At 68.9% G+C, this 56,159-nt stretch carries 53 protein-coding genes (2 of these 53 running past the window's edge); 28 read left to right on the plus strand and 25 right to left on the minus strand.

Going from position 1 to position 56,159, the window contains the following annotated elements:
* The 3 genes in view from ACWEKS_RS02605 to ACWEKS_RS02615 are tightly spaced (at most 18 nt apart) and all read left to right on the plus strand, a layout consistent with a single transcriptional unit that may run on beyond the window.
* Positions 1-299: the final stretch of a MaoC/PaaZ C-terminal domain-containing protein gene (locus ACWEKS_RS02605; protein ID WP_452338459.1), read on the plus strand. It extends 571 nt beyond the left edge of the window; only the last 299 of its 870 coding nucleotides appear in the window; the start codon falls outside the window, past its left edge; it ends in the stop codon at positions 297-299.
* Between the two features lie 10 nt (positions 300-309).
* A complete protein-coding gene (locus tag ACWEKS_RS02610) occupies positions 310-1,188 on the plus strand; it encodes an SDR family oxidoreductase (RefSeq protein ID WP_452338460.1) in 879 nt (292 codons plus the stop codon).
* A gap of 18 nt (positions 1,189-1,206) precedes the next feature.
* Entirely contained in the window at positions 1,207-2,493 is a 1,287-nt protein-coding gene (locus tag ACWEKS_RS02615; protein ID WP_452338461.1) for an acyl-CoA dehydrogenase family protein, read from the plus strand.
* Between the two features lie 79 nt (positions 2,494-2,572).
* Here the strand turns inward: ACWEKS_RS02615 and ACWEKS_RS02620 are convergent, their stop codons facing one another.
* A complete protein-coding gene (locus tag ACWEKS_RS02620; protein WP_452338462.1) occupies positions 2,573-3,787 on the minus strand; it encodes a family 1 glycosylhydrolase in 1,215 nt (404 codons plus the stop codon).
* A 345-nt stretch (positions 3,788-4,132) separates the two neighbouring features.
* Here ACWEKS_RS02620 and ACWEKS_RS02625 point away from each other — a divergent pair, with 345 nt between their 5' ends.
* On the plus strand, positions 4,133-4,489 hold the full coding sequence (locus tag ACWEKS_RS02625; RefSeq protein ID WP_379435610.1) for an immunity 51 family protein: 357 nt from the start codon (positions 4,133-4,135) through the stop codon (positions 4,487-4,489).
* A 53-nt stretch (positions 4,490-4,542) separates the two neighbouring features.
* Here ACWEKS_RS02625 and ACWEKS_RS02630 read toward each other — a convergent pair whose 3' ends face one another.
* Both ACWEKS_RS02630 and ACWEKS_RS02635 read right to left on the minus strand, forming a co-directional pair.
* Positions 4,543-5,361, minus strand: a complete 819-nt coding sequence (locus ACWEKS_RS02630) for an SAM-dependent methyltransferase (RefSeq protein WP_379381881.1) — start codon at positions 5,359-5,361, stop codon at positions 4,543-4,545.
* Between the two features lie 255 nt (positions 5,362-5,616).
* A complete protein-coding gene (locus tag ACWEKS_RS02635) occupies positions 5,617-6,471 on the minus strand; it encodes an alpha/beta fold hydrolase (protein ID WP_452338463.1) in 855 nt (284 codons plus the stop codon).
* A gap of 69 nt (positions 6,472-6,540) precedes the next feature.
* On the opposite strand from ACWEKS_RS02635, the gene ACWEKS_RS02640 reads away from it, so the two are divergent.
* From ACWEKS_RS02640 to ACWEKS_RS02660, 5 genes are all read left to right on the plus strand, one after another.
* Entirely contained in the window at positions 6,541-7,347 is an 807-nt protein-coding gene (locus ACWEKS_RS02640) for an exodeoxyribonuclease III (RefSeq protein WP_452338464.1), read from the plus strand.
* Entirely contained in the window at positions 7,344-7,850 is a 507-nt protein-coding gene (locus ACWEKS_RS02645) for a ribonuclease domain-containing protein (protein ID WP_452338465.1), read from the plus strand. The genes ACWEKS_RS02640 and ACWEKS_RS02645 overlap by 4 nt, the downstream gene beginning before the upstream one ends.
* Complete coding sequence (locus tag ACWEKS_RS02650; protein WP_452338466.1) at positions 7,851-8,357, plus strand: barstar family protein; 507 nt, start codon at positions 7,851-7,853, stop codon at positions 8,355-8,357.
* Between the two features lie 116 nt (positions 8,358-8,473).
* Positions 8,474-10,099 (plus strand): phospholipase C, encoded by a 1,626-nt coding sequence (locus tag ACWEKS_RS02655; protein ID WP_452338467.1) that lies wholly within the window; start codon positions 8,474-8,476, stop codon positions 10,097-10,099.
* Positions 10,100-10,231: 132 nt separating this feature from the next.
* Positions 10,232-11,365, plus strand: a complete 1,134-nt coding sequence (locus ACWEKS_RS02660) for an outer membrane protein assembly factor BamB family protein (RefSeq protein WP_452338468.1) — start codon at positions 10,232-10,234, stop codon at positions 11,363-11,365.
* Between the two features lie 51 nt (positions 11,366-11,416).
* On the opposite strand, the gene ACWEKS_RS02665 is transcribed toward ACWEKS_RS02660, so the two are convergent.
* Positions 11,417-12,055 (minus strand): TetR/AcrR family transcriptional regulator, encoded by a 639-nt coding sequence (locus ACWEKS_RS02665; RefSeq protein ID WP_379381891.1) that lies wholly within the window; start codon positions 12,053-12,055, stop codon positions 11,417-11,419.
* A gap of 113 nt (positions 12,056-12,168) precedes the next feature.
* On the opposite strand from ACWEKS_RS02665, the gene ACWEKS_RS02670 reads away from it, so the two are divergent.
* The 3 genes from ACWEKS_RS02670 to yhjD all read left to right on the plus strand — a co-directional run bounded on the left by ACWEKS_RS02670 (position 12,169) and on the right by yhjD (position 15,361).
* Positions 12,169-13,113: an oxygenase MpaB family protein gene (locus ACWEKS_RS02670; RefSeq protein ID WP_452338469.1), complete on the plus strand. Its 945-nt coding sequence runs from the start codon at positions 12,169-12,171 to the stop codon at positions 13,111-13,113.
* 170 nt (positions 13,114-13,283) lie between these two features.
* On the plus strand, positions 13,284-14,309 hold the full coding sequence (gene trpS / locus ACWEKS_RS02675) for a tryptophan--tRNA ligase (protein ID WP_364605204.1): 1,026 nt from the start codon (positions 13,284-13,286) through the stop codon (positions 14,307-14,309).
* 38 nt (positions 14,310-14,347) lie between these two features.
* Entirely contained in the window at positions 14,348-15,361 is a 1,014-nt protein-coding gene (gene yhjD, locus ACWEKS_RS02680) for an inner membrane protein YhjD (RefSeq protein WP_452338470.1), read from the plus strand.
* 4 nt (positions 15,362-15,365) lie between these two features.
* Here the strand turns inward: yhjD and ACWEKS_RS02685 are convergent, their stop codons facing one another.
* Positions 15,366-16,706, minus strand: coding sequence for a D-alanyl-D-alanine carboxypeptidase family protein (locus ACWEKS_RS02685; RefSeq protein WP_452338471.1), 1,341 nt, complete (start codon positions 16,704-16,706; stop codon positions 15,366-15,368).
* Between the two features lie 84 nt (positions 16,707-16,790).
* Positions 16,791-17,462: a SnoaL-like polyketide cyclase gene (locus ACWEKS_RS02690; RefSeq protein WP_364605198.1), complete on the minus strand. Its 672-nt coding sequence runs from the start codon at positions 17,460-17,462 to the stop codon at positions 16,791-16,793.
* 240 nt (positions 17,463-17,702) lie between these two features.
* On the opposite strand from ACWEKS_RS02690, the gene ACWEKS_RS02695 reads away from it, so the two are divergent.
* Entirely contained in the window at positions 17,703-19,217 is a 1,515-nt protein-coding gene (locus tag ACWEKS_RS02695) for an MFS transporter (protein ID WP_452338472.1), read from the plus strand.
* Entirely contained in the window at positions 19,207-19,824 is a 618-nt protein-coding gene (locus ACWEKS_RS02700; RefSeq protein WP_452338473.1) for an acyl-CoA-like ligand-binding transcription factor, read from the plus strand. Before ACWEKS_RS02695 ends, ACWEKS_RS02700 begins: the two co-directional genes overlap by 11 nt.
* Here the strand turns inward: ACWEKS_RS02700 and ACWEKS_RS02705 are convergent.
* Positions 19,821-20,711, minus strand: a complete 891-nt coding sequence (locus ACWEKS_RS02705; protein ID WP_452338474.1) for a phenylalanine 4-monooxygenase — start codon at positions 20,709-20,711, stop codon at positions 19,821-19,823. The two genes, ACWEKS_RS02700 and ACWEKS_RS02705, sit on opposite strands and share 4 nt — an antisense overlap.
* Before the next feature lie 202 nt (positions 20,712-20,913).
* Positions 20,914-21,396 carry a hypothetical protein gene (locus tag ACWEKS_RS02710; RefSeq protein ID WP_452338475.1) on the minus strand — a complete coding sequence of 161 codons (483 nt, stop codon included), beginning with the start codon at positions 21,394-21,396 and terminating at the stop codon, positions 20,914-20,916.
* Between the two features lie 127 nt (positions 21,397-21,523).
* Here ACWEKS_RS02710 and ACWEKS_RS02715 point away from each other — a divergent pair, with 127 nt between their 5' ends.
* Positions 21,524-22,147 carry a PadR family transcriptional regulator gene (locus ACWEKS_RS02715; RefSeq protein ID WP_356997215.1) on the plus strand — a complete coding sequence of 208 codons (624 nt, stop codon included), beginning with the start codon at positions 21,524-21,526 and terminating at the stop codon, positions 22,145-22,147.
* Positions 22,148-22,254: 107 nt separating this feature from the next.
* Here the strand turns inward: ACWEKS_RS02715 and ACWEKS_RS02720 are convergent, their stop codons facing one another.
* The 5 genes from ACWEKS_RS02720 to sdhC all read right to left on the minus strand — a co-directional run bounded on the left by ACWEKS_RS02720 (position 22,255) and on the right by sdhC (position 26,331).
* Positions 22,255-22,740 (minus strand): hypothetical protein, encoded by a 486-nt coding sequence (locus ACWEKS_RS02720; RefSeq protein WP_452338476.1) that lies wholly within the window; start codon positions 22,738-22,740, stop codon positions 22,255-22,257.
* Positions 22,741-22,946: 206 nt separating this feature from the next.
* Positions 22,947-23,714, minus strand: a complete 768-nt coding sequence (locus ACWEKS_RS02725; RefSeq protein ID WP_356997219.1) for a succinate dehydrogenase iron-sulfur subunit — start codon at positions 23,712-23,714, stop codon at positions 22,947-22,949.
* Complete coding sequence (sdhA, locus tag ACWEKS_RS02730; protein WP_452338477.1) at positions 23,714-25,483, minus strand: succinate dehydrogenase flavoprotein subunit; 1,770 nt, start codon at positions 25,481-25,483, stop codon at positions 23,714-23,716. The genes ACWEKS_RS02725 and sdhA overlap by 1 nt, the downstream gene beginning before the upstream one ends.
* Before the next feature lie 15 nt (positions 25,484-25,498).
* Positions 25,499-25,930, minus strand: a complete 432-nt coding sequence (locus ACWEKS_RS02735; protein WP_452338478.1) for a succinate dehydrogenase hydrophobic membrane anchor subunit — start codon at positions 25,928-25,930, stop codon at positions 25,499-25,501.
* Between the two features lie 8 nt (positions 25,931-25,938).
* Positions 25,939-26,331 carry a succinate dehydrogenase, cytochrome b556 subunit gene (sdhC, locus tag ACWEKS_RS02740; RefSeq protein WP_452338479.1) on the minus strand — a complete coding sequence of 131 codons (393 nt, stop codon included), beginning with the start codon at positions 26,329-26,331 and terminating at the stop codon, positions 25,939-25,941.
* Between the two features lie 301 nt (positions 26,332-26,632).
* On the opposite strand from sdhC, the gene ACWEKS_RS02745 reads away from it, so the two are divergent.
* The 4 genes from ACWEKS_RS02745 (at position 26,633) to ACWEKS_RS02760 (ending at position 30,013) form a co-directional block, all read left to right on the plus strand.
* Positions 26,633-27,034 (plus strand): cytidine deaminase, encoded by a 402-nt coding sequence (locus tag ACWEKS_RS02745; protein WP_452338480.1) that lies wholly within the window; start codon positions 26,633-26,635, stop codon positions 27,032-27,034.
* A gap of 91 nt (positions 27,035-27,125) precedes the next feature.
* Positions 27,126-28,418, plus strand: coding sequence for a thymidine phosphorylase (locus ACWEKS_RS02750; protein WP_452338481.1), 1,293 nt, complete (start codon positions 27,126-27,128; stop codon positions 28,416-28,418).
* A gap of 19 nt (positions 28,419-28,437) precedes the next feature.
* Positions 28,438-28,791, plus strand: a complete 354-nt coding sequence (locus ACWEKS_RS02755; RefSeq protein WP_452338482.1) for an excalibur calcium-binding domain-containing protein — start codon at positions 28,438-28,440, stop codon at positions 28,789-28,791.
* Positions 28,792-28,921: 130 nt separating this feature from the next.
* Complete coding sequence (locus ACWEKS_RS02760; RefSeq protein ID WP_452338483.1) at positions 28,922-30,013, plus strand: adenosine deaminase; 1,092 nt, start codon at positions 28,922-28,924, stop codon at positions 30,011-30,013.
* 84 nt (positions 30,014-30,097) lie between these two features.
* Here the strand turns inward: ACWEKS_RS02760 and ACWEKS_RS02765 are convergent, their stop codons facing one another.
* The 5 genes from ACWEKS_RS02765 to ACWEKS_RS02785 form a co-directional block, all read right to left on the minus strand.
* A complete protein-coding gene (locus ACWEKS_RS02765) occupies positions 30,098-31,342 on the minus strand; it encodes a primosomal protein (RefSeq protein WP_452338484.1) in 1,245 nt (414 codons plus the stop codon).
* Positions 31,343-31,375: 33 nt separating this feature from the next.
* Positions 31,376-31,711, minus strand: coding sequence for a YbaB/EbfC family nucleoid-associated protein (locus ACWEKS_RS02770; protein WP_452338485.1), 336 nt, complete (start codon positions 31,709-31,711; stop codon positions 31,376-31,378).
* Complete coding sequence (locus ACWEKS_RS02775; protein ID WP_452338486.1) at positions 31,708-32,049, minus strand: hypothetical protein; 342 nt, start codon at positions 32,047-32,049, stop codon at positions 31,708-31,710. Before ACWEKS_RS02775 ends, ACWEKS_RS02770 begins: the two co-directional genes overlap by 4 nt.
* 61 nt (positions 32,050-32,110) lie before the next feature.
* Complete coding sequence (locus ACWEKS_RS02780) at positions 32,111-33,271, minus strand: NlpC/P60 family protein (RefSeq protein WP_452338487.1); 1,161 nt, start codon at positions 33,269-33,271, stop codon at positions 32,111-32,113.
* Between the two features lie 94 nt (positions 33,272-33,365).
* The gene (locus ACWEKS_RS02785; protein WP_452338488.1) at positions 33,366-33,689 is read right to left on the minus strand and encodes a type VII secretion target; all 324 of its coding nucleotides are present in this window, start codon (positions 33,687-33,689) and stop codon (positions 33,366-33,368) included.
* 139 nt (positions 33,690-33,828) lie between these two features.
* On the opposite strand from ACWEKS_RS02785, the gene upp reads away from it, so the two are divergent.
* Positions 33,829-34,452, plus strand: coding sequence for a uracil phosphoribosyltransferase (gene upp, locus ACWEKS_RS02790; RefSeq protein WP_452338489.1), 624 nt, complete (start codon positions 33,829-33,831; stop codon positions 34,450-34,452).
* A gap of 13 nt (positions 34,453-34,465) precedes the next feature.
* On the opposite strand, the gene ACWEKS_RS02795 is transcribed toward upp, so the two are convergent.
* Both ACWEKS_RS02795 and ACWEKS_RS02800 read right to left on the minus strand, forming a co-directional pair.
* Positions 34,466-36,022 carry a phospho-sugar mutase gene (locus ACWEKS_RS02795; RefSeq protein WP_452338490.1) on the minus strand — a complete coding sequence of 519 codons (1,557 nt, stop codon included), beginning with the start codon at positions 36,020-36,022 and terminating at the stop codon, positions 34,466-34,468.
* Between the two features lie 10 nt (positions 36,023-36,032).
* Positions 36,033-36,836, minus strand: coding sequence for a purine-nucleoside phosphorylase (locus tag ACWEKS_RS02800; RefSeq protein WP_379394875.1), 804 nt, complete (start codon positions 36,834-36,836; stop codon positions 36,033-36,035).
* A 258-nt stretch (positions 36,837-37,094) separates the two neighbouring features.
* On the opposite strand from ACWEKS_RS02800, the gene ACWEKS_RS02805 reads away from it, so the two are divergent.
* From ACWEKS_RS02805 to ACWEKS_RS02815, 3 genes are all read left to right on the plus strand, one after another.
* Entirely contained in the window at positions 37,095-37,799 is a 705-nt protein-coding gene (locus tag ACWEKS_RS02805) for an enoyl-CoA hydratase/isomerase family protein (protein WP_452338491.1), read from the plus strand.
* A gap of 265 nt (positions 37,800-38,064) precedes the next feature.
* Positions 38,065-39,252, plus strand: a complete 1,188-nt coding sequence (locus ACWEKS_RS02810; RefSeq protein WP_379394972.1) for a M20 family metallopeptidase — start codon at positions 38,065-38,067, stop codon at positions 39,250-39,252.
* 137 nt (positions 39,253-39,389) lie between these two features.
* Positions 39,390-40,508, plus strand: coding sequence for a M20 family metallopeptidase (locus tag ACWEKS_RS02815; RefSeq protein WP_452338530.1), 1,119 nt, complete (start codon positions 39,390-39,392; stop codon positions 40,506-40,508).
* Between the two features lie 81 nt (positions 40,509-40,589).
* Here the strand turns inward: ACWEKS_RS02815 and ACWEKS_RS02820 are convergent, their stop codons facing one another.
* Both ACWEKS_RS02820 and ACWEKS_RS02825 read right to left on the minus strand, forming a co-directional pair.
* Positions 40,590-41,003, minus strand: coding sequence for a PPOX class F420-dependent oxidoreductase (locus ACWEKS_RS02820; protein ID WP_379381939.1), 414 nt, complete (start codon positions 41,001-41,003; stop codon positions 40,590-40,592).
* A gap of 117 nt (positions 41,004-41,120) precedes the next feature.
* Complete coding sequence (locus tag ACWEKS_RS02825; protein ID WP_356997244.1) at positions 41,121-41,600, minus strand: gamma-glutamylcyclotransferase; 480 nt, start codon at positions 41,598-41,600, stop codon at positions 41,121-41,123.
* Between the two features lie 303 nt (positions 41,601-41,903).
* Here ACWEKS_RS02825 and ACWEKS_RS02830 point away from each other — a divergent pair, with 303 nt between their 5' ends.
* The 4 genes from ACWEKS_RS02830 (at position 41,904) to ACWEKS_RS02845 (ending at position 47,313) form a co-directional block, all read left to right on the plus strand.
* A complete protein-coding gene (locus tag ACWEKS_RS02830) occupies positions 41,904-43,307 on the plus strand; it encodes an NAD(P)H-quinone dehydrogenase (RefSeq protein ID WP_452338492.1) in 1,404 nt (467 codons plus the stop codon).
* A 197-nt stretch (positions 43,308-43,504) separates the two neighbouring features.
* A complete protein-coding gene (locus ACWEKS_RS02835; protein WP_452338493.1) occupies positions 43,505-44,689 on the plus strand; it encodes a hypothetical protein in 1,185 nt (394 codons plus the stop codon).
* A gap of 101 nt (positions 44,690-44,790) precedes the next feature.
* A complete protein-coding gene (locus ACWEKS_RS02840) occupies positions 44,791-45,978 on the plus strand; it encodes a hypothetical protein (protein WP_452338494.1) in 1,188 nt (395 codons plus the stop codon).
* A 153-nt stretch (positions 45,979-46,131) separates the two neighbouring features.
* Complete coding sequence (locus tag ACWEKS_RS02845; protein WP_452338495.1) at positions 46,132-47,313, plus strand: aminotransferase-like domain-containing protein; 1,182 nt, start codon at positions 46,132-46,134, stop codon at positions 47,311-47,313.
* Between the two features lie 16 nt (positions 47,314-47,329).
* Here ACWEKS_RS02845 and glpK read toward each other — a convergent pair whose 3' ends face one another.
* Positions 47,330-48,826: a glycerol kinase GlpK gene (glpK, locus tag ACWEKS_RS02850; RefSeq protein WP_452338496.1), complete on the minus strand. Its 1,497-nt coding sequence runs from the start codon at positions 48,824-48,826 to the stop codon at positions 47,330-47,332.
* An 82-nt stretch (positions 48,827-48,908) separates the two neighbouring features.
* Between glpK and glpD the strand changes: the two genes are divergently transcribed.
* Positions 48,909-50,645, plus strand: a complete 1,737-nt coding sequence (glpD, locus tag ACWEKS_RS02855; protein ID WP_452338497.1) for a glycerol-3-phosphate dehydrogenase — start codon at positions 48,909-48,911, stop codon at positions 50,643-50,645.
* 195 nt (positions 50,646-50,840) lie between these two features.
* Here glpD and ACWEKS_RS02860 read toward each other — a convergent pair whose 3' ends face one another.
* Positions 50,841-51,608: a DNA-formamidopyrimidine glycosylase family protein gene (locus ACWEKS_RS02860; protein WP_452338498.1), complete on the minus strand. Its 768-nt coding sequence runs from the start codon at positions 51,606-51,608 to the stop codon at positions 50,841-50,843.
* A 6-nt stretch (positions 51,609-51,614) separates the two neighbouring features.
* Positions 51,615-56,159: the 3' portion of an ATP-dependent helicase gene (locus tag ACWEKS_RS02865; RefSeq protein WP_452338499.1), read on the minus strand. Its footprint extends 321 nt past the window's final position; the window shows 4,545 of its 4,866 coding nt (coding positions 322-4,866); its start codon lies off the right edge, out of view — the gene reads right to left on this strand; its stop codon occupies positions 51,615-51,617.

Genomic DNA, 56,159 nt, shown 5'->3' on the forward strand with positions numbered 1-56,159 from the left:
TGCATCTGGACGATCAGGTCGCCCGGGACGCCGGCCTGCCCGGCATCATCGCGCACGGGCTCTGCACCATGGCCATGTCGTCGTGGGGAGTGCTGAACCAGGTCGCGGGCTCGGATGTGGCTCGGCTGCAACGGTATGCGGTGCGCTTCGCCAAGATGGTCTTCCCGGACGACGACCTGGAGACCCAGATCTGGAAGGTCGGCTCTGCCGACGGGGTCACCACCTACGCCTTCCGCACGGTCCGCGGCGACGACACCGTCCTCAGCGACGGCCTGGCCGAAATTTCCGACAACTCTTAGGGAGACAGTCATGGGTGCACTCGACGGACGGGTCGCCATCATCACCGGAGCCGGCCGCGGGATCGGCCGGGAACACGCGCTGCTGTTCGCGCGGGAGGGCGCGGCGGTCGTGGTGAACGACCTGGGCGGCAGCAATGCCGGTGAGGGCGCGGACACCGGCCCGGCGCACGAGGTCGTGGCCGAGATCCTCGCCGCAGGGGGGCGGGCGATCGCCAACACCGACAGCGTGGCCGACTGGCAGGGCGCAAAAAACCTGGTGGAGCAGGCGGTGTCGGAGTTCGGGCGGCTGGATGTCGTGGTGAACAACGCGGGCATCCTGCGCGACGCCTTCGTGGCGGGCATGGACGAGTCGCAGTGGGACGCGGTGCTGGCAGTGCACCTCAAGGGGCACGCGGCGGTACTGCGGCACGCGGCCGGGTACTGGAAGGAGCAGTTCAAGGCGGGCAATCAGCCGGTCGCGGCGGTGATCAACACCGCGTCCGCGTCGGGTACCACGGTCCCCAATGCGGGGCAGGCGAATTACGGTGCGGCCAAGGCCGGTATCGCCGCGCTCACCCTGGTGGCGGCCGATGAGCTGGCCCGCTACGGCGTGCGCGTGAACGCCATCGCGCCGATCGCGCGCACCCGGCTCACCCTGGCCACGCCGGGCATGGGCGAGATGATGGCCGCGCAGCAGGCCGGTCTGGAAGAGGGCGAGTTCGATGCCTTCAGTCCGGCCAATATCTCGCCGCTGGTGGCGTATCTTGCCACCGAGAAGTGTCCGATCACCGGCAAGGTGTTCGCGGTGCAGGGTGGCGCGATCTCCGAACTGGCGGGCTGGCACGACGTGAAGACCATCGAGACCGAGGGGCCCTGGTCCATCGACGATATCGCCGGTCGACTGCCGTAATCAGGAAGGCGGACAACGATGTTCGAATGGTCCGAGACCGATGAGCTGATCCGCGGCGCGGTGCGGAGCTTCATCGACAAGGAGGTGCGCCCGCACCTCGATGCCCTCGACAGCGGCGAGATGCTGCCGTATCCGATCATCCGGAAGCTGTTCGCCGAGTTCGGCATCGACGCGCTGGGCTCGGAGACGGTCGCCAAACTGCTTGCCAAGCAACGCAAGCGGGAGGAAGCGCTCGCAGCGGGGGAGCCGCTGCCGGAGAAGAAGGCGAAGGCCGGCGGCGACGGCGGGCCCTTCTCCGGGCAGGAATCGCTGATGGCGGTGCTCGTCAGCGAGCTGTCCGGGGTGTGCATGGGGTTGGTCACCGCCATGGGCGTGAGCATCGGGCTCGGTGCGACGACCATCCTCTCGCGCGGCACCCTCGCCCAGAAGGAACGCTGGCTCGCCGACATCGTGACCATGAAAAAGATTGCGGCCTGGGCGATCACGGAGCCCGACTCCGGGTCGGACGCCTTCGGCGGGATGAAGACCCACGTCCGCCGCGACGGTGACGACTACATTCTCAACGGGCAGAAGACCTTCATCACCAACGGTCCCTACGCCGACACCGTCATCGTCTACGCCAAGCTGGACGAGGGCGACGGCGCCCCCGAGTCCAAGACGATCGCGGCCAAGCGCGACCGCAAGGTGCTGACCTTCGTGCTCGACAAGGGCATGGAAGGTTTCACCCAGGGCAAGCCGTTCAAGAAGATGGGCCTGCACGCCTCACCCACCGGCGAATTGTTCTTCGACAATGTGCGATTGAGCCGGGACCGGCTGCTCGGCGAGACCGAGCAGCACGAGGGCGGCGACGGACGGGAAAGCGCCCGTTCGAGTTTCACCGCCGAGCGCATCGGCGTGGCCTTCATGGCGCTGGGCATCGTCAACGAATGCCACCGGCTCTGTGTGGATTACGCCAAGACGCGCAAGCTGTGGGGGCAGGAGATCGGCCGCTTCCAGTTGGTCCAGCTCAAGCTGGCCAGGATGGAGATCGCCCGGATCAATGTGCAGAACATGGTCTTCCACGCCCTGGAACGCTCCCGCGCCGGCAAGCCGCCGACGCTGGCCGAGGCCTCGGCCATGAAGCTGTACTGCTCGGAGATCGCCACCGAGGTCGCCATGGACGCCGTCCAGCTCTTCGGTGGCAACGGCTACATGTCCGAGTACCACGTCGAACAGCTGGCCCGCGACGCCAAGTCGCTGATGATCTACGCGGGCAGCAACGAGATCCAGGTGACCCACGTCGCCAAGGGACTGCTCGCCTACTAGGCGCGCATGAAGTCCGGGACCGCCACCAGTCGCCGGTGGCGGCCCCGGACGCCGTGTACCGCATGTTCGAAGTAGCGACCTACGGGACGGAGACGGGGCGCAGGCAGCTCTCCAGGGGCAGGATGATGGAGCAGAGGGCGGGCTTGCGGGTGGGGCGGTAGTCGGCGGGGACGCCGCCCTGGGCGGTGATGGTTTTGAACGCGGCCACTGCGTCGGTGGGGCGGCGGGTGAGGGTCGGGTCGGTTTTCGCGTCGACGGTGTAGAGGCCGAATCGCGGTGAGTAGCTGCCCCATTCGTAGTTGTCGGTGAGGCTCCAGTAGTTGTAGCCGATCACGTCGATGCCGTCGGCCTTGGCGCGCTGCAGCCAGTAGACGGTGTCGCGCAGGTGGTCGGCGCGGTCGTAGCCGTCGCTGCGCGGGGCGGCGTTGTCGGTGGGAAGTCCGTTCTCCACCACGTAGATCGGCAAGCCCGGGAACTTCTCGGTGTAGGTGCGCAGGTCGTAGTAGATGCCCTCGGGCTCGATGGCGTTCTTCCACAGCTCGTCGCCCAGCAGCGCGGTGCTCGGCAGGTGTGTCAGGGAGGCGCCGTAATAGAAGTCGACGCCGATGAAGTCGAGCTTGCCGCGGATGCGGTCGGCGAACAGCAGGTCGGTCAGGTTCTGCACGATCGGGTACTGCGCGATATTGCTGGTCACCCGCGCGCCGGGCTGGCGGGAGTGGATGTAGTCGTAGATCGCGGTGTGCGCCTGCACCAGCCGGTCGAACATCGGCAGCGCGTCGAGCACGCCGATGTCGCCGATCTTGATCGATTGCGCGACATAGCCCATGGGCTCGTTGATGGTCACCCACATCGGGTCGTCGGGCGCGTATCGGTCGACCACCTTGCGCATATTGGTGAGCCAGTCCGACACCATGCCCTGGTTCTTCCAGCCCCCGCGATCGGCCTCCCACCCGGGGATCACCCAGTGGTCGAGGGTCAGCATCGGCCGCATCCCCGCCGCGCGGATCTTCTGGATGACCTGGTCGTAGAAGCGGAAGCCGTTCTCGTCCCAGACATTCGGCTGCGGCTGCACCCGCGCCCATTCGATGCTGAGCCGGTACACCTTCAGGCCCATCCCGGCCGCCAGATCGATGTCCTCGGCGTAGCGGTCGTAGAAGTCGACCGAATTGCCGTACGGGTCGTGCGCCTTGCCGGAATTGGCGTACCGGCTCCAGTTGCTGTCCGGCGCATGGCCTTCGGACTGGAATCCGGCCATGGCCACGCCCCACATGAAGTCGGGGCCGAGCGACGGCACGCTGGTCGGCGCACCGCCGGCGCTCCCGGTCCCGGACCCGCTGGCACTGCCCGACCCCGAGCCGCTGGAACTCCCGGACCCCGAGCCGGCGCTTCCGGACCCCGAGCCGCTATCGGCCGGCGCCGCCCCGGCCACGGCAGACCCGCTGGACACGATGGCCAGTGCCGACAGGACCGAACACAGAACCCGCGCAGTTCTCATCTCAGCGAAATCTCCCACAGTGCTTCGGACGCGGCCCCTTGCCGCGCGGCCGGGTGGCCGTCCCGACTCTACTGGTCATACGTCCAACACGATGGTGTTTCACTCAATATCGGTTTGTCGGGGGCCGTGGCTAGGGTTCGAGGCGTGACCGATCGTGAGAGTTTCGCTCCACTGGTGTTCTTCGAATACGACCACAAACCCGGGCACTACTGCCTGATGCTGTCCGACAACCACATGCTCGCCACCGAACCCGTCTTCGCCGAATTCGGTTACGACGGAAACGGTTACGGCTGGGCCGGGGTGGCGCGGTCGGCGGTGGCGACCCAGGAGGCCGGGGTAGGGGAGCGGGTGAGCTTCGACCCCGAGGCGGGCACGTTCGTCGCGTACGGCCAGGACGCGCCGGCGCTACGGGCGCTCGGGGCGTTGCTGCGGGACGCACTCGCGGACCCGGCCGTACTCCGCGAGCTCATCGCCGCGGGCGATCCGGAGTGGTTCGACTGAACACCCGCTGATCGCGTGCTGCGATCAGCGGGCGGCACAAGGGATTTCGGCGCTCAGGGCTTGCGGGAGAGGGCGGCGGAGATCAGCTGCTCCCAGACGCTGAGGTCGTGGTGGTCGCTGCCGATGCGGGCCACGCCCTCGGCCGTGGGTTCGGGGCGCCAGAGGGAACAGGGCACCAGGCCCGGCTCCAGGATTTCGAGATCGCCGAACAGCCCCAGGATCTCCTCGTCGGTGCGCCAGCGGCCGCGGCCGAAGGTGGCCTGCAGCTTCTGCTCGGCGACCCGGGTCTCCTCGTTGAAGCCGGACCGGAAGTGGGAGATGTAGAGCATGCTGCCGGAAGGGATCTGGTCGGCCCAGTAGCGGACCACCTGCTCGGGCTTCTCGTCATTGTTGAGGTGGTGCAGGATGGCGCTGAAGATCACGGCCACCGGCTGCGAGAAGTCGATGAGCCGCTCCACCTCCGGATGGTGGCGGATGGCCTCGGAATCGCGCAGGTCGGCCTGGATCACGGTGGTGAACTCGTCCGTCTCCAGAATCGCGCGGCCGTGCGCCAGCACGATGGGGTCGTTGTCCACATAGACCACATGCGGCTCGGACTGGTGCCGCTGCGCCACCTGGTGCACATTGTCGGCGGTGGGCAGGCCGCTGCCGATGTCGACGAACTGCTTGATCCCGGCGCGCGAGATCTCGCCGATGGCGCGCACGAGGCAATTCCGATTCGCGTACGCGATATCCACCGAACCCGGCAGATCCTTGATGAAGAAGTCCCCGACCTCCCGGTCGGGCGCGTAATTGTCCTTGCCGCCCAGGAGATAGTCGTACACCCGGGCGATGCTGGGTTTGGACTGGTCTACTTGCGGTTGTTCCGTCATCTCTCCACACACCCCTGTCAGTATCGAATTGCCCTCCGCTTCGCTCCGGGTGGGTTCGCGGCCCTGGAGGTCTCGTTCTTCCCTCCCTGCGCTCCCCTGCTTCGCTCCTCCGCTCCGCTCCGCTCAGTCCAGAACGAGACGGGCCGCGAACCCGGCGACGTGGATCCGCCGTAATCCTATGTAACTGAACGAGTTCGGGTGCGCGGTTCCAGGTAACACTGGGCGTGCCTGCGAGCGTGGGTGATTCGGTGCCCGTCAGACGGCCCGCAAGCGGGTGCGGCTGGCGTAGACGTGCTCGGCGATCAGGGTCGCGATGCGGTCGGGCGCCTCGAGCATGGGGACGTGGCCGACATCGTGGACCAGGATGCGGTCCGCCGACTCCGGCAGTTCCTCCAGGAAACGGTGGGCGTACAGGCGATTCGGAATGATCCGGTCGTTCTCGCACATGAGCAGCCGCACCGGGGTGCGCAGCGTGGCCAGGTGCTCGAGGGCCGGGAATCGCAGCCCGCTCACCAGCATCGGCAGCATGGCCTTGCAGTGCATGGCCGAGGTGATGGCCGCCTCGATGCCCGCCCGCGAGGCCGCCTCGGTGTTCTTGGTGAGCAGCAGCGCCACCGCCTGCCGGACGAACCCGCTGTAGGCGACGGCGGCCGGCAGATGCTTGCCGATCTCCACGAACGGCACCATCGACAGGAACTTCAGCCCGACGCGAAGCTGCAGCGCGGAGGGGGTTTGCCAGCCGCCCGCGGGCGCGATAGCGGTGAGGGTGCGGGCCCGGCCCCGGCGGGCCAGCTCGAAGCCGACCCAGCCGCCGAGCGAATTGCCCGCGATATGGCAGGTGCGCCAGCCCATCTCGTCGAGCTGATCCTCGACCCGGTCGGCGAGGGCGCTGACATCGAGGTACCAGCCCTCGAGTTCGGGGCCGCCCCAATGCCCGGTGAAGGCCGGAGCGAACACTTCGCAATGGCTCGACATGCGCTGTGCCACCTGCTCCCAGCAATGCGGGGACAGCATGAATCCGTGCAGCAGGAGCAGTGGTTCGCCGGAGCCGGTGTGGAGCGCGCGGATGGGCGCGGGCGGGGCGGTGGGCCGGGTGGTGCCTGACGTCATCGTCGTCACCCCTTCCTGGACCTCGATGTCCGTGAAGAGAGTCGGTAAGCCGCATTGTACGGTCGTGAAGTGGCGAAAATCATCAGTACGTGCAACGTGAACGGGGTGCGTGCCGCGGCGGGCAAGGGATTGCTCGAGTGGCTGGCCGCGACCGAGGCCGATATCGTCTGCCTGCAGGAGACCCGGGCGACCGATGAGCAAACGCGTAGCGCGCTAGCGCCCGTGCTGGACGCCGGATGGTTCCTCAGCCATGCCGAACCGGGCCTGAAGGGCCGGGCGGGCGTGGCGATCCTGTCCCGGCACCAGCCCGACGCGGTGCGCGTCGGCGTCGGCCTGTTCCAGGATGGAAGCTGGTCTCCCGTCGAGGAATTCGCCACGCTCGGCCGCTATGTCGAGGCCGACTTCGAGGATCTCACCATCGCCAGCGTCTACGTCCACACCGGCGAGGCCGACACCCCGCTACAGGACGAGAAGTACCGCTTCCTGGACGCCATCGGCGCACGCATGCTGGCCCACCCGGGCGAGTTCGTGATCATGGGCGACTGGAATGTCGCGCACACCGAGCTCGACATCAAGAACTGGAAGGGCAACGTCAAGAACGCGGGCTTCCTGCCGCAGGAACGCGCCTGGGTGTCGTCCATGCTGGCCGCCGGCTACGTCGACGTGGTCCGCGAACTGCACCCAGGCGTCCCCGGCCCCTACAGCTGGCACTCCTACCGCGGCCGCGCCTTCGACAACGACGCCGGCTGGCGCATCGACTACCAGCTGGCGCGCGGCGCGATCGCCGCCCGCGCCAAGCAGGCCGTGGTCGAGAAGGCCGCAACCTACGCCGAACGCTGGTCCGACCACGCGCCGGTGACGGTGCAGTACCGATGAAAAAGCTCTCCAAGCAGCAGAGCGCCTGGCTGACGCTGGGGGTGGCCGTGCTCGCGCTGATCGCCGCTATCGTCGCCAACCGGATCAATACCGACCATCCGAGCAACACGGGTAGCGCCAAATCCGTTGTCACATCGGTGGTCAAGACGACCGCAAAGCCGGGTGGTGTGACACCGGCTCCCGGCGTGGCCGATCAGGCGGCCCCGCCTTCCAAGGTGGCCGGCGTGCCCGATCAGGCGTACAAGACCCTGGTCGAGATCGACGCCGGTCGCTGGCCGGGCTCCGCCAACGCGCCCGGTACCCACGGCGGCGACACCTGGAACAACCGGGACGGTAGCCTGCCCCGCAAGGACGCCTCCGGCAAGGCGATCAGCTATCAGGAATGGGATGTGAATCCCAAGCAGCCCGGCCAGACCCGTGATGCCGAACGCATCATCACCGGCAGCGACGGTTCGGCCTATTACACGGGGGACCACTACAAAACCTTCACGAGGATGCGCTGAATGACCGAGCCGATGCCGTTGTCGCAGTTCCTCTCCGCTCCCGCCGAAGATATCGCCGAGCGCCGGGCTCCCGCTCCGGTGCTCGGGGTGCTGCCCATCGGCGCGGCCGAATTCTCCGGCGTCCGCTACCGGATTCCGGACGACTACCTCGCCCGTGAACTGCGCGGCCGCAAGATGCGCACGGTCACCGAGGTTTTCGACGAGTTCGCCGCCGCCTTCCAATTCCCCTACTACTTCGGGGAGAACAAGGACGCCTTCGACGAATGCCTCCGCGACCTCGACGAATTCGTCGGAGCCGCACAGGGATACGTGGTGGTGATCCGCAATGCCGCGCTCATGCTCGACCGGCAGCCCGACGAGCGCGACTGGTTCGCCGAGGCCATGGCCGACTGCGCGACCATCTGGGCGGCCCGCGGCATCCCCTTCCGGGTGGTCCTGCAGGACGCCACGCCACCCGGATTGCCGGTGATACCCCTGGCTCTCGACCCCGAAACCGAAAATTCTTGATTCACCGGACTTTCCACTCCAGTTAACCTGCGGTCGAACAAAACTGTCCTGGACGCTGCAATGGTTCCGCTATGCGATCGCGGCCTGACGCGATCCGGATAGACCTGGAGGGTTCCATGCCTGCCTCGGTACGCCGCTTCGGCAAACGAAGCCGCGCCGCCGCCGCGTTCGCCGCGCTGGTCGCGCTGAGCGCCACCTCGTGTTCGTCGTCGTCCGACCAGGCGGCGCCGGACACCGACACCGCGACGCCCATCAAGCACGTGGTGGTGATCTTCCAGGAGAACGTCTCCTTCGATCACTACTTCGGCACCTACCCGAACGCGGCCAACACCGACGGCACCAAGTTCACCGCGCAGCCGAACACGCCGAAGGTGGACGGCCTCACGCCGGATCTGCTCACCAAGAACCCCAACAAGGCGCAGCCCGTGCGCCTCGGCGGCCCGAACCAGCAGATCACCTGCGACCAGGACCACGAGTACAAGGACGAGCAGCTCGCCCTCGACGGCGGCAAGATGGACCAGTTCGTCGAGCACACCAACGTGTCCGAGGGCAGCGCCTGCAAACCACCGACCTACGGCCCGCAGGGCCTGGTCATGGGCTACTACGACGGCAATTCGGTGACCGCGCTGTGGAATTACGCGCAGCACTACGCCATGAGCGACAACTCCTGGACCTCCACCTTCGGCCCGTCCACCGTGGGCGCGCTGAACCTGGTCGCGGGCCAGACCCACGGCGTCACCAAGATGGAGCCGCCCAAGCCGGGCCAGCCCTTCCCCGCCGACACCGTGCTGGAGAACGCCGGCAACGGCCAGGGCACCGTGGTCGGCGACCCGCAGCCCTACGGCGACGACTGCTCCAACCGCGACACCGTCCAGATGAGCGGCACCACCATCGGTGACCTGCTCAACAAGAAGGGCGTCAGCTGGGGCTTCTTCCAGGGCGGCTTCAAGCCCACCGACACCAAGGACGGCAAGGCCGTCTGCGGCGCCACCCACAATGTCGGTGTGGCACTGGGCGGTACCGGCAAGACCGGTGACAAGGCCTGGGACACCAAGGGTGACTACATCCCGCACCACGAGCCGTTCCAGTACTTCGCGTCGACGGCCAACCCGCACCACCTGCCGCCGACCTCGGTCGACAAGATCGGCCACGACGATCAGGCCAACCACCAGTACGACCTGACCGACTTCTGGGTCGCCGCCGACAAGGGCAACCTGCCCGCCGTCAGCTACCTGAAGGCCGCCGGCTACCAGGACGGCCACGCCGCCTACTCCGATCCGCTGGACGAGCAGCAGTTCCTGGTGGAGACCATCAACCACCTGCAGAAACTGCCGGATTGGAAGGACACCGCGGTCGTCATCGCCTACGACGACTCCGACGGCTGGTACGACCACACGGCGCCCAAGCTGGTCATGAACTCCGCCTCCGAGCAGGACGGCTACAGCGGCCCCGGCGTCTGCGGTGACGCCAAGGCGAACCCGGCCAAGTACCAGGGCCGTTGCGGCTACGGCCAGCGCGTGCCGCTGCTGGTCGTCTCGCCCTACTCGAAGGCCAACTTCGTCGACCACGGCGTGACCGACCAGGCCTCGGTGCTGAAGTTCATCGAGGACAACTGGAAGACCGGCCGGATCGGCGACGACTCGTTCGACGAGAAGGCCGGCACCCTCGACGCCATGTTCGACTTCAAGGCCGCCGCGCAGCCGGCCCTGCCGCTCGACCCGAAGACCGGCGCCGCGAGCTAGCCCGGATGCGCTGACCGCCCGGCCCGATCCCGTGGACCCGATCCATTGGAAAAGGCCGGGCGGTTTTGTATTCGGGCGCGGGCGGTTCCCCCTATAGTCGCTGACAGTGTGTCGAGCGAGTGGGGTCCGGTTGTGATCAGTCGTCGAAAAGTGTTGCGGGACGGGGCGATTCTCGCCTTCGCCGGGGTGGCGGCCGCGTGCGCCGCACCGCGGCGGGTGGCGGGGACCGCGGCGTCCGGCAGCATCGCCTGGAAATACCAGGTCGACGACGGGGTGCGGGGACTGCGGTACGGCGCCGGCACGGTAGTGGTGGAAAACGCCGCCGTGCTCACAGGGCTCGAAGCCCGGAGCGGACGCGAGTTGTGGCGGTTCCCGATCACGACACCGGGGATCGGCCGTCATTCCTGCGTCTGGAGCAACGCCCTCGTGGTCTGCGGGGCCGAACCCGATGCCGCCGGGGATCGGGCCGTGGCCGTGGATCTGGCGTCGGGGAAACGGAATTGGTCCTTCGACGCACCCGAGGGGGTCGTGCTCGGCGGCGTCTTCGGTGTGCGGGACTCGGTGCTCTATCTGATCGCCTCCGATCGCGACAAGGGCGGGCGCGAGGCCTGGGCCGTGGACATGACGAGCAAGGCCGTCCGCTGGCGGGTGCCCTGCGATGCCGAGGCGCTGTCGGTGCCCGACAGCGGTTCGCTCCTCTACAACCAGAGTCCGGGCACCGGCGGCGATCTCGTCGCCCTCGACCTCGGGACCGGTGCGATCGCCTGGTCCCGCGCGGGCGACTCGGCGGTGTCGGCCAGCACCATCGCCACCGGCCTGGTCCAGGGCGCCGTGCTGGCCACCGACGGCGCCCACATCGTCTCCGGCCTGGACCCGAAAACCGGTGCGGCGCTGTGGACCACGCCCGCCCTGCCCTACCCGGCCGGCGTCGTCTTCGGTTCCGGCGACGCCTACTACCTGTGTGACGGCGAGAGGCTGCATGCCATGACTCCCGGCGGCGAGGCGGCCAAGCTGTGGAGTATCTCCATCGCCGATCAGGGCGCCGCGGCCGATGTCGGCGGATACCCGAGCGCGGGGGCCTTCTACCTGCTGGCCGACCGCACCCTCCGCGCGATCGACGCGCACACCAGCGCCATCCGCTGGACGCAATCCATTCCGGACAAGGCGGGATCGCAGGTGTCCTTCGCCGTCGGCGACGCCCACTGCTACGTCGAATCCACCGAGGACGACCCGGGCGTATCCGCCGTGATCGCCATCGTGCGCTGACCCGGATTCCCCTGCGGGGCTACGATTCCGGCGCCTGGGGGAGCACGCGGCTCAGCGACGGATCTGCCGGGCCAGATCCTCGCCCAACAGCACGAAAACGTCGGTGGTGGCGTCGATGAGCTCGTCGCGGGTCATGGGGAGGTCGCCCTGGAGCCAGGCGGTGAGAGTCTGGACCAGGCCGCCGACCAGGTAGGTGGCGCGGAAACCGATCACGGGCAGGGGGTCGCCCTCGGTGAGGCCGTAGAAGTCGATGCCCTCGGCCGCCACGATATTCGCGAACGCCTTGATGGTGTGCGTTGTGCGGGTGCGTAATTCGGGGGTGGCGGAGCTGACCACCAGAGCCACCCGGGCCTTGCGCGGATCGTCGGTGAGGACGTGGATGCCCGCGGTGATGGCGGCGTGCGCCTTGGCGCGCGGGTCGTCGGGGGCGGTGTGCAGTGCGGCGAGCAGGGCGCCGGCCAGCTCCTCGGCGATGGTGTCGAACAGTGCCGACAGCACGGCGTCGCGGTTGTCGAAGTTCTCGTAGTAGTAGCGCTCGTTGAGTCCCGCGCCGGTGCACAGGGCGGAGACGGTGAGCTTGTCGATGCCCTGGGTGCCGAGGATGTCGAGGGCGGCGTCGAGCAGGGCGGTGCGGCGCTGGGTGCGGCGTTCGTCCGCGGAGATGCCGCCGTAGGTCCGTTGCCCGGTCACGAACCGATTCTGGCACGGCCGCGATTCTGGTAGAAGTCCTTGCCAGAATCTGGAATCTGGGGGACTCTATTGCCAGATGTGATGGCCCGCATCACACCCACCGGGAGGCAACGATGCCTGCACGCGCGGCTCAGAGCGGCTACTTCTCCGACGACTCGATGATCCGCAGGGTCATGCGCAAGCGCGCGGTCGGACTCACCTACGGCCAGCGAGCGCTGGTGATCGGCGCGGTGCATCCGCTGCTCTATGTCGGAACCGCCGAGAACACCCAGCATCGGACCACGCCCTACACCCGGCTCGCCCTCACCGGCCGCTTGTTCGAGGCCGTCTCCCTGGGCACCCGCGAAGAGGCCGATCGCGCCCGGGCCTTCACCCGAAAACGGCACGCCCCGGTCGACGGCGTGCTGCCGGAGGATGCGGGCGCGGCCAACCCGGCCGGCACCCACTACTCCGCGGCCGACCCGCATCTGATGTTCATGACCATGGCCTTCACCTTCGATTCCGCCGAGGTCATGCACGATCTGCTGGTCCGCCGCCTCACCCCGACCGAACGGGAAGGGCTGTACCAGGACTACGTGCGCTGGGGCGAACTGTTCGGCATGCCTCGCAGCGCCGCCCCCTACACCTACCGTGAATTCCGCGACTACTTCGACGGCTACCTGGCCTCCGACCAGCCCCACCTCACCGAGGAGGCCAAACTGGTCGGCTCCTACCTCATGGGCCAGCGCGTCGCCCACCCCCTGCCGGCCCCCATCCAGCAGGCCCTCACCGGCTTCTCCCTCCTGGTCCAGGGCAGCCTCCCCAAGCGCGTCCGCGATATGTACGACCTCGACTGGGGCCTGCGCGAACAAGTCGCCTTCCACGGCCTGGCCCGAGCCGTCCGCACCGCCCACCTCTCCCCACCCCTGGTCGGCAACCCCCTGACCGCCCCGATGACCGGCCCCAGCTACCCCCTCTACAAACTCGCCACCCGCCGCGAACAGCGCCTGATCGGCTCCGGGCGACCCAGCATGCCGGGGGTCGATCCGCGCCCCTTGTCGGACCGAATCGGCGCGTGACCGGCTGCTTTGGCGGACGACCCAGAGGTTCGCGGCCGTCTCGTTCTGGACTGCGGCTGGAAGAGACCTCCGCCTTGGAGCGGGGGCGCGGAGCGGAGGAGGGAAGAACGAGACCTCGGGGCCGCGAACCCGCCCCGGAGCGAAGCGGAGGGGCAAATTAAGCTCGAGCCATGTCGAGTCCTGAAGCCGCCGCTGAGCGTAAGCAGCGGGTCCTGTCCGGAATCCAGCCCACCAGCGATTCCTTCCACCTCGGCAACTACCTTGGCGCGCTGCAGTATTGGGTGCGTTTGCAGGACGACTACGACGCCTTCTATTTCATTCCGGACCTGCACGCCATCACGGTGCCGCAGGACCCGAAGCAGCTGCGTACGCGGGTCAAGATCTCGGCCGCGCAGCTGCTGGCGCTGGGGCTGGACCCCAAGAAGTCCACGCTGTTCGTGCAGTCCCAGGTGCCCGAGCATGCCGAGCTGGCGTGGGTGCTGAACTGCATCACGGGGTTCGGCGAGGCGAGCCGGATGACCCAGTTCAAGGACAAGTCGGTCAAGCAGGGCGCGGACAATGCCACCGTCGGTCTGTTCACCTACCCGGTGCTGATGGCCGCCGACATCCTGCTCTACCGGGCCCAGCTGGTGCCGGTCGGCGAGGACCAGCGCCAGCACCTGGAGCTGACCCGAAACCTGGCGCAGCGCTTCAACACTCGCTACAAGAAGACCTTCGTGGTGCCCGAGCCGCACATCGTGACCGGCACCGCCAAGATCTACGACCTGCAGGATCCGACCGCCAAGATGAGCAAGTCGGCCAACAGCGACGCGGGCCTGCTGAACCTGCTCGACGATCCCAAGGTCTCGGCGAAGAAGATCCGCTCCGCGGTCACCGACACCGAGCGTGAGATCCGCTACGACCCGGAGACCAAGGCGGGCGTGAGCAATCTGCTGGTCATCCTCAGCTCGCTGACCGACACTCCGATCGTGACGCTCGAGCAGGACTACGCCGGCAAGGGCTACGGCGACCTGAAATCGGACACCGCCGACGCGCTCATCGAGTTCGTCACGCCGCTGCGCGCGAAGGTGCAAGAATACATGTCCGACCAGGGTGAACTCGACCGCATCCTCGCCGCGGGTGCCGAGCGGGCGCGGGAGGTCGCCGGGAAGACTCTCGCGCAGGTGTACGACCGGGTGGGCTTCCTGGCCCGCTGAACCGGCCGTCGCGCGTCCGGGTGTGCGGAGGTGGCGGTGTGTTCGGGAACGTGAAGGCGTGGATCGCGCAGCAGATCCAGCGTCGTCCCTGGTTGGATCACCTGGTCCGCGCGGGCGAACGCTATCAGCGTCAGCGCGGCGACTACTACGCCGCGGGCATCACCTATTTCACGGTGCTGTCGCTGTTTCCGCTGCTGATGGTGGGTTTCGCCGTGGCCGGCTTCGCGCTGTCGCGGAATCCGCAGTGGCTCACCGATATTCAGAACAAGATCGTCGAGAACATTCCGGGCGACGCGGGCAGCCAGATCAACGACCTGATCCACCGGGCCGTGGAGTCGCGGACGGGCGTGGGCTCCATCGGTCTGCTGACCGGCGCCTACGCCGGGCTGGGCTGGATCGGCAACCTGCGGGCAGCGCTCTCCGAGCAGTGGGATCAGCCCAGTAAGCAGCGAAACTGGTTCCTCGCCAAGGTCTCCGACCTGCTGGCGCTGATCGGGCTGTTCCTCGCCATCCTCGTCTCCCTCGGCCTGTCCGTGCTGGCCTCCGGCGGCCTGATCACCCACCTGCTCGACCGCCTGCACGTGCACGAGTCGGCCTGGGCGAAGGTCCTGCTCACCGTGGCGTCGCTGCTGCTGGCGGTGGTGGCGAACTGGGCCGTGTTCGTCTGGATCATCGCGCGCCTGCCGCTGCATCCGGTCACCTTCCGCAGTGCCGCCCGCGCGGCCATGATCGCGGCGGTCATCTTCGAGGCGTTCAAGCAGCTGGCCTCGGTCATTCTGCGATCGGTGGTCAACGGCCCGGCCGGGGTGGTCTTCGGGCCGATCATCGGCCTGATGGTCTTCAGCTACTTCACCGCGCGGATCATCCTCTTCGCCACCGCCTGGGCCGCCACGGCCGCGGACAACGAGGTGCCCGCCGAGATCCCGCCGCCCGCCCCGGCGATCATCCGCCCCCGGATCCCCGCGGGCGGACTCTCCGCCGGAGCGGGCGCGGCCTGGTTCGGCGCGGGAGCCCTTGCGGCGACGCTGCTTTCGACGCTGCGCCGCCGCTGACCGCTCAACGGCGGCGGCTCATCCGACGCGCGCTCAACAGCAGCACCAGGACCAGGATCACGCCGACGGCCATCAAGGCGATCCGCAGATCGTGGTGGTCGGAGCTGGAACCCGAATCCGCGGCCGGGGCGGGCTCGGCATCGGTCCGGGCGGGCGGACTCGCCAGTGCCACCGAAGGATTCGTGCCCCCGGAGCTGCCGTCGGGCATGCTGCCCACGGTCGCGCCGGCCGGCAGCGCGAAGGCGTAGTCGAGCAGTTTGGCCGCCTGCTCCCACGGCCGGAAGGGCCGCACGTCCGCCTTGAGCAGCGTCACCACATAGCGGTGGCCATTGCGCTGCGCGGCCGCGACGAAGGTCTGCCGGGCGTCGTCGGTGTAGCCGGTCTTGCCGCCGATCGCGCCGTCGTACTCGAAGAGCAGATGGTTGTCATTGCCGATCGGGAAGCCCGGATGATCCTTGTCGTCAGGGTTTTTCGGGTCGGCCGGGTAGCCGGGGAAGTCCACCTGCTCGGTGTGGATCAGCTCCGCGAACAGCGGCAGCGTCATCGCGTGCCGGAACAGCAGCGCCAGGTCGTAGGCCGAGATGCTCATGCCCGGCCCGTCCAGGCCCGAGGGCGTGGCGGCCCGGGTGTCCAACGCCTGCAACTGTTTCGCGAGCGCGTTCATCGTGGCGACGGTGGCGTCGTCCCCGCCCAGCTGGGTCGAGATGGCATGCGCCGCATCATTGCCCGACGCCATGATCAGCGCCTGGAACAGCTGCTTGTTGGTGTAGCGCCCACCCGGTCCGATCCCGACCCGGGTGCCGTCGGCGTTGGCGTCGTCCTGGGTGCCGATCACCGTCTTGTCCAGGTCCAGCGCCGGGATCGCCGCCGACGCCAGCAACACCTTGATGGTGGAGGCGGGCCGGTAGCGCCCGTGCGGATCCTTGGCCGCGATGACCCGCCCGGTATCCAGATCCGCCACCTCCCAGGCGGTGGCCGAGATCCCCTCCGGCAGCGGCCCCGCCCCCGACGGCAGGATGACGCCGCACCCGCCGAGCTGCTTGCCCCCGATCGGCGGATTCGGAATCGGCAGCGCCGCCGGCGCCGTCTGCCCCGGCTCGGGCGCCTCGGAGGTGTCGATGGGCGGCGGGGGAGCCGTCTTGTTCGGGCAGCCGTCGGTATTGGGCGTGGTGAACGGCGTTGTCGTGGCGGACGGTTGGGCCTGCGCCGCACCCGGTAGCGGCCCGACGGCGACCCCGGCGAACACGGTGAGACCGGCCGCCAGGGCCGCGACGGTGACAAGGGGGGCGCGCCGCCGACCAGCGGCCGGGTGCCCGGTTCGGCGCGAATACCTGCGGATACTCATCGCGCCCGACTCTATAGCCGACCGGTCACCCCGGCGCGCGATGTGCCGCGGCGCGGCCGCGACCGTGTCGGCCTGGGGGAGCGGCTAGTTGGCGGTGTGGGTGACCGGGCAGCCGTGGGCCAGGGGGCCGAGCAGCTTGTTGTTGTCGTAGAAGTGCTCGAGCTCGAGGATGCGCAGGTCCTCGGAGACCTTGGCGATGGTGACGCCGGTCATCTCGATGAGCTCGCCGGTGGGCTGGTGGCCCTTGTACTCGCCCTCGTAGCGACCCCAGTGGCGCCACTTGAAGGTGACGGTCGGCGGGCCGGACAGCACCTCGAGCACCTCCCAGAAGAAGCCGCCCGGGAACGCGGTGTGGAAGATCTTGTGCGAGGTCTCGAAGGTCTCGCCCGCGGCGTCGTAGAAGGGGTTCTCGCCGATCAGGATGTTGTAGGACCCGATGCTCGCGAATTCTTCTGCGTCCTGCCAGTTTCCGCCGTTGACGCGGCCGCGGTAGTGCTCGGCCACCAGCGAGACCCAGGTGGCCGGGTCCTTCTTGTGCGAGACCTCCATCTCGAAGACCTTCACCAGCTCTTCGACGATGTGCTCCAGCGAATCCGGCGCGTGCTGGGTGGTGCGCTCGACCGGAATGACTTCCTTGCTCAGGTGGTAGTCGGGCGCGCCTTCACGCCAATCCTCCGGTGCCGCAGCGGCGATGACGGCGTCACGGCCCTGCAGGTGCAGCGGGGTCTCGACGGATTCGGTTGCTTGGTCGGTCATTTCGTGCCTCACGTGTCCAGACCCGTTGGGGGGTCATCGATCTCAGAAACGGACCGCATGACGGTAACAGCACGGGGACTTCATGTCGCGACAAGCATTTGGGACTCCAGTACCAGACAGCGGAATGGTGATTCACCCCATCCCGGCCCGCCCCGACCCATGACACAACAAGAATTGACAGGCTCTCCGAAATGAGAGACTCTCTCATTATCGAGAAGATCCCAAATGATTGGAACTGTCATGAAAGCTCAGGGAGTGCGCCGCTGGCTGGCGCTGGGAGCCCTGGCGGTCGCCATGCTGACCATCGGCCTCGACGTCACCGTGCTCACCGTCGCCCTGCCCACCCTCGCGGTCGACCTGCACGCCGATACCTCCGCGCTGCAGTGGTTCAGCAGCGCCTACACCCTGGCCCTGGCCGCCTTCATGCTCCCGGCGGGAGCCCTCGGCGACCGATACGGGCGCAAGAAGTTCCTGCTCGCCGCGCTGCTGCTGTTCGGCGTGGCCTCGGTGGCATGCGCCTTCGCCACGTCCTCCGGCCAGCTCGTCGCCGGCCGCGTGGTCCTCGGCCTGGCCGCCGCGATCATGATGCCGCTGTCCATGGCGGTGCTGCCCACCCTCTTCCCCGAGCAGCGCGAACGGCAGCGGGCCATCACCATCTGGATCACCTCGACCGCCATCGGCCTGCCCCTGGGCCCGATCGTGGGCGGCTGGCTGCTGCAGCACTACTGGTGGGGCTCGGCCTTCCTGCTCAATGTGCCGCTGGTGATCATCGGCGCGATCGCCGTCGGCCTGCTGGTCCCGGAATCCAAGAGCGAGAGCGCTTTCCGCATCGATCTGCCCGGCGCTCTGCTGTCCGCGGCCGGAATGCTCGGCATCACCTACGGTTTCATCCGCTGCGGTCAGGAGGGCTGGGGTGACGCCCTGGCCTGGACCGCCATCGCCGCGGGCGTCGTGCTGGGTGGAGCATTCGTGCTGTGGCAGCGTCGCACCGCGCACCCACTGGTCGACCTCGGACTCTTCGGTGAGCCCGGATTCCGTTGGGGCACAGTGTTCATGGTGCTGGTGAACTTCGCGATGTTCGGCCTGTTCTTCACCATGCCGCAGTACTTCCAGGCGGTGCTGGGAGCCGACACGCTCGGCAGCGGCCTGCGCCTGCTGCCGATCATCGCGGGCCTGGCCGCCGGCTCCCGGATGGTGGACAAGCTGCTGCCGAAGGTCGGTGTCCGCACCGTGCTGGTGGCCGGATTCGCCTTGCTCGCAGCCGGTCTCGGCATGGGCGCGCTCATCACCGTGAACAGCGGATACGGCTTCGCGGCCGCCGCGCTGGTGCTACTCGGCCTCGGGATGGGATTCGTGATGCCCGCCGCCATGGGCGCGGCCACCGACGACCTCACCCCCGAGCGGGCCGGTTCCGGATCCGCGCTGCTGCAGGCGCTCCGGCAGGCGGGCGGCACCATCGGCGTCGCCATCCTCGGCACCGTGCTGTCCACCCGGTACCGCTCCGGCCTGGGCGATCTCGACCGCGCACCCATCTCCGACGGCGTGAACGCCGGGGTCGGCGTGGCCCGCAAGCTCGGCGACCCGGCCCTGCTGGCCCACGTGCAGAGCGCCTTCGTCGACGGCATGAGCGCCATGCTGTGGGTGTGCACCGCCATCTGCGCGGTCGCCGCGGTGCTGGCCGCCTTCGTGATCCGGCGCAAGGATCCGGTCGTGACCACCGATCTCGATGCGGGACAATCGGTCCATGTCGGCTGAGACTGCCTCCGCGACGCCTCCGGCCCCGGTGAAGACCGCGGCCGGAGGCGGCCTGCGTGAACGCAAGAAGGAACGCACCCGCCGCACCATTCGCACGGAGGCCTTCCGCCTGTTCCGCGAGCAGGGCTACAACGAGACCACGGTCGAGCAGATCGCCGCGGCCGCCGACATCTCGCCCAGCACCTTCTTCCGGTACTTCCCCTCCAAGGAACAGGTGGCGCTGGCCGACGATCTGGACCCGATCATGATCGCGGCCATCGAGAAGCAGCCGAAGGAACTGTCCATGCTGGCCGCGTTCAAGCAGGCCACCCTCGATTCCTTCGCGTCCCTGTCGCCCGAGGAATTCGCCTTCGAACAGCAGCGGGTGGAACTGCTCTACTCGATTCCGGAGCTCCGGGGAGCGGTGGCCCGGGAGTTCGAGCGCAGCATCGAACTGATCGTCGAGATCATCGCGCGGCGAACCGGCCGTGCCGCAGGGGATTTCGAGGTGCGGGCCTTCGCGGGTGCGCTCAGTGGAGCGATGATCGCGTTCATCGGCGAGGCGCCGTTCACCCCGGAGCAGATCATGCGCGTCATCGACTTCCTCGAGGCGGGTATGCCGCTCTAGGCCGGTTTCACCGCCGTGAGCCGCTCCACCGTCTCATCGGTCATGGTCTCGAAGAACCCGCCGACCACATCCTCGATCTCGCCGACGGATTCGGCGCAGTACAGAATCGGCTGGTAGTGGGTGATGTCGTAGGTGATGGTCCCCATGGCGTGAATGTCCAGCGGTCGCAGCTCGGCCTGGCGGAATTCCTCGATCTCGCCGAACGAGGACAGCAGTCCCGCACCGTAGCAACGCACTTCGCCGTGCTCGCGCAGCACCCCGAATTCCATCGAGAACCAGAACACGTCGGCCAGGAACTTCAGCGCCCGCTCGGTCTCCAGCCGGGCCACCGCCGCGCCGACCGTCTCGTACACGGCCGCGAAGCGCGGGCTGGCCAATTGATTGGCGTGCCCGAGGATTTCGTGCACGGCGTCCGGCTCCGGGGTATAGAGCGGCGCGGAGTGGTGGCGAATGTACTGGGTGGAGTGGAAGATCCGGTCGGCGAACGAGCCGAAGAACTCCCGCAGCGGCACCAGTCCGGCGGCCGGCGCGTACTGGAATCCGGTGAGCGGCACCAGCTTCGCGGTCACCTCGTCGAGTTGCGGAATATGGTCCGAGGGCAGCCCGAGGCGCTCGGCGGCCGTGATCACCTCCGCGCACGCGTAGCGCTCCCGCTTGCGTACCAGTTCGGCGGAGACGATCCGCCAGACCTGCTGCTCCTCCGCGGTGTAGTCGATGCGCGGCACCTGTGCCCCGGGCCGGTACTCCAGCGCCATGGCGGCGATCGCATTGCGGCGGGCCCGGTACACGGGGTCGTGCACACCCGGATGCTCGTCGCTCAAGTGCACTGTCACATCGCCGTCGGTCCCCTTTGTGACCGGCGAGTACAGCTGAGCCTCGGTGAACATACTTCGATGCAAGCACCGGCATGTGATCTAGACAACGAAAAGCCGCCCAGCTGGTCAGATTGACCAGCTGGGCGGGTTCGGTGTCGAGGAACGACGAGTGGCGAGCCGCTGTCAGGTAGGCATTCGTATCCGTATCCGACGCGGCGGCTCGGCCGGTCTCCCGGCGGGCCCGTTTGCAGCCGGGCCCGGCGGGAGGTGGTGATCAGCGCGGCGCGTTGGCCGGGTCGAGCAGGGTCGGGGTGCGGCCCTCACGGTGCGCCTGCTTGGCGTCCTCGAAGAACTCGCGGCTGAACAGGGCCGACAGCACCGCGATGCCGCCGCGGTGGATGCGGAACTCGCTCTTGGTGCTGGAACCGGTGAGCCGGATGACGCGACCGGCGGCGTCCTGCGGGCGGGCCATGTCCTTGACCCGGCCGCGACCGGTCCAGGCCAGCTCGGTCTGGTCGATGACCGCGTCCTCGGGCACCAGCAGCTTGACCATGGCGTGGTCGAGGTCGGCGTGCACCACGATCTCCTGCTCGCCCTCGATCCAGGGCGAGCGCAGGTCGATGACGACGCTGCCGTAGCGGGCCTTCACCTCGAACGAGGAGGAGTGGGTCCAGTCGCCCAGGTGCTTGGTGGTGGCGTGGTCGGTGTGGATCTTGACGGTGTCGGCGCCGGAGTTGGTGGTGTCGATGGCGTTCATGGCCCTGTCCTTTCGGAGGTGGTGGTGCTGGTCGGGTTCGCCTGCTCCTCAATAGTGGCACATGAACTAGTTACTTTGCAACTAGTTCTTCGAAACTAGTTTTTGGGCACCTAGTAGAATGGACGGCATGACAGCATCGACGCAGGCCACGCAGTTCAAGCGGTCGCCCCTGGCCATGGCGGTGCTCGGCATCCTGCACCTGGAGCCGATGCACCCCTACGCCATCCAGCGCCGCATCAAGGAGTGGGGCAAGGACAAGGTCGTGAACGTGGGGCAGCGCGCGCAGCTCTACAAGACGATCGCCCGCCTGCAGGAGGCCGGCCTGGTGGCCGTGCGCGAGACGGGGCGCGATCAGCAGTACCCGGAGCGCACCGTCTACGAGATCACCGACGCGGGCCGGACCTCGTGCATCGCCTGGATCAACGAGATGGTCAGCACGCCACGCAACGAATTCCCGGAATTCCCTGCGGCACTGTCGTTTCTGATGCTGCTCACCCCCGCCGCCGCGCGCGCCGAACTCGAGAAGCGGGCCGCCGCCCGGCGTGCCGACCTGGAGGCGATCGACGCGGGCATGGCGCAGGCCGGGCAGTTCGGGCTGCCGCGCATCACCATGCTCGAGGACGAATACCAGCGGGCGCTCATCGCCGCCGAATCGCACTGGCTGGACGGCGTTCTCGCCGACCTCGCCGATGGCAGCCTGACCTGGTCGTGGGAGTCGCTGGCGCGCTTCCAGGATCAGACCACGGTGTAGGCAGCGCGGCACCGGACGCGAACGACGCTGGCCCGCAACAGGACAAGGCCGCCCGCATCCGTAAGATGCGGGCGGCCTCGATATTTCGGACGGCTGCGGCCGATGGATCAGAAGAAGCCGTCGTCGTTGTTGTAGTCGTCGCCGTTGTAGTCGCCACGGCCGGCGTCGTCGAATCCGCGTTCATAGGCGCGCTCTTCGTCGCGCTCGTCATCGTCGGACATCATCTCGCCGATCAGCATGCCGCCCACCAGACCGGCCGCACCCGCCCCGATCATGGCGCCGGTGCTGTGGCCCTGGCGCGGCGGCGGGGGAGCGTACCCCGGCTGCGGGGCATACCCCGGCTGGGGCGGATACCCGGGTTGCGGCGGATATCCCGGCTGTGCGGGGTAACCGGGCGGCGGATAGCCGGGCTGCGGCGGATGCCCCGGCTGCGGATAACCCTGCTGCATCGGCTGATAGAACGGCGGCTGCGTGGTCTGGATACGCTGCGCACAGAATTGGCAGACCTCGACGGTACGGGCTACCCCCCACTGCGGCTGCCACGTCACTTGCATGGCGGCCGGGCCGTGAGCCGGGTCGAAGAAGCAGATCACAGGACGTTCCTCTACGTGCGCGCCCGGCCGCGACCGGACTTGGTGCCTTCGCAAGGAAAACGCCCGACCCCGCCACCCCGGTTCCCGTGTCCTTCGTCTCACAGGAAAGGCCGCCCGCATCGGAAGATGCGGGCGGCCTTCGAGTTTCGCCCCGGACTCCGGGGTTTCAGGGGTTCACCCCTGAGGGTCCCGGGAGTGGGTCATCCTCACCGCGTGAACAGGAGGGCGCGCTTGACCTCCTGGATCGCCTTCGTGACCTCGATGCCACGGGGGCAGGCGTCGGTGCAGTTGAAGGTGGTGCGGCAGCGCCACACACCCTCGACATCGTTGAGGATGTCGAGGCGCTCGCGGGCGCCCTCGTCACGGCTGTCGAAGATGAAGCGGTGCGCGTTCACGATCGCGGCCGGGCCGAAGTAGCTGCCGTCGCTCCAGTACACGGGGCAGGAGGTGGTGCAGCAGGCGCACAGGATGCACTTGGTGGTGTCGTCGAAGCGAGCGCGGTCGTGCTGGGACTGGATGCGCTCGAACGTCGGCTCGTTGCCACGGGTGATCAGGTACGGCTTGACGGCCTTGAAGGCGTCGAAGAACGGCTCCATGTCCACCACGAGGTCCTTCTCCACGGGCAGGCCGCGGATCGGCTCGACGGTGACCGTCAGCTCCTTGCCGCCCTTGGGCAGCATGTCCTTCATGAGGATCTTGCACGCCAGGCGGTTGACGCCGTTGATCCGCATGGCATCCGAGCCACACACGCCGTGCGCGCAGGAGCGGCGGAAGGTGAGCGTGCCGTCCAGGTAGGACTTGATGTAGATCAGCACGTTCAGGAACCGGTCGGTCGGCAGCACCGGAACCTTGAATTCGTCCCAGTGCTGGCCCTTCCCGTCCTCCGGGTTGAAGCGGGCGATCTTGACCGTGATCATGGTCGACCCGTCCGGCACCGGAGCCGGCTTCTGCGGCGTTTCAGCGACAGCAGTCATCAGTACTTACGCTCCATCGGCTCGTAGCGGGTCTGCACCACCGGCTTGTAGTCCAGGCGGATGTCGGAGATGAGCTCCGGGCTGGTCTTGTAGGCCATGGTGTGCCGCATGAAGTTGACGTCGTCGCGGTCCGGGTAGTCCTCGCGCGCGTGGCCGCCGCGGGACTCCTTGCGGTTCACCGCACCCGCCACGGTCACCTCGGCCAGCTCCAGCAGGAAGCCCAGCTCGACGGCCTCGAGCAGATCGCTGTTGTAGCGACGGCCCTTGTCCTGCACGGTGATCCGCGAGTAGCGCTCCTTGAAGACCTGGATCTCCTCGAGCATGGACTTGAGGCTCTCCTCGGTGCGGTACACACCGGCCTTGTCGTCCATGGAGTTCTGCAGCTCGGTGCGGATGTCGGCGACGCGCTCGTTGCCGTGGTCGCTGAGCAGGCCGGCCAGCCAGTCCTGCACCATCTGCGCGGGGTTCTCCGGCATGTCCACGAACTCGGCACGCGCGGCGTACTCGGCGGCGGCGATACCCGCGCGCCGGCCGAACACGTTGATGTCCAGCAGCGAGTTGGTGCCCAGACGATTGGCGCCGTGCACGGACACACACGCGCACTCGCCCGCGGCGTACAGGCCGGGAACGATGTCGGTGTTGTTGCGCAGCACCTCGCCGCGGATGCGGGTCGGGATGCCACCCATCACGTAGTGACAGGTCGGCATGACCGGCACCGGCTCCTTGACCGGGTCCACGCCCAGGTAGGTGCGGGCGAACTCGGTGATGTCGGGCAGCTTCTCCTCGAGCACATCCTCACCGAGGTGGGTCACGTCGATGAGCACGTAGTCCTTGTTCGGGCCGGCGCCGCGGCCTTCACGGACCTCGAGCACCATGGAGCGCGCGACGATGTCACGCGGGGCCAGGTCCTTGATGGTCGGCGCGTAGCGCTCCATGAAGCGCTCACCGGAGGCATTACGGAGAATGCCGCCCTCACCACGCACGGCCTCCGAGATCAGGATGCCCAGGCCCGCGAGGCCTGTCGGGTGGAACTGGTGGAACTCCATGTCCTCCAGCGGAAGTCCCTTGCGGAACACGATCGCCATGCCGTCACCGGTGAGGGTGTGGGCATTGGAGGTGGTCTTGTACATGCGGCCCGAACCGCCGGTGGCGAAGATGATCGCCTTGGCGTGGAACACGTGCAGCTCACCGGTGGCCAGCTCGTAGGCGACCACACCGGTGGCGACGGGGCCACGGTCGGTGTCGGTGAGGATCAGGTCCAGCACGTAGAACTCGTTGTAGAACTCCACGTCGTGCTTGACGCAGTTCTGGTAGAGCGTCTGCAGGATCATGTGGCCCGTGCGGTCGGCGGCGTAGCACGCGCGGCGCACCGGCGCCTTGCCGTGGTCACGGGTGTGGCCGCCGAAGCGACGCTGGTCGATCTTGCCCTCGGGCGTGCGGTTGAACGGCAGACCCATCTTCTCCAGGTCGAGCACGGCGTCGATGGCCTCCTTGGCCATGATCTCCGCGGCGTCCTGGTCGACCAGGTAGTCACCACCCTTGACGGTGTCGAAGGTGTGCCACTCCCAGTTGTCCTCTTCGACATTCGCGAGCGCGGCGCACATACCGCCCTGCGCCGCACCGGTGTGCGAGCGGGTCGGGTAGAGCTTGGTCAGTACGGCGGTGCGGACCCGAGGACCGGCCTCGATCGCCGCACGCATTCCAGCGCCACCGGCACCGACGATCACGACGTCGTAGCGGTGCTCCTGAATCGGTCGGGATTCACTCATCGAGGTGGCCTGTTCCTAACTGATATTGGGGTCGAAGGTGAAGATCACGTAGGTGCCGGTGACCATGACCAGGATCATGGACACGACCAGCAGCGTCTTCAGCCAGAAGCGGGTGGAGTCCTTGCGCGCGTAGTCGTCGATGACGGTGCGCAGGCCGTTGCCGCCGTGTAGCTGGGCCAGCCACAGCATGGCGAGGTCCCAGATCTGCCAGAACGGCGAGGCCCAGCGGCCGGCGACGAACGCGAAGTTCAGGCGGTGCACGCCGCCGTCGAGCATCAGCATGATCGTCATGTGGCCGATGACCAGCACGACCAGCAGCAGGCCGGAGGCACGCATGAACAGCCAGGCGTACTTCTCGAAGTTGTTGCCGCCGACGCGACGGGGGGCGCGCGGAGCGTCGAGGGAGGCGGGGCGGTCGTAAGACTTGCCGAGAACGGGTGCGGTCATGTCGGCTCTCAATTCGTCAGCAGGTAGAAGAACTGGCGGCCGACGCCGGCGCCGGCGACGACGATCCAGATCGCCAGCACGACCCAGAGCATCTGCCGCTGATAACGCGGGCCCTGTGACCAGAAGTCGACCAGGATGATGCGGATGCCGTTGAACGCATGGAACAGCACGCAAACAACGAGAGCCATCTCCATCAGGGCGACGACGGGGTTCTTGTAGGTCTCGATCGCGTGGTCGTAGGTGTCCGGGCTGACTCGCACCAACGCGGTATCGAGGACGTGGACGAACAGGAAGAAGAAGATCGTCACGCCGGTGATGCGGTGCAGAGCCCAGGACCACATGCCGGGGTCGCCTCGGTACAGGGTCCGCTTCGGCTTGGCCGGAGCTTCTAGCGTGGTCATAGAGTGCGGTGCCTCCAACGTCGTTGATGGACCCGGTCAGAATCCGGCGCGGAGCCTTCGGACTGTCGAAACCACCTGCTCACGAGCGGAATCAAACGTCCGGTGGCAGTGCTGCAGGCCCGCTTCGGGTACCTGAACCGATCTGTCGTGAACTCTAAACCCAGCTGTGAAGGGGAACTAATTCGGCGTGCCGCTCGTTGGGCCAAATTGTTGTGAGTTAGGTTTGCCTTTCCTGATTTTTGCGACCAGGCGGAACGCCTATCACGCGGGTGCTGCCACGTCCATGGGAGGATGGTCCGAAATGTCGGATATTGACTGGAAGACCCTGCGTGGCAAGGCTTTTGAAGTCATGCAAGAGGCTTATGCCCCTTACTCTCGATTCCCCGTCGGGGCCGCGGCTCTCACCGCCGATGATCGCGTGGTGAGCGGCTGCAATGTGGAAAATATCTCATACGGTTTGGGCCTCTGCGCCGAATGTGTACTGGTCGGTAACTTGATTTCGACCGGAGGCGGGCGACTCCGGGCGGTCTCGGTCTGTGACTCCCGGGGCGCCGTGCTCATGCCCTGCGGACGCTGCCGGCAGATCCTGCTCGAACACGGCGGCGGCGAGTTGCTGGTCGATCACCACGGCGGCCCTGTCACCCTGAACGCCTTGCTGCCGGACTCCTTCGGCCCCGGCGACCTCGCCGCCGGACAACTCTGACCCTCGGTGCTCGAGGGCTATAACCGCTGATCGCCGTGGCGCGCGCGGGAATCCGTGCACATCGGGCCGGGCGCATGCCAGGGTGGAGGGTGTGAGTGTGCACTCGGCGGTGGACGTGATTCGGGCCAAGCGTGACGGCGGTGAACTCACCGACGCGCAGATCGATTGGGTGGTGGACGCGTTCACGCGCGGAGAGGTGGCCGACGAGCAGATGTCGGCCCTGGCCATGGCCATCGTGTGGCGCGGCATGACGCGGCGCGAGACCGCGCGCTGGACCCGGGCCATGATCGACACCGGGAAGCGATTGGACTTCACCGATCTGGGCCGCCCGACCGTCGACAAGCACTCCACCGGCGGGGTGGGGGACAAGATCACGCTGCCGCTGTCGCCGCTGGTCGCGGCGTGCGGGGCCGCCGTGCCCCAGCTGTCCGGGCGCGGATTGGGCCACACCGGAGGCACTCTCGACAAGCTGGAGGCCATTCCCGGCTGGCAGGCCGACATTCCGGTGGACCGCATGCGGAAGCTGCTGTCGGATCCCGGCGTCGGTGCCGTGGTGTGCGCCGCCGGGGCCGACCTCGCGCCCGCCGACAAACGGCTCTACGCGCTGCGTGATGTGACCGGGACCGTGGAATCCATCCCCCTGATCGCCAGCTCCATCATGAGCAAGAAGATCGCCGAGGGCACCGGGGCACTGGTGCTGGACGTGAAGGTCGGGCGCGGGGCCTTCCTGAAGCAGCTGGACCAGGCGCGCGAACTCGCCACCGCCATGGTCGAACTCGGCACCGACGCGGGCGTGCGGACGGTGGCGCTGCTCACCGCCATGGACACCCCGCTCGGCCATACCGCCGGAAACGCCCTGGAGGTCTGCGAATCCCTGGACGTGCTGGCGGGCGGCGGCCCCGCCGATGTCGTCGACCTCACCCTCGCCCTGGCACGGGAGATGCTGGCGCAGGCCGGCATCACCGACATCGACCCGGCCGACGCCCTCGCCGACGGCCGGGCCATGGACCAGTGGCGAGCCATCGTGCGCGCCCAGGGCGGCGACCCGGACGCGCCGCTGCCGCAGGCCCGCCACACCGAAACCCTGCGCGCCGACGGCGGGGGCACGTTGACCCGCCTCGACGCCCTCGATGTCGGGCTGGCCGCGTGGCGGCTGGGCGCGGGCCGGGCCCGGCAGGGTGACCCGGTGCAGGCCGGGGCGGGTATCGAAATGCATGCCAAGCCAGGCGATTCCATTGTTCCGGGGCAGCCGCTGCTGACCCTGCACACCGATACTCCGGAGGCGTTCCCGGTCGCGCTCGAGATCCTGCGCGGCGCGTACACGATCTCCGAGACCGAGGCGGTGGAGCAGCAGCCGCTGATTCTGGGCCGCATCACCGCCTGACCCGGCCTAGCCTGGAATTGTGAAGCACAGAACCGATTTCCGAGGCCGGGCCGCGGCGGCGGCCGCGCTGGGCGTGCTCGGCCTCGTCGCGCCGCTGGGCGCGGTGCTGCCCGCCGCGTGGTCGCCGACGCCGGTCGCGCAGGCCTCGCCCGCGGACAATATTCCATCCGATTCCTCCGGAGACCATCAGCCGAACTCGCTCTCGCGCGGCGATGTCACGCCGCCCTCGACCGAGAAGAAGGCCAAACCGTCACCCGTCTACACCAGCTGTGAACAGGTGTGGGCGCAGGGCGGGGGCCCGATCTACCTGGGCCAGCCCGGGTATTCGGTGCTGCTCGATCCGGACGGGACCGGCGTCGCCTGCTCCCGCTAGGTGCTCGCCGGTGCCCGATAGGTGAAGGATTCGTACTGGTCAGCAACGTGACGGCAACGACATGCCGAACTGTGGGGTGAGTCCGGTCAACCGCCCTGCCGCGGCACGGGAATGCGGCTAACGTTGCTACATGACTGGACCGATGCCCCTCACTCTTGCTTCGATCCGCCAGGCTCCGAAGGCGGTCCTGCACGATCACCTCGATGGCGGGTTGCGGCCCGCGACCGTGCTGGAGCTGGCTCGCGCCTGCGGCTATGACCAGTTACCGGCAGGCGATGCCGCCGCGCTGGCGGACTGGTTCCGGGACGCGGCCGACAGCGGCTCGCTCGAGCGCTATCTGGAGACCTTCGCGCACACCGTCGCCGTCATGCAGACCCCCGAGGGCCTGCGCCGGGTGGCCCGCGAATGTGCCGAGGATCTCGCCGCCGACGGCGTCGTCTACGCCGAGGTGCGGTTCGCGCCCGAGCAGCACCTCGAGGCCGGGCTCACCCTCGACGAGGTGGTCGAGCACACCATCGCCGGATTCCGCGAGGGCGAGGCCCTGGCAGCGGCCGCCGGCACCCCGATCACCGTGGTCTGCCTGCTCACCGCCATGCGGCACGCGGCCCGCTCTCGCGAGATCGCCGAGCTCACCGTGCGCTGGCGCGACCGCGGCGTCGGCGGCTTCGATATCGCGGGCGCGGAGGCGGGCTATCCGCCCAGCCGCCACCTGGACGCCTTCGATTACATGCGGGCCAACCTGGCGCACTTCACGATTCACGCGGGCGAGGCCTTCGGGCTGCCGTCCATTCACGAGGCCGTCGCGTTCTGCGGCTGTGAGCGCCTCGGCCACGGTGTGCGCATCACCGACGACATCACCGATTCGGCCGACGGTCCCGAGCTCGGCGTGGTCGCGAACTATGTGCGGGACATGCGAATCCCGCTCGAACTGTGTCCGTCCTCCAATGTGCAGACCGGCGCGGTGCCCTCGCTCGACAAGCACCCCTTCGATCTGCTGGCCCGCCTGCGCTTCCGCGTGACGGTCAATACCGACAACCGGTTGATGAGCGACACGACCATGAGCAAGGAGATGCTCAAGCTGTCGGAGACCTTCGGCTACGGCTGGAGCGATCTGGAACGCTTCACCATCAATGCCATGAAGTCGGCGTTCATCCCATTCCCGGACCGCCTGCGCCTGATCGACGAGGTGATCAAGCCGGGCTACGCGGTGCTGCTGGGATAGGGATACCGCAGTGTTGCCGGAATAGGTTGTCCCGCAAATCGATTCGGGCCGCACCCGGAGGTGCGGCCCGAATCGCGGCTCCGATCAGCCCTTCTGCAGGCGTCCCTCGAAGGCGGACTCCAGGACCTTCCAGGCATCCGCTTCCGCCGCGAACGGCGGATTCGGGGCCATCCGGGTCGGGTCGGGGTTGAGCAGGTAGGAGACGTACCAGCCCAGCGGGGTGGACACGGCCAGGGCCGCTTCGACCGAGTCGTCCTCGGCGTAATCGGCTGCGTCGGTGAACAATTCGACGGCCAGGTCGAGCTGGTCGGTGTCCACGGACTTGGGGCCGGCCGCCAGATCATCGGACAGGCCGGGCAGGACGTAGACGTTCTCCTCGTCGACCTCGACATCGAGGGAGCCGTCCACGGCGGCGGTCTGCACCTCGCCGTAGGTGCTCACCCGGGCCAGGTCGTGGTCGTGGTCGTCGGCCAGGTAGCGGGCCAGGGCGCGCTCGGAACCGAAGACCGTGATGGTGCCGTCCTTGCCCAGGAAGATGGGCTCGTCGTCGACGTAACAGCGCAGGGTGAAGACGGTGCCGTCGGAGGTGACGATCTTGACCGGGTCGATGCCGACCTCGTGCCAGAACGAGAGCTCCTCGTCCTCTTCGTCGTCCTCGTCCAGGTCGACGGCCTCGATCTCGTCGTCATCGCTCTCGGCCGCGTCCTCGGCGTCGACGATGTTCTCCTGCGCCGCAAGCAGTTCCGCCTCGGCGACCGAGACCGCGTCGGCGTCCACCTCCGGAATCGTCACCACCGAGTCGATGGCGTCGATGACCGCTTCCCAATCCTTGGCGATGGCCGCGCCGATCTGGTCCCACAGTTCCTCGCCCTCGCGCCCGGCGAAGGCGCCGACGCCGCCGGCCAGTGCGCCCAGCACCGGGTGCGAGCCGAAGAACTTGGTGACGGTGTCGAGTTCGCACACGTCGCCGATATTGCGGACCATCTCGAGGGTCTCCTCGAGCTCGGAGACCACCTCCGGGTCGGGGTCGTCCGCGGCCAGTTCGGGCACGCCGACCAGATCGAAGACGTACTGCTCCTCCGGCTCCAGTTCGGCCGCCGACAATCCGGCGATGATCTTCCAGGCCGGATGATCCACCAGATCGTTGTCGGAGTTGGTGCGAATGAACGCGGCCAGCTCCGCGACGGACTCGAATCCGTACAGGTCTTCCTCGTGACCGAGGAACGCCTGCCACTCATCGTCACCGTCTCGCCAGCGGGGTGCCCAGAGGGTGACAAGATCGCCTTTGGTCAGGCCGAGCGCGATCGGGACGATGTCTCCAGAAGCCATGACCGGAAGCCTATCCAGTCGCCGCGTCAGGCACTATCCGGGCCGCCCCCCAACATTTCTGGAGGCGTCTCCGCCGGACACTGAGTCGTTCAATCGGGCAATGATTCGGGAGCGCCGCGCGGTCGCCTCGGCGGCCGCCCGCTGACACGTCCAGAGGATCAGCCGCGACACCTCGGCGGGAGCGCGCGAGGTCACCGACTCGGCCAGCCACAGCCCGGTCAGGGCGCCGTCGCCATCGACCTCGGCGGTCACCGCACCGTCCTCGGACGTGCAGCGGCCACTTATCCGGGACAGCCCGCGCAGCGTGGCCTCGAGTGCTTCCAGCTTGTCGTCGACGCCCTTGACCAGTGCGTCCATTTCGGCGCTCATCGGTTCCGCAGCCAACTGGTCTGTCCGGCATCGGCGTCGTCGAGCCGGTCCAGCTCGTCCACCACGGCCTGCCGGGTGGGCAGGCCCAGCCGGTCCAGCATCGCCTCCGGGACGCCGGCCTCGGCCAGCTGTTCGCGCCGCCGCGCCCGGGCCACGATCGCCGAGCGCCGGGTGAGCCGCAGCATCTCGGCGGCGAGAGCCGGTGCGCCGTACCGGTATTCAGCGCGCTCGAACCGGATCTCCACGGGCATGCCCTGATCGGTGGCGCGCACCGACACCGTGCCGGATCGATTGGTGGCCGCGGCGACGGTCACCGCCGGAACCTGTGGTCGCGTCATCCTGTCTCCCTTCGAAACGCCTGTTCGTGGCCCGAATGCCATAGCTGTGGGCCGGTAGTACCTAGGCGGTGGGCCGGTAGAAACCGAGGAACCGCATCCCGCTGTTCTCGGTCCGGATCGGCCCGATCCGAACCGGATCGCCCGCCTCCACCAATTGCCCGTTCCCGATCACCATCGCAACGTGGCCGTCCCACACCGCAAGATCACCGGGCATCAAGTCCCCTGGACCGACCCGCTGGTGCCCGTACCCCTGCTCCTGCGCCAGCCGCGGCAGCGAGACACCCGCCTGCGCATAGGCCCACTGGGTCAGACCGCTGCAATCCATCCCTGCCCCGGGCGTCTCCCCACCCCACACATACGGTGTCCCCACCGCACTCAACGCATTCCGAACCGCATCCGCCGCCTGCTGATTCGGCGCTTCGACGGTGCTCCCATCCGGCAGCGTCACCCGCACCCCACCCCCTTGCGGCCGCGTAACCGTCGAATCATGGCCGTGATCAGGCGTCTTCGGCGTCGTCACCGCCGCCGGGCCGGTGTGCGGGCCGCCCGGCGAGAGCCCGGACCCGAGCAGCGTGTCCCCGGCCGCCGCGACCGCGCCCCCGGCGGCCGCGAGGCTCGCCCCGGCCTGCGGCGCCACACTGTCCACCGGAACGCTCGCCGCCGGTACGACCATCGCATCGCCCGGTCCGGACGACTCGGGTGTCACCTGGCCGGGCGCCGGGACAGGTAGCGCCAACTCCGCCATGAGCGCAGTCTCCGAAGCCAGTTCGGCCCGCACCCGCTCGACCACCCGCATGGCCTGCCCGATGTGATCGATCGCCGACTCCACCAGGGCCGCGACCCCACCCGCGGTGAACCCGGCCGCACCCATCGCCTCGACCTCCACCGTGAACGAACGCAGAATCTCCTCCACCTCCCGCCGCCCGGCGGCGACCTCCGCATCCGCCCGCTCCACGATCGCCGCCATCGCCCGCCCCCGCTCGGACGCCATGGCGGCCGAGGTCTGCACCCGCAGCGCCTCGTCCACCGCCGCATCACCGGCCCGCCCCCGCCACGCGTCGGACATCCGGTCGACACTCGCCCGGCTCTCGGTGCGAACCCGCTCCACAGCAGCCGACGTCTCCCGCAGCACCTCGGCGGCCCCGCCGGACCCGGACCCGAAGCTGCGCAGCAACTCGACGATCGGCTCCGCCAGCGCCCCGACCGCCGGCTCCCCGCTCATCCGCCCACTCCCGCCCGAGTCCTCCCGCACCGCAATCCTTTTCGATCCACCCCGCCGCGCTGCCTTGCCGCCCAGCGGATCTCGGGTGCGGCTGTCACGCGCTCGACTCCGCGCCGGCGGCGCCCAGCGTCGCGGCATACGCGCTGTCGTGGCCGGTGTAGGCGGCCGTGGCGGTGGCGGTGGCGGCGCTCATGGCGGCGAGGGCCGTCGAGACCTCGTCGAGAGTGGTCACGTGGGTGCCGTGCGCCGCGGCGTAGGCGGTGAGGAAGTCGGCGCCGATGAGGCCGAAGGCGGGCACGAGTAGTTCGGGGGCGGCGGTGGCGGCATGCGCGGCGGCGGCCGCGAGATCTGCGCCGAGGACGGTGGTGGTCGTCGCGTAGGCGGTGAGGCCGTCGGGATGGATCGAGAGGCGGTGCATGAATGCCCCCTTCATGCGGGTCGCGGGATGGATGTGTGCTGCACGGGGTTGGACGCGGGGCGGGGCCGGGCGGTTCCCGGGGCGGAAGAATTCCGGTGGGCGGGGATCGCGGACGGCGGTGCTGACCTATGGTTTTCGTATGCGCACACTCGTCGTGGACCATCCGCTCGCTGCCGCTTTGCTGACCACCATGCGAGATGCCCGGACGACCAATCCGACATTCCGGGCCGCGCTCCGGGACCTGACCGGGATTCTGGTCTATGAGGCCATGCGAGACGCCTCGGTGGAGCGATTCCCGATCGCCACGCCGGTGGCCGCGGCGGAGGGGACGCGGCTGAATGCTCCGCCATTGCTGGTTCCGGTGCTGCGCGCGGGGCTGGGCATGGTGGAGACCGCGGAGAACCTGATTCCGGACGCCCGGATCGGGTTCGTGGGCCTGGCCCGCGACGAAGAGACGCATCAGCCGACCCCGTACATGGAGTCGCTACCCGACGACCTGTCCGGCACCCCGGTCATGGTGCTCGACCCCATGCTCGCCACCGGCGGCTCCATGGTCTACACCCTGGACCTGCTGGCCACCCGCAATGCTCGCGACATCACCGTGCTGTGCGTGGTCACCGCGCCGGAAGGCATTGCCGCCCTGGAGAAGTCGGGTCATCCCGTGCGCCTGGTCACCGCCTCGGTGGACCGCGGCCTCAACTCCGACGCCTATATCGTCCCCGGTCTCGGCGACGCCGGCGATCGCCAATTCGGACCGCGCTGAACCGCTTCCGGGCTCAGAGCTTCTCGCAGAACATCCGGATCTCGGAGAGCCGCTGCGCCGCAGCGGCCTTGGCTTCGGCGAGACCGTCCCGATCGGCCACGGGCACGACCGTCTCCAGATAGCACTTGAGCTTCGGCTCGGTACCCGACGGCCGGATCACCACGCGTAGTGTCGGGCCCTCGAAAACCAGTGCGTCGGTACGCATCTGCCCGCGCAGCCGCGCCATATCGGTGCAGCCCACCGCTTCCCCGGCGATCTCGGTCGGTGGCATCTCACGCAGCCGGGCCACCACGGCCGCAGCCTCGCTCACATCCGGCAGTCGCAGCGACACCTGATCCCCGGCGTGCACACCGAATTCGACCGCGAAGTCGTCGAGGACGTCGAACAGCGTCCGCCCTTCCGCCTTCACCTGTGCCACCAGATCCGCCGCGACGACCGCCGCGGAGATACCGTCCTTGTCGCGCACCGCGGCCGGGTCCACGCAGTGGCCGATCGCCTCCTCGTACGCGTACACCAGGCCCGCACCCGCGCGGGCCAGCCACTTGAAGCCGGTCAGCGTCTCCGCGTACCGCGCCCCGCGCGCCGGAGCCAGCTTGCTCAACAGCCGCGACGACACGATGGTCGTGGCCACCAGGGAGTCCGGCGCGGCCGTCCGCAGCACGAAATCGCCCAGCAGCACCCCGGTTTCGTCGCCCCGCAGCATCCGCCACCCGTGCGGTCCCCGCACCCCGAGCGCGCACCGATCCGCATCCGGATCGAGCGCGATGGCGATATCCGCGTCCAGTCGTTCGGCCAGCCCCAGCAGCAGATCAGCCGCGCCCGGCTCCTCGGGATTCGGAAACGCGACCGTCGGAAAATCCGGATCCGGCGCGAACTGCTCGGTGACCACCAGCACGTCGCCGAACCCCGCACCTCGGAGCGCGGCCACCGCCAACTCCCCGCCGACCCCGTGCATGGCGGTCAGCGCGATTCGAATCTCACTGCGCCGCCGGGTCGGGGCCTCGCCGCCGATCAGGCTGGGCAGCAGGGTGACTCGGGCCAGATAGCGGCGGACGATCTCCTCGCCCAACTCTTCGGCGGGAGTGCCCGCGGGTAGTCCGAGAATGCTCGGGTCCGGGGCGGCCGGTCCGGGATCGGTGCGGGGGATCTGCCCGGTGACGGCGTCGATGCAGCGCTCGATCTCGGCGTCGGCGGGTGGGATGAGCTGGGAGCCGCCGTCGAGGTAGACCTTGTAGCCGTTGTCGGTGGCGGGGTTGTGGGAGGCGGTTATCTGTACTCCGGCAACGGCTTTCAGCTCGCGGACCGCGAAGGCCACCACCGGTGTGGGCAGCGGGCAGGGGAGTGTCAGCACCGAGAAACCGGCCGCCGCAAAGACTTCCGCCGTCGCGGCGGCGAATTCGGCGGAGCCGTGCCGGGCGTCGCGACCCACGATCACCAGTCCGCCGCCCAGGCAGCGGTCGCGCAGCCAGGCGGCGATCCCGGCGGAGGCCCGCGAGACGGTGTCCACGTTCATGCCGTCCGGGCCGTCCTGGAGCGGACCGCGCAGCCCGGCGGTTCCGAAGCGCAGCATCCCCGCGCGCCTAGAGGCGTTCCAGCACGCCGCGCAGCAGTTTGCCCAATCGCGGTGCGGCGGCGTGGCCTTCGGCCAGCACCTCGGCGTGCGAGAGGTGCGCGCCGGTGACCCCGGCGGCCAGGTTGGTGACCAGCGAGATGCCGAGCACCTTGGCCCCGCCCTCGCGGCAGGCGATGGCCTCCAGCACGGTGGACATGCCGACCAGGTCCGCGCCCATGGTGCGCAGCATGCGGATCTCGGCGGGGGTCTCGTACTGCGGCCCGGTCAGGCCCGCGTACACGCCCTCGGTCAGGCCGGGCTCGATTTCCTTTGCCAGCGCCCGCAATTCGGGATCCCAGGCGTCGACCAGGTCGACGAAGTTCGCGCCCTCGATGGGGGTGCGCCCGGTCAGGTTGATGTGGTCGGAGATGAGTACCGCCTCGCCGACCGACAGCCCGTCGCGAATCCCGCCCGCGGCATTGGTGAGCAGCACGGTCTGCGCGCCGGCGGCCAGTGCGGTGCGCACATTGTGCACGACCTGGCCGGGCGCGTGGCCCTCGTAGAGATGCTGGCGGCCCATGAGCAGCAGCACCGGCGCGTCACCGACCGTGACGGAATGAATGGTGCCCTGATGCCCCTGGGCGGTGGGCGATCCGAATCCCGGCACCTCGGCCATCGGAATGGAGGCGGCCGGTTCGCCGATCTCGGCGGCAGCTTCCTGCCAGCCGGACCCCAGCACCACGGCAATCCGGTGCTGCTGCACTCCCGTTCGTTGCGCAATGGCTTCGGCGGCTAGTTCGGAAACCCCGCCCATGGCCTTCTCGGCTAGCATGTCGCCCACCCTAGTACCAGGTGATCTCGTACGCCCCGGGTGTGTCCCCGACCTGCCTTTTTCATCCCCTTTGTCGGAACCGCCTCCCCGCAATTTCTGCGCCCGGCTCGGGTGCCGCCGGCAGTCGTGCCGGCGGTCGGGTGCCGACCCGATTTCGGACGTACCCGATGAATTACCCCGATCCTCGCGAAATCAGTCGTCGCGTCGGCATAAATACCCGTCGGTAGGTATCTGCCCCGCCCCCGCTACGCTGCACGCATGCCGTACTTGAAGCGTGATGGGGATGTGTTCGTGCTGTACCTCGGGACCGAGGGACAGGCCATCGACAACGAGAACCGCTTCCACCCCGACTGGATCACCGAGGTCCACGCGCTGCTCGACGAGGTCGAGGCGTCCGAGGGCCCGGCCGCCCTGGTGGTCACCGCCGACGGCAAGTTCTTCTCCAACGGCCTCGACACCGACTGGCTGTTCGGCAACTTCGACAAGAACTGCTGGTACCTCGACCGCGTGCACTCGCTCTACAGCCGCCTGCTGGCCTTCGGCCTGCCCACGGTCGCCGCGGTGAACGGCCACGCCTTCGGCGCCGGCGCCATGCTCGCCACCTCCTGCGACTTCCGGATCATGCGCGCCGACCGCGGCTTCTGGTGCCTGCCCGAGGTGCACCTGGGCATGCCGTTCACCGTCGCCATGAACGCGCTGCTGACCAATCGCCTGGTCAATCAGGTCGCGGTGGAGGCCATGACCACCGGCCGCCGCTACGCCGCCGATGACGCCATCGCCGCGGGCATCGTGGACGCCAAGGCGGATGCGGATGTGTTGCTGGCCACCGCAGTCGCGCGGGCCGACATGCTCAAGGGCAACCGCAAGCCGAACCTGCCGGTCATCAAGCGCGCGCTGCACCAGCAGGCGCTGGCCGGGCTGGCCGTGGAGACGACCCCGGAGAACCTGGCCTTCAATCCGTAGAGGTCCGTTCCGTCCGCTGTGCGGGGGTTCGAGGGCTCGCCCTCGAACCACTGATTGCTGAGCGTGCCGCGATGATTTTTGCGTGTCCCGCACTCTGCCGGAGATTTTCCGGCTTACCTGCTGCGACAGAGTTGCGCGGCAGTGCGAGACTGTTGGGATGTCACCATCGCGCAACGGCGATGACCGGAGATCCTGCGTACCGATCGGTCGGCACGACTTGTCTGTGCCGTCCTCGAATGCTGCCGTGGCATCGGCGGATCCGGCCCTGCTCGCCGCGGCCGATGCGGCCGTCGCCGGGTACCGCGATCAGCTGATCGCACTCTCCCACGACATTCATGCGGAACCCGAGCTGGCCTTCGAGGAATTCCGCAGTGTCGCAAAGACAATCGAGCCGTTGCGGGAACGCGGATTTCGCATCGAATCGGGCGTGGCGGAACTGCCGACCGCATTCACCGCCGAATACGGCAGCGGAGACCTGGTAGTCGGCATTTGTGCCGAATATGACGCCCTCCCCGAAATCGGCCACGCCTGCGGCCACAACATCATCGCCGCCGCCGGGGTCGGCGCGGCGCTGGGCCTGGCCGCGGTCGCCGACGCCTGCGGCATCACGGTGAAGGTGCTGGGCACGCCCGCCGAGGAGTCCGGCGGCGGCAAGGTGCTCATGCTCGAGCGCGGTGTCTTCGACGATGTCGCCATGGTCATGATGGTGCACCCGGGTCCGGAGGATATCGCCGGTGCGCATTCGCTGGCCCTCGCCGATTTGTCGGTGGTTTTCCACGGCCGGGAATCGCATGCCAGCGCCGCGCCGCAGTACGGGCGAAACGCCCTCGATGCCGTGACCGTCGCGCAAGTTGCTCTAGGTTTGCTACGACAACATCTCCTGCCCGGACAACAACTCCACGGTATAGTCGGATCGGGCGGCGTCGCCCCGAATATCGTGCCCGGACACGCGGAACTGCTGTATTACCTACGTGCGGTCGACTCCGCGACCCTCGATGATCTGATGCAACGAGCATCAGCATGTTTCGAGGCAGGTGCCCTGGCGACCGGGTGCACACACGAAATCCGGAAGCTTGCGCCGACATACACCGAGCTCACTCCCGATAGCGCACTGCTGTGCGCCTATCGCGAGCAGATCACCGCACTCGGCCGCGAGCCGATCGCCCCGGAGTTCGAGGCGGCACGGCCGCTGGGCAGCACCGATATGGGCAATGTCACCAATGTCATCGCCGGTATCCACCCGGTCATCGGCATCGATGCAGGCGGTGCGGTGACCCACCAGCCCGCGTTCGCGGCTGCCGCCGTGAACGCGTCGGCCGATCGCGCCGTCCTGGACGGGGCAACGGCACTGGCTCGCACCGCGATACACATCGCAGGCGACAAATTGCACAGGGACAGGTTGTCGGAACGAGTCATACAACGGCAGTTTCAGCGACAGGAGGACATTCGGTGAGCACAACCGGCCGGTCCGCGGCGCGCGTCAACGGACCACTGGCGGCGTCGTGCGTGAACAACACGCAGACGCCGGCCGGCGCCGCGACGGAATCGGCGACCGGGCACGAGGTAGTGGAGTCGTGGCTCGCGGAGCACATGGACGACCTCACGACGTGGCGTCGCCATATCCACGCCAACCCGGAGCTGTCCCGGACCGAGTTCGGTACCACCGAATTCGTGGAGTCATGGCTGGTCAAGGCCGGGCTCGAGCCGCGCACGCTGCCGAGCGGCACCGGCCTGATCTGTGACATCGGCCCCGACGGCCCGCGCATCGGCCTGCGCGCCGACATGGACGCGCTGCCGCTGCAGGAGTACACCGGGCTGCCGTTCGCCTCCACCGTGCCGGGCGTCTCGCACGCCTGCGGGCACGACGCGCACACCGCGATCCTGCTCGGCACCGCGCTGGCGCTGGCCGAGATCGAGGACTTGCCGGTCGGCGTGCGGCTGGTGTTCCAGCACGCCGAGGAGGTCATGCCCGGCGGCGCCATCGACATGGTCGCCGCGGGCGCCATGGAGGACGTCTCGCGCATGTTCGCGCTGCACTGCGACCCGCGGCTGGAGGTGGGCCGGGTCGGCATCCGGGTCGGTCCGATCACCTCCGCCGCCGACACCGTGGAGCTGGTGCTGGACTCGCCCGGCGGCCACACCTCCCGCCCGCACCTGACCAGCGACCTGGTCTACGCCATCGGCACGGTCATCACCGGCCTGCCCGGCCTGCTCTCCCGCCGCATCGACCCGCGCACCAGCACGGTCATGGTGTGGGGCGCGGTGTCGGCGGGCAAGGCGCCCAATGCGATTCCGCAGACCGGCATGCTCACCGGCACCGTCCGCACCGGCGATCACGCCACCTGGTCGCTGCTCGAGCCCATGGTCCGCGAGATCGTCGAGGGCCTGCTGGCCCCCACCGGCGTCCGCTACCAGCTCAACTACAAGCGCGGCGTGCCGCCGGTGGTCAACGACGAGCAGGCCGTGCGCATGTTCGAGGACGCCATCCGCGGTCTCGACCCCGACGCCCTCGCCGACACCCCGCAGTCCGGCGGCGGCGAGGACTTCTCCTGGTATCTGGAGGAGGTTCCCGGCGCCATGGCCCGGCTCGGCGTCTGGTCCGGTCAGGGCGAGCAACTCGACCTGCACCAGGCCACCTTCGACCTCGACGAGCGCGCCCTCGCCGCCGGAGTCCGGGTCTTCACCAACATCGTGCTGAACGCCGGCTGACCAGAGACAACGAGGCCGGGCCGCACTGAAAAGTGCGGCCCGGCTTCACGTTTCGGGGAATTGCTTCGCCTTGCGGCGGAATTACTTCACCTTGCCGGCGATGTCGCCCCAGGCGTGCCAGCGGTCGATCTCGATCCAGGCGGAGACGCGCTTCTGGTCGCGGACGGCGTAGTCGCTGCCGATGTAGTGCTGGGCGATGCGGTCGATGACCGAGGAGTCGGGGTCGTTCTCCAGGGAGACGATGCGGCCCTGGATGCTGACGTGGCTGTACCAGTTGTCGCCGTCGAGAACGGTGAGGCTGATGCGGGGATCCTCGCGCAGGTAGTCCAGGCGCTTACGGAAGTCGGCCAGGTTCACCAGGATTCGGCCGTTCTCGTACAGATACCAGGTGGCGACCGAAACCGGCTGGCCGTCCGGGCGATTCGAGGCGAAGATCGCCGGGTTGGGGCGGGACAGGAATTCGGCGATCGGGGCGGGTACGGGGGTGGCGGGCATCGGCTTCACTCTTTCGACGGTTCGGAGATCGTTTCCGGTTCCCGTAACAGCGGCGCCGCGCCGAATCTTCCGGCCCCGCCCCGCTGATCCGTCGCACCGCGTCCGATGCGCCGCGCGCTACGGCCCGAAGGTGCCGGGGCCGACGTTCTTGCTGTTGCGGGTGCGTAGCGCGTGCGTGTAATCGTTTGGCGCACCGGCCTTCTCGGCGGCGTCGGCGATGACGCCCAGGTAGCGCGCGGAGGGTAGCCCGCCCTCGTAGGCATCCAGGACGTACAACCACGCCAGCACCGGCTCGCTGCCGGTGCCCGCGTTCGGGGTGACGCGCAGGCGGATCTTCTTGTGGATGCCGAAGTCCGACCCCTCCCAGCGGTCGAGGCTCAGCTCGTCCTCACCGGGGACGTCGTAGAGCACCACGAAGACCCGTTGCCCGGCTTCTTCGACCACCGTCGCCAGCGGTCCCTCCCAGCCGATGTCGTCGCCGGCGAAGGTGAGTCGCCACCCCTCCAGCCAGCCGGTTCCGTACACCGGAGAGTGCGGACAGCGCTTGAGCATCTGCTCGGGATCCATGTTGGACCCATAGGCGGCGTAAATCGGCACCAGGAAAGCCTATCGAACAAACCCGGAAGACCATCCCCGATCCCGATCACAAGGCGGTTCGCGCGGGCCCGATCGATTGCCGCGGAATCGCCGGAAGCCGCGTTCGCCCCGCTCGATGCCGGTTCTGCCTGGGGTGACGGCGAGTTCGCGCGTCCGCCCGTCATGACACGCCGCCTCCCCGAATGGAATGCGCCACAGTGTGAAAATTGTCCGGAGACGCGGTTAAAGCTGTAGGTAGCTGCGGGGATAACGTTAGAGACCGGCACCGGAGATCCCGGGTGCCGACCTGAAAGCGGAGGAACAATGACCCGCATTGCGATCATCGGTGGCGGCCCCGCCGGATATGAAGCGGCGCTGGTGGCGGCACAGCACGGGGCGCCGGTCACATTGATCGACAGTGACGGCATCGGCGGCGCGTGCGTGCTGTGGGACTGCGTGCCGTCCAAGACCTTCATCGCTTCCACCGGCGTGCGCACCGATCTGCGCCGCGCCCGTGACCTGGGCATCACCGTGCATCCCTCGCAGGCGCAGGTGCGCCTGGCCGAGGTGAACTCCCGCGTCAAGGCGCTCGCGCAGGCCCAGTCCTCCGATATCCGCGTCAAGCTGCAGACCGCCGGCGTGACTGTGCTGTCCGGCTACGGGGAACTCATCGACCAGGCCCAGGGTCTGGCCACCCACCTGGTCAAGGCCACCCTCGCCGACGGCCAGGAACGGGTCATCGAGGCCGAGGTGGTGCTCATCGCCACCGGCGCCAGCCCGCGCGTGCTGCCCGGCGCGGAACCGGACGGCGAGCGAATCCTGAACTGGCGTCAGCTCTACGACCTGAAGGAGCTGCCCGAGACCCTGGTGGTCGTCGGTTCCGGTGTGACCGGCGCCGAATTCGTCTCCGCCTATACCGAGATGGGCGTGCAGGTGAAACTCGTCTCGAGCCGCGACCGCGTGCTGCCCGGCGAGGACGCCGACGCCGCCCTGGTGCTGGAGGATGCGCTGGCGGAGCGCGGTGTGGAGCTGGTCAAGCACGCCCGCGCCGACGCGGTGGAGCGCACCGCCGAGGGCATCGTGGTGAAGCTGTCCGACGGCCGCAATATCAGCGGCACCCACGCGCTGATGACCGTCGGTTCCATTCCGAACACCACCGGGCTGGGTCTGGAACGGCTCGGGATCGAGCTGGACAAGGGCGGATACCTGCGGGTGGACCGGGTTTCGCGGACCACCGCGCCCGGCGTCTACGCGGCCGGCGACTGCACCGGCCTGCTGCCGCTGGCATCGGTGGCCGCCATGCAGGGCCGCATCGCCATGTACCACGCGCTGGGTGAGGGCGTGCAGCCGATTCGCCTGAAGACCGTTGCCTCCGCCGTGTTCACGCGCCCGGAGATCGCGACCGTCGGCGTCTCGCAGACCGCCATCGACAATGGCGAGGTCCCGGCCCGTACGGTCATGCTGCCCCTGAACACCAACCCGCGCGCCAAGATGTCGGGCCTGCGACGGGGTTTCGTGAAGATCTTCTGCCGCCCCGCCACCGGCGTGGTGATCGGTGGTGTCGTCGTGGCCCCCATCGCCTCCGAACTGATCTTGCCGATCGCGCTGGCGGTGCAGAACAACCTCACGGTGAATGATCTGGCCCAGACGTTTTCGGTGTATCCGTCGCTCACCGGATCGGTCACCGAGGCCGCGCGTCAGCTCATGCGGCACGACGATCTGGACTAGCCGCAATACGTTTCGGACCCCTTTGTTACCGGCCCGTCTTGCTGCCTTGTCTCCCTTGTGATTAAGTTCGCGGCGGAAGCGATCGGCAGGGCGGTCGCGAGCGTTACGTACGGGGGGTTCTCAATTCCCCTCCGATGCGAGGCTCTTCGATGCCCGGAGCGATCGTGCCGCCGAGGGACGAAGGAATTGAGCGAAACGTGAAGCACCGCAAGCCGAGTCGGATCAAGGCGAGCACCTCCCTGACGCTGGCCGGTGCGGCCGCGGTGGTGTCGCTGCTGTCCGCGCCCGCCAACGCCGCCCCCGCCGACCCGGGCGCGGTCCCGGCCGATCAGCAACAGCCCGACGGCACCCAGCCGCCCACCGAGTCGCCCGCCCCGGACGCGAAGGCACAGGTCGTGCCCGCGCCCAAGCCGGAGAACGTGCAGCCGGGCACCACCAAGCCGCAGCAGAGCCAGCCGGGCGTCACCACCCCGACCACGCCGAACACCCCGGCACCGGACAACGGTGCGGCCAAGCCGGATTCGGGTCAGCCGCAGGGCGCCACCCAGCCGGACGGCACCACCCCGAAGCCGGACGCCAACGCGCCCAAGAGCGATCCGAACGTGCAGCCGGCCGGTACCGACCCGCAGCCCGCGCAGCCCAAGTCGCTGCGGCCCTCGCAGCCGGGTGTGACCGTGCCGCGCGTGGCGCCGCTGCCGGTGCCGGGTCAGTCGACCCAGGCCCAGCCCGCGGTCACCACCCCGCAGCCGACCCAACCGGGCCAGCAGACCCAGCCGGGGCAGCAGGGCGCCCAGCCGGTGAAGCCGAACGACCAGAACGCGCAGCCGGCCGTCACCACCCCGAGCCAGGACCCGGCCGTGGACACCATGACCGGCCAGCCGACCGTCACCCCGCAGCAGCAGCCGCACTGGCAGTCGCCCGCGGTGGACACCGCCCCGGCCGCGCCGGTGGTCGAGATGACCGGTCCGCACACCGAGCTCGGCGTCAACCTCGACGGCGGCGCGGTGCTGCCGGGCTGGGCCGCCAACACCCACCACTTCAGCAACCTGGACGGTTACGTCGGCACCATCGGCTACACCACGCCGGGCGGCCTCGGTGAGGCCGGCATGTCGCTGGACTTCACCAAGGTCAACCAGATCAAGGTGACCGCGTTCGCGGGCAATGGTCCCGACAACGACCAGAAGATGGAGTTCGTGCTCGACACCGCCGCGGCCAATGCGGCCAAGGCCGATGCCGAGAACTTCATCCGCCTGCTGCCGGGCGGCGCTACCGTCCTGGAGGCCGCGGCCCAGATTGGTAAGCTCCCCGAGGGTGATCGGCCGTCGCAATCGGTCGACGTCGCCGGGGTGACCGCGCAGGTGGGCGGTTCGGTTCAGTACTGACAGGTCCCTCAGGGACCGGATACGGTGCCGGCGGGAGCAGCGTTGTCGCGTGGGGCGGTCGGGAGCGACCGCCCCACGCGTCTGTGGCGAAAGGACGGGTGATGGCTTCGGGCAAGGACGAATCCGCCGACCGTCAGGTATCCGAGGGCCGACAGCCGGAATCGGCCGGGCCGCCGGATTCCGGGTTCGGGCCCTCGCTCAATGACTTCGGTCCGTCGCTCAATGATTTCGGTCCGTCGCTGAACGACTTCGGTCCCGCGCCCACCGCCGCCGCCCCGGGCTGGAGTCCCGCGCCCGCTCCGCAGGGTCCCGATCTGTCCTGGCGGCCCGCGGGCGCGCCGCCGCAGTTTCCCGCGCCCGACGCGTGGCAGCCGGTCACCGGTCAGTACCCGCCCGTCACCGGCATGTCCACGGGCCAGTATCCGGCTGTGGACGGCGCCGGGCAGCCCGCGATTACCACCGATGTCGAACAGACCGTGAGAATCCCGCCTGGCGGGTCGCAAGCGGCAGCCACGGACGCGGCGACGCCCCGCGCCGCCGATCCGTCGGCCGCCGAACGGAATTCGGCGGGCGGCGATGAGACCGCCGAGCCGGACGGGCCCGCGGATTCCTGGTGGCGCTCCGCGCCCAGCGGCTTCCCGCCCGCGCCGCCATCGGAATCGGCTGCGGCCCAAGCGGAATCGCTGTCCTGGGCGGACGATCCGATCGCCAAGGCGCTGGCGCCGAAAACTCCTGTGCCGGAACGCAAACCGGAGTCCGAGGGCCCGCCGTGGCGCCGGATCGGCCTGATCGCTGGCGCGGCGGTGCTGGTGCTGGCGGTGGCGGGCGCCGCGGTCTTCGCGGTCACCCGCGGCAAGGACGACACGGCGGCCGGCGGGGCCACCACCACCGGCGCGGCCGCGCCCACCGCGACCGACGCCGCACTGAGCTGCCCGGCCAAGCGGGACGGCAAGCTCACCATCGGCAACGGCGCGGGCGGCACCGGCAGCGGTGTCGACGCGATTCTCGGCTTCGAGCACGCCTTCTACGTGGACCGCAACGGCGCGAAGGCGCGCACGTTCGTGGTGCCGGAGGCGACGACGGTCCAGCCGGCCGACGTCATCCAGCACAAGGGCATCGATCTGCTCAAGCCGGGCACCACCTACTGCCTGAAGATCGTCGAGGTCGCCCCGGAGTCCTACGACGTGGACATCACCGAGCATCACGCGGACGGCACCACCGATGTCTACACCGAGCACATCATGAGCACGGTGCGTGACGGTAAACACCTGATCATGTCGATCGAGTAGCCGGACCTGGGCGTCTTGTGCGGGCCGGGGCCGGTCCACCGGCGCCGAAGTGGACCTATCGTCCCATGATTCGGGAATGGGATTTCATATCCTGGTAGCCGTGTGACATGGTGGAATTTCGCATACCCCGGCATCGCCTTCGGAGGTGTTTCCATGTCCGCGACCTTCCCGCCCCTCGCGCGGCGTCTCGACGGCCTGCAGAGCTCGGCGATTCGTGACCTGCTCAAGCTCACCTCGCGCGCGGACATCATCAGCTTGGCCGGAGGTTTGCCGGACGCCGAACTCATGCCCCGCGACCGCATCGCGGTAGCCGCCGACGCGGCGCTGTCCGACCGCTCCCGGCTCCAGTACACCGAGTCCCCGGGCTGGGGCCCACTGCGCGAGGTGCTGGCCGCCCGCGAGTCCGGCCGGCTGGGCCGCGCGGTCCCGGTCGAGGAGATCTTCGTGACCCACGGCTCGCAGCAGGCGCTCTCGCTGCTGTCGGAGGTGTTGCTGGACCCGGGCGCGCTGGTCGTGGTGGAGGATCCCGCGTATGTCGGTGCGCTGCAGGTCTTCCGGGCCGCCGGGGCGCGCATCATGGCCGTGCCCCTGGACTCCGAGGGCATGCGCCTGGACGCCCTGCGTGAGCTGCTGGCGGCGGGGGAGCGCCCGGCCGTGGTCCACACGGTCAGCAACTTCCACAATCCGGGCGGGGTCACCCTGAGCCCCGAGCGCCGCCGCGAGCTGGCGAATCTTGCCGAGCAGTACGGCTTCTGGATCATCGAGGACGACCCGTACGGCGAGCTCTGGTTCGACCGGCCCTCGCCCGCGCCGGTGGCGACCCACTCGCCCAACGTGATCCGCCTCTCCAGCGCCTCCAAGATCCTCGCCCCCACGTTGCGCGCGGGCTGGATGATCGCCCCCGCCCCGGTGTGCCGCGCCGTGGAGCTGCTCAAGCAGGGTGCGGACCTGTGCGGTTCGGCGCTGACCCAGCAGATCACCGCGGACCTGCTCGCCGACACCGAATGGCTTGCCGGCCACGTGGATTCGGTCCGCCAGGTCTACGGCACCCGCGCCAAGGCCCTCGTCGACGCCGTGCGCGGCCGCTTCGGCGACCGCGTCTCCAGCACCGACGCCGCCGGTGGCATGTTCGTGTGGGTCGACTTCACCGACGGCACCGACACCACCGCCCTGCTGTCCCGGGCGCTCGACGTGGGCGTCGCGTACGTCCCCGGCAATGCCTTCGCCGTCTCCACGGACTACACCCAGTCGATGCGGCTGTGCTTCACCACCTCCGACGAGGCGACGCTCGCGGAAGCCGTCGACCGGCTGGCCAAGGCGCACGCATCGGCGTAGTGCTCGCGAGTAGTGCTCACACCCAGTCGTAGGTGCGTTCCACCGCCTTGTTCCACTCGCCCATGAGGTGGTCGCGCTCGGCGGCCGGCATGGCCGGGGTCCAGCGTTTGTCCTCGGCCCAGTTGGCGCGGATGTCGTCGGTGGAGGACCAGTAGTCCACCGCGAGACCGGCTGCGTAGGCGGCGCCCAGGGCGGTGGTCTCGGTGACGACCGGCCGGACCACGGTGGCGTCGAGGATGTCGGACTGGAACTGCATGAGCAGTTCGTTGACCACCATGCCGCCGTCCACCTTGAGGGTGACCTTCTCGACATCCAGGCGCTGCGCGTCGGCATCGGCGCGCATGGCGTCGATGACCTCACGGGTCTGGAAAGCGGTGGCCTCCAGCACGGCTCGGGCCAGGTGCCCCTTGGTGACGAAGCGGGTCAGGCCGGCCACCACGCCGCGCGCGTCGGGCCGCCAGCGCGGGGCGAACAGGCCGGAGAAGGCGGGAACCACGTACGCGCCGCCATTGTCGGCGACCGTGCGGGCCAGCGGTTCGATCTCCTCGGCGGCGGAGATGATGCCCAGATTGTCGCGCAGCCACTGCACCAGCGAGCCGGTGACCGCGATCGAGCCCTCCAGGGCGTAGACCGCGGGCTGATCGCCGAGCCGATAGCAGACGGTGGTGAGCAGCCCGTGCTCGCTGAAGACCGGGGTGGTGCCGGTGTTCATGAGCATGAAATTGCCGGTGCCGTAGGTGTTCTTGGTGTCGCCGGGGGACAGGCAGGCCTGGCCGAAGGTGGCGGCCTGCTGGTCGCCGAGAATGCCGGCCACCGGGACGCCGGCCAGGGCGCCGACGGTGATGGGCGCGTAAACCTCGGAGCTGCTGCGGATTTCGGGCAGCATGGCCATGGGCACGCCGAATTCGGCGCAGATCTGCGGATCCCATTGCAGCGTGCGCAGATCCATCAGCATGGTGCGCGAGGCATTGGTGACGTCGGTGATGTGCAGGCCGGTCAGGTTCCACAGGATCCAGCTGTCCATGGTGCCGAAGCACAGTTCCCCGGATTCGGCGCGCTGCCGCGCGCCCGGCACGGCGTCGAGGATCCAGCGCAGTTTCGGCCCGGCGAAATAGGTGGACAGCGGCAGGCCGGTGCGGTCGGCGTAGCGGTTGGGGCCCTGGTCGCCGGCGAGTTCCGTGGTGAGGTCGGCGGTGCGGGTGTCCTGCCAGACGATGGCGTTGTGGATGGGCTTGCCGGTGGCGCGTTCCCAGACCACGGTGGTCTCACGCTGATTGGTGACACCGGCGGCCGCCACCTCCGCGGCCCCGATGCCGCAAGTCCGCAATGCCTCGGCGATCACCGATTCGGTGTTGCGCCAAATGGATTCGGGATCGTGTTCGACCCATCCGGGTCGCGGGAAGATCTGTTCGTGTTCCCGCTGAGCGACTCCGGCGATTCGGCCCTGATGATCGAAGACGATGCACCGACTCGACGTCGTGCCCTGATCGATGGCGGCCACATAGCGACGCATTGATCGAGGCTAACCGAACGGACCTACTACTGTGGGCTACGGTAGCGCTGGGTAGCCGAAAATTAGCCCGGAGGAGACTCGCATGACGAATCAATCGCGATCGCAGTTCCTCGGCCCCGAGTGGCGTGAGGCTGCCTGGGGGCGGCTCGGCAAGGACACCTTCGACGTCATCGTCATCGGCGGCGGCGTGGTCGGCGCCGGAATCGCGCTGGACGCCGCCACCCGGGGCCTGGAGGTCGCCCTGGTCGAGGCCCGCGACCTGGCCTCCGGTACCTCCAGCCGCTCATCCAAGATGTTCCACGGCGGCCTGCGCTACCTGGAGATGATGGAATTCGGGCTGGTCCGTGAGGCTCTCAGGGAGCGCGAGCTGGCGCTGTCCACGCTGGCGCCGCACCTGGTGAAGCCGCTGAAATTCCTCTACCCGCTCACCCACCTCGGCTGGGAGCGTCCCTACGTGACCGCCGGCCTGGTGCTCTACGACACCATGGGCGGCGCGAAATCCGTTCCCGGACAGCATCATCTGACCCGCTCGGCCGCGCTGCGGCAGGCCCCCGGCCTGAAGCGCGACGCCCTCACCGGCGGGGTCAACTACTACGACACCGTCGTCGACGATGCCCGCCACACCATGACCGTCGCCCGCACCGCCGCCCACTACGGCGCGGTCATCCGCACCTCCACGCAGGTGGTCGGCTTCCTCAAGGAGGCGGACCGGGTGGTCGGCATCAAGGTGCGTGACACCGAGGACGGCCGCACCACGGAGGTGCGCGGCAATGTCGTCATCAATGCCACCGGCGTCTGGACCGACGAAATCCAGTCGCTCGCACAGCAACGCGGCCGATTCCATGTGCGCGCGTCCAAGGGTGTGCACATCGTGGTGCCGCGCGACCGCATCGCCAGCGATACCTCGCTCATCCTGCGCACCGAGAAGTCCGTGCTCTTCGTCATCGCCTGGAACACCGACCACTGGATCATCGGCACCACCGACACCGACTGGAACCTCGACCTCGCGCACCCGGCCGCCACCAAATCCGACATCGACTACCTGCTCGAACAAGTCAACAAGGTGCTGGTCACCCCGCTCACCCAGGCCGATATCACCGGCGTCTACGCGGGTCTGCGGCCGCTGCTGGCGGGGGAGAGCGACCAGACCTCCAAGCTGTCCCGCGAACACGCGGTGGCCCGCATCGCCCCCGGCCTGGTCGCCATCGCCGGCGGCAAGTACACCACCTACCGGGTCATGGCCTACGACGCGGTCGACGAAGCGGCACAGTACATTCCGCAGCGGGTACCGCCCACCATCACCGAGAAGGTGCCTCTGCTGGGCGCGGACGGCTATCACGCGCTGATGAACCAGACCCCGCACCTGGCCGAGAAGTACGGCGTCCACCCGTACCGGATCCAGCACCTGCTCAACCGCTACGGCTCCCTCATCGACGAGGTGCTCGGTCTCGCCGACGGCAAACCCGATCTGCTGCAACCGATCACGGACTCACCCGGCTACCTGCGGGTGGAGGCCGTCTACGCGGCCGTCGCCGAGGCCGCCCTGCACCTGGACGACATCATGGCCCGGCGCACCCGCATCTCCATCGAATACGCCCACCGCGGTATCGATTCCGCCGACGAGGTGGCGCGGCTGGTGGCCCCGGTGCTGGGCTGGTCGGAGGCCGATATCGAGCGCGAGGTGGCGATCTACACCGCCCGGGTCCGAGCCGAGATCGACTCCCAGACCCAGCCCGACGACGCCTCCGCCGACGCGCTGCGCCTGGTGGCCCCGGAGGCGCGCCGGGAAGTGCTGGACGCTCAGCGCACCAACTTGTAGTTGAACTCGGTGGTGCCCAGTGCGCCCATGAGCCGCACCCACAGCGGCAGCATCATCTCGGTGCCGCGGGCGGTGCTGATATCGCCCAGGTCGATGACCCTAGGCCCGGAAACCGGGCCCGGGAACGCATTTCGGCAGCGACGAATTGTGCCTGTCGCGTGAAATATCGCACCACGGCCCGGCCGCCGAGAGCGGTCAGCGGTGGGGCGGCTGGCAGCGGGGGCAGAAGTAGATGCCGCGTTCGGCGCGGGTGGCGTTCGCGTCGTCGCCGAGCAGATGGACGACCAGGGCCGTGCCGCAGCGCGGGCAGGGGCGGTGCTGGCGGCCGTATGCCTGTGCGCGCCAAGGTGGTTCGTGGGCGGCCTGGACCAGGACACGGTGGGCCTCGTCGACCAGGGCGGGCAGGTCCTCGATCTCGCCGACCGGGGTGGCGGGATGGACGCGGCGGAGGAAACAGACTTCGCTGCGGTAGATATTGCCGATCCCGGCCAGGTTGGTCTGATCGAGCAGGGCCAGGCCGATCGGGCGGCCGGGGTCGCCGGACAGGCGGCGGACCGCCTCGGCGGGATCCCAGTCCGGGCCCAGCAGATCGGGGCCGAGATGGTCGGTCGCGGTGTGTTCGTCGGGGCGGCGCAGGACTTCGACCAGGCCGAGGGAGAAGCCGACGGCTTCGGCGTCCGCGGTGGCGAGGATCAGGCGCGCGGTGAAACCCGGTCTGGTCCACCGCTGTCCGGGCGCATAGACCCGCCACTCGCCTTCCATCCTGAGATGGGTGTGGATGCTCAGGTCCGGGGTGCGGACGAACAGGTGCTTGCCGTAGGTCCCGACGCTCTCGATCTCCCGGCCCCTCAGGTCGAGGGTCGCGTATCTGGGCACCCGGAAGTCGCTGCGGGTCAGCACCTTGCCCGCCAGGGCCTTTCGGAGCCGGTTGGCGGTGAGGAAGACCGCGTCGCCCTCAGGCATGCGCGCTCACGGGCGGCTCCGTAGCCGGAAGCCCTTCGGGGTCGTCGCGAAACCGGCCTCGGTGAGGAAGCCGGCGAAGGTGTTGCCGTGCACCGATTCCCCGTTCACCCGGTCGATGACCAGGGAGTCCACCCGGCGGTCGTGGACCAGGGCGGCCAGGGCGGTGGCCGCGGCGGTGCGCACCGCCGGGTCCTCGGTGAAAGTGAGCAGGGTCTTGCCGCCGCGCTCCAGATACAGCGCGAGTTCGCCGTCGACCAGGACCACCAGCGCACCCGCCTTGCGACCGGGACGGTGTCCCGCCCCCTCGGCCGCCGCCTTGGGCCAGGGGAGCGCCGCGCCGTACGGATTCGCCGGATCGCAGGCCGCCAAGGCCACCGCGATGCCGACCGGCCCGGGTGCGAAGCCATCGCTCGCCGTGCGGGTGCGATCGGTGTCGAAGGAGCGCAGGCGGTCCACCACGTCGGTGGTCGAGAACTGCGCGCCGCCCAGCGAATCCACGAAGTATCCGCGACGGCAGCGGCCGCGATCCTCGAACTCGGTGAGCACCCGGTACATGAGTGCGAACCCGCCCGGCACGCCTTCGCTCTGCACCGAGCCGCGGGTCAGCACGCCGTACCGCTCCAGCAGCACATCGGCGGTGGCGTGGGCGCGAATCGTGGTGTCGGCCACCCGTTCCGGCAGCAGCGACCAGCGGCCCGACACCTGTGGCGAGGCGGTGCGGGCGGGCATTCCGGTGCGCGGCAGGTACATTCGACCGCGCGGGGCGCGGCGCGGCGTCCGGTGCGCGGTGGTGGTGCGGGTGGTGCCCGCCAGCAGGGCGCGCACGGGCGCGAAGGTGTCGCCGCCGATGTGCCCGGCCCACACCAGATCCCACAGTGCGGTCGTCACGGTGGCCTCGTCGTCGGAGCCGGCACTGTCCACCAGCTGCCGGAAGAAGTACGCGCCCCCGGTATTGCCCGCGACCACCTGGTATTCGCCCTTCGGCAGGGTGGTGCCGACCGGCTCCTCGCCCTCCGCCCCCGCGACCCGCGCGGCCGCATCGACGGTGCCGCCGATCACGGTGGCCCCCAGGGTCGTCAGCAGCCCGATGTGCCGTTCGGTGAGATCGATGTCATCGGGCGGCGGCAGCGTCAGCCCCGCCTGTTCGGCCGGATGCAGGGCGATCCAGCCGTCCTTGGCGGTGATCGACCCGTGCCCCGACCAGATCACCTCGCCGGTGGCCATGAGCTCGTCCAGCATGGCGGGAGAGTAGTCGCGCACCCGCAGCGGCAGGATCAGCGATTCCCACGCCGAGGCCGGAATCGGCACGCCCGCAAGCTGTTCCACCACCGCGGCGACGCCGTCGACGCCGCGCAGCTCCCCGGAGCCGACATGCTGCCAGGACGGCAGGAAGCGGCCCAGCGCGGCGGTCGCCACCGGTTCCACCTCCTTGCGGGCGGCGGCCAGCGAGCGCCGGCGCAGGCGGCGCAGCACCTCGCTGTCACACCACTCCGCGCCCGCCGCACCGGGCGTGAATTCGCCCTCCACCACCCGCTTCTCGAGCCCGAGGCGGTGCAGCGCGGTGGCCGCCACGGCCGGGCCCAGCCCGAAACGATGCGCCGCCTGCGTCAGGGTGAACGGCCCGTGCGTGCGCGCGTAGCGGCCGATCAGATCGCCCAGCGGATCGGCGACCGGCTCGATGAAGGCCGCCGGGACCCCGATGGGCAGTGGCACGCCGAGCGCGTCCCGCAGCCGCGACGCGTCCTCGATGGCCACCCACCACTGCGACCCCGCGAAGGAAACCTCCAGTGCCCGGCGCGATTTCACCAGCTCCGCGAACCATTCGCGCGGCTCCGCCACGCACCGCTCGGCCGCCTCCGCGGCCGTCAGCGGGCCCAGCAGTCGCAGCAGATCGGCCAGCCCCTCCAGATCCCGCGCCTGCCGCTCGGGCGTGAGTCGCTGCAATTCCCGCTCGGTCTGCTCCAGCACCCCGGCATCCAGCAGCTCCCGCAGCTCGACCCGGCCCAGCAGCTCCGCCAGCAGGCTGGAATCCAGCGACAGCGCCGCCGCCCGCCGCTCGGCCAGCGGGCTGTCGCCCTCGTACATGAACTGCCCGATGTAGTCGAACAGCAGGGAATTCGCGAACGGCGACGGCGCGGCCGTCTCCACCTCGACCAGCCGGATCTGCCGCCGCGCCACCCGGCCCAGCAGGTCCCGCAGCGAGGGCAGGTCGTAGACGTCCTGGAGGCACTCCCGCACGGTCTCCAGCAGGATCGGGAACTCGGGGAACTTGCGCGCCACGTCCAGCAGCTGCGCCGCCCGCTGGCGCTGCTGCCACAGCGGCGCGCGTTTGCCCGGATCCCGGCGCGGCAGCAGCAGCGCCCGCGCCGCGCACTCCCGGAATCGCGACGCGAAAAGCGCGGAGCCGCCGACCTGTTCGGTCACCAGATCGTCGATCTCGTCGGTCTCGAACACGAACAGCTCGGCCCCCGGCGGATCGTCGGTGGTATCCGGCAGGCGCACCACGATCCCGTCGTCCGACGGGGTCGGCGCGGCATCCACCCCGAACCGCTCCCGCAGCCGGGCCGCGACGGCCAGTGCCCACGGCGCGTGCACGGGCAGCCCGTACGGCGAGTGCAGCACCACCCGCCAGTCGCCCAGTTCGTCCCGGAACCGCTCCACCACCAGTGTCTTGTCCGTCGGCAGCTGCCCGGTGGACTCCCGTTGTTCGGCGAGCAGCGCCACCAGATTCCCGGTCGCGTTCTCGTCCAGGCCCGCTGTCCGGGAGACCCGCTCGAGTTCGGATTCCGGCGTGGGCTTGCGCCCGGCGGTTTTCGAGGCGCGTGCTTTCGAAGCAGCGGCTTTCGTCGAGTCCGCCGCCTCGGCTTCGGGATCGTGACCCGCGGCGAATTCGGCCAGAGCCTGTGCCAATTCGACGGGAGCTCGCCCCTTGGATTTCCCGGTTGCCTTCGGTCCGGCCGCCGGGGGCTCGGCCGTGCCCCGGCCGGCCGCGCGGTGTTGTTCGACGGCCTGTCCGGCGAGGCGCACGAATTCACCCAGCGCCGCGCCCAATTCGGCGGGGCGGCCCAGGGAATCGCCGTGCCAGAAGGGAAGCCGGCCGGGGAGCCCGAAGGCGGGTGTCACCAGCACTCGATCGAAGGTGATCTCCTCGATCCGCCAGCTCGTCGCACCCAGGGCGAAGACATCGCCCACCCGCGACTCGTAGACCATCTCCTCGTCGAGTTCGCCTACGCGGGACGCTTTTTCGCCGACCATGAAGACCGGGAACAGGCCGCGGTCCGGAATTGCCCCGCCCGAGGTCACCGCCAGCCGTTGCGCGCCGGGGCGGCCGGTGAGGGTGCCCGCGTCGCGGTCCCAGACGATGCGCGGCCGGAGTTCGGCGAACTCGTCGGAGGGGTAGCGTCCCGCCAGCAGGTCCAGGACCGACTCGTAGGCCGAACGGGGCAGCGCCGCATAGCTTCCCGTGCCGCGGACGGTGTCGAACCAGGCGTCGGCGTCGATCGGCTCCAGGGCGCAGGCCGCCACGGTCTGCTGGGCGAGGATGTCGAGCGGGTGGGCGGGGACCTGGAGCTGCTCGATCTGCCCCGCCGTCATGCGCAGGGACGCCACCGCGCAGTGGATGACATCGGTGCGGTGCTTGGGAAAGATCACGCCCCGCGAGATCTCACCCACCTGGTGCCCGGCCCGGCCCACCCGCTGCAACCCGGAGGCTACCGACGGCGGCGCCTCCACCTGTACCACCAACTCGACCGCACCCATGTCGATGCCGAGTTCGAGGCTGCTGGTGGCGACCACGCAGCGCAGCCGCCCACTCTTGAGGTCGTCCTCGATGAGCGCCCGCTGCTCCTTGCTCACCGACCCGTGATGGGCGCGCGCGAGAAGCGTTGTGGCGCCGTGGATCACCTCCGTGGACGCGCCCAGTTGGGCGGGCGGCGCGTGCTCGGTGTCCACCGTCTCGCCGATGCGCGCCGCATACGCCTCGTTCAGGCGCGCCGTGAGCCGCTCCGACAGCCGCCGCGAATTCGCGAACACGATCGACGACCGGTGCTCGAGCACCAGATCCACAATGGCCTCGTCCACGTGCGGCCAGATCGAGCCCGGTTGATCCGAATCCTCGGCGCCCGCATCGGGTTCGGTCATATCGGGCACCGGCACCCGTACCGACAGGTCGAAGGTCTTGGGCGCGGGCGGCGCGACAATGGTGATGGGCGCGCTCCCGACCAGGAACCGCCCCACCTCCTCCGGCGGCCGCACCGTCGCCGACAGCCCGATCCGCTGTGCCGGACGTTCGAAGCCCGGGGAAGCGGAGCGGAGCAGGTCCAGTCGCGCCAGTGAAAGCGCCAGGTGCGCACCGCGTTTCGACCCCGCGATGGCGTGCACCTCGTCCACGATCACCGTGTGCACCCCGCTCAGCGTCTCCCGCGCCGCCGAGGTCAGCATGAGGAACAGCGATTCCGGCGTGGTGATCAGAATGTCCGGCGGCGTGCGCTGCATGGTGCGCCGATCCGCGGCGCTGGTGTCACCGGAGCGCACCCCCACGCGAATCTCCGG

It is taken from the genome of Nocardia sp. NPDC004711 (genome assembly GCF_053601595.1).

Bases quoted from the DNA above. Each gene is read 5' to 3' on its own strand.
- ACWEKS_RS02610 (WP_452338460.1), top strand. From the start codon at position 310: ATGGGTGCACTCGACGGACGGGTCGCCATCATCACCGGAGCCGGCCGC.
- ACWEKS_RS02615 (WP_452338461.1), top strand. From the start codon at position 1,207: ATGTTCGAATGGTCCGAGACCGATGAGCTGATCCGCGGCGCGGTGCGG.
- ACWEKS_RS02630 (WP_379381881.1), bottom strand. From the start codon at position 5,361: ATGACGGAACAACCGCAAGTAGACCAGTCCAAACCCAGCATCGCCCGG.
- ACWEKS_RS02635 (WP_452338463.1), bottom strand. From the start codon at position 6,471: ATGACGTCAGGCACCACCCGGCCCACCGCCCCGCCCGCGCCCATCCGC.
- ACWEKS_RS02645 (WP_452338465.1), top strand. From the start codon at position 7,344: ATGAAAAAGCTCTCCAAGCAGCAGAGCGCCTGGCTGACGCTGGGGGTG.
- ACWEKS_RS02650 (WP_452338466.1), top strand. From the start codon at position 7,851: ATGACCGAGCCGATGCCGTTGTCGCAGTTCCTCTCCGCTCCCGCCGAA.
- ACWEKS_RS02655 (WP_452338467.1), top strand. From the start codon at position 8,474: ATGCCTGCCTCGGTACGCCGCTTCGGCAAACGAAGCCGCGCCGCCGCC.
- ACWEKS_RS02670 (WP_452338469.1), top strand. From the start codon at position 12,169: ATGCCTGCACGCGCGGCTCAGAGCGGCTACTTCTCCGACGACTCGATG.
- trpS (WP_364605204.1), top strand. From the start codon at position 13,284: ATGTCGAGTCCTGAAGCCGCCGCTGAGCGTAAGCAGCGGGTCCTGTCC.
- ACWEKS_RS02685 (WP_452338471.1), bottom strand. From the start codon at position 16,706: ATGAGTATCCGCAGGTATTCGCGCCGAACCGGGCACCCGGCCGCTGGT.
- ACWEKS_RS02690 (WP_364605198.1), bottom strand. From the start codon at position 17,462: ATGACCGACCAAGCAACCGAATCCGTCGAGACCCCGCTGCACCTGCAG.
- ACWEKS_RS02695 (WP_452338472.1), top strand. From the start codon at position 17,703: ATGAAAGCTCAGGGAGTGCGCCGCTGGCTGGCGCTGGGAGCCCTGGCG.
- ACWEKS_RS02700 (WP_452338473.1), top strand. From the start codon at position 19,207: ATGTCGGCTGAGACTGCCTCCGCGACGCCTCCGGCCCCGGTGAAGACC.
- ACWEKS_RS02705 (WP_452338474.1), bottom strand. From the start codon at position 20,711: ATGTTCACCGAGGCTCAGCTGTACTCGCCGGTCACAAAGGGGACCGAC.
- ACWEKS_RS02710 (WP_452338475.1), bottom strand. From the start codon at position 21,396: ATGAACGCCATCGACACCACCAACTCCGGCGCCGACACCGTCAAGATC.
- ACWEKS_RS02715 (WP_356997215.1), top strand. From the start codon at position 21,524: ATGACAGCATCGACGCAGGCCACGCAGTTCAAGCGGTCGCCCCTGGCC.
- ACWEKS_RS02725 (WP_356997219.1), bottom strand. From the start codon at position 23,714: ATGACTGCTGTCGCTGAAACGCCGCAGAAGCCGGCTCCGGTGCCGGAC.
- sdhA (WP_452338477.1), bottom strand. From the start codon at position 25,483: ATGAGTGAATCCCGACCGATTCAGGAGCACCGCTACGACGTCGTGATC.
- ACWEKS_RS02735 (WP_452338478.1), bottom strand. From the start codon at position 25,930: ATGACCGCACCCGTTCTCGGCAAGTCTTACGACCGCCCCGCCTCCCTC.
- sdhC (WP_452338479.1), bottom strand. From the start codon at position 26,331: ATGACCACGCTAGAAGCTCCGGCCAAGCCGAAGCGGACCCTGTACCGA.
- ACWEKS_RS02745 (WP_452338480.1), top strand. From the start codon at position 26,633: ATGTCGGATATTGACTGGAAGACCCTGCGTGGCAAGGCTTTTGAAGTC.
- ACWEKS_RS02760 (WP_452338483.1), top strand. From the start codon at position 28,922: ATGACTGGACCGATGCCCCTCACTCTTGCTTCGATCCGCCAGGCTCCG.
- ACWEKS_RS02765 (WP_452338484.1), bottom strand. From the start codon at position 31,342: ATGGCTTCTGGAGACATCGTCCCGATCGCGCTCGGCCTGACCAAAGGC.
- ACWEKS_RS02770 (WP_452338485.1), bottom strand. From the start codon at position 31,711: ATGAGCGCCGAAATGGACGCACTGGTCAAGGGCGTCGACGACAAGCTG.
- ACWEKS_RS02775 (WP_452338486.1), bottom strand. From the start codon at position 32,049: ATGACGCGACCACAGGTTCCGGCGGTGACCGTCGCCGCGGCCACCAAT.
- ACWEKS_RS02780 (WP_452338487.1), bottom strand. From the start codon at position 33,271: ATGAGCGGGGAGCCGGCGGTCGGGGCGCTGGCGGAGCCGATCGTCGAG.
- ACWEKS_RS02785 (WP_452338488.1), bottom strand. From the start codon at position 33,689: ATGCACCGCCTCTCGATCCATCCCGACGGCCTCACCGCCTACGCGACG.
- upp (WP_452338489.1), top strand. From the start codon at position 33,829: ATGCGCACACTCGTCGTGGACCATCCGCTCGCTGCCGCTTTGCTGACC.
- ACWEKS_RS02795 (WP_452338490.1), bottom strand. From the start codon at position 36,022: ATGCTGCGCTTCGGAACCGCCGGGCTGCGCGGTCCGCTCCAGGACGGC.
- ACWEKS_RS02800 (WP_379394875.1), bottom strand. From the start codon at position 36,836: ATGCTAGCCGAGAAGGCCATGGGCGGGGTTTCCGAACTAGCCGCCGAA.
- ACWEKS_RS02805 (WP_452338491.1), top strand. From the start codon at position 37,095: ATGCCGTACTTGAAGCGTGATGGGGATGTGTTCGTGCTGTACCTCGGG.
- ACWEKS_RS02815 (WP_452338530.1), top strand. From the start codon at position 39,390: ATGGACGACCTCACGACGTGGCGTCGCCATATCCACGCCAACCCGGAG.
- ACWEKS_RS02820 (WP_379381939.1), bottom strand. From the start codon at position 41,003: ATGCCCGCCACCCCCGTACCCGCCCCGATCGCCGAATTCCTGTCCCGC.
- ACWEKS_RS02830 (WP_452338492.1), top strand. From the start codon at position 41,904: ATGACCCGCATTGCGATCATCGGTGGCGGCCCCGCCGGATATGAAGCG.
- ACWEKS_RS02840 (WP_452338494.1), top strand. From the start codon at position 44,791: ATGGCTTCGGGCAAGGACGAATCCGCCGACCGTCAGGTATCCGAGGGC.
- ACWEKS_RS02845 (WP_452338495.1), top strand. From the start codon at position 46,132: ATGTCCGCGACCTTCCCGCCCCTCGCGCGGCGTCTCGACGGCCTGCAG.
- glpK (WP_452338496.1), bottom strand. From the start codon at position 48,826: ATGCGTCGCTATGTGGCCGCCATCGATCAGGGCACGACGTCGAGTCGG.
- glpD (WP_452338497.1), top strand. From the start codon at position 48,909: ATGACGAATCAATCGCGATCGCAGTTCCTCGGCCCCGAGTGGCGTGAG.
- ACWEKS_RS02860 (WP_452338498.1), bottom strand. From the start codon at position 51,608: ATGCCTGAGGGCGACGCGGTCTTCCTCACCGCCAACCGGCTCCGAAAG.